The organism is Pseudomonas trutticola BRTCR10, from assembly GCF_056155105.1.
On the sequence record NZ_CM149552.1, the window covers coordinates 420,495 to 477,343 of the forward strand.

Annotated in this window: 51 protein-coding genes and 2 pseudogenes (2 of these 53 cut by a window edge); 30 read left to right on the plus strand and 23 right to left on the minus strand. The window is 60.1% G+C overall.

Features of this window, described 5'->3' with window-relative positions; all coding sequences use genetic code 11:
* On the plus strand, positions 1–913 hold the 3' portion of the coding sequence (typA, locus tag ACVVH8_RS01825) for a translational GTPase TypA (protein ID WP_277760222.1). The gene continues 908 nt to the left of window position 1, outside the view; 913 of the gene's 1,821 nt are visible here — the last part of the coding sequence; its start codon lies beyond the left edge, outside the window; it ends in the stop codon at positions 911–913.
* 213 nt (positions 914–1,126) lie between these two features.
* Here the strand turns inward: typA and ACVVH8_RS01830 are convergent, their stop codons facing one another.
* Complete coding sequence (locus ACVVH8_RS01830; protein WP_008080573.1) at positions 1,127–1,564, minus strand: YkgJ family cysteine cluster protein; 438 nt, start codon at positions 1,562–1,564, stop codon at positions 1,127–1,129.
* A 260-nt stretch (positions 1,565–1,824) separates the two neighbouring features.
* On the opposite strand from ACVVH8_RS01830, the gene ACVVH8_RS01835 reads away from it, so the two are divergent.
* The 5 genes from ACVVH8_RS01835 to ACVVH8_RS01855 all read left to right on the plus strand — a co-directional run bounded on the left by ACVVH8_RS01835 (position 1,825) and on the right by ACVVH8_RS01855 (position 11,479).
* Positions 1,825–4,275, plus strand: a complete 2,451-nt coding sequence (locus ACVVH8_RS01835) for a glycogen/starch/alpha-glucan phosphorylase (RefSeq protein ID WP_103304212.1) — start codon at positions 1,825–1,827, stop codon at positions 4,273–4,275.
* 291 nt (positions 4,276–4,566) lie between these two features.
* Positions 4,567–8,163 (plus strand): DUF2339 domain-containing protein, encoded by a 3,597-nt coding sequence (locus ACVVH8_RS01840; RefSeq protein ID WP_475228229.1) that lies wholly within the window; start codon positions 4,567–4,569, stop codon positions 8,161–8,163.
* Positions 8,160–9,524, plus strand: coding sequence for a DUF3999 domain-containing protein (locus ACVVH8_RS01845; RefSeq protein WP_475228231.1), 1,365 nt, complete (start codon positions 8,160–8,162; stop codon positions 9,522–9,524). Before ACVVH8_RS01840 ends, ACVVH8_RS01845 begins: the two co-directional genes overlap by 4 nt.
* A gap of 338 nt (positions 9,525–9,862) precedes the next feature.
* Positions 9,863–10,873 carry a class 1 fructose-bisphosphatase gene (locus ACVVH8_RS01850; RefSeq protein ID WP_007909265.1) on the plus strand — a complete coding sequence of 337 codons (1,011 nt, stop codon included), beginning with the start codon at positions 9,863–9,865 and terminating at the stop codon, positions 10,871–10,873.
* A gap of 3 nt (positions 10,874–10,876) precedes the next feature.
* Positions 10,877–11,479: a DUF924 family protein gene (locus ACVVH8_RS01855; protein WP_213027272.1), complete on the plus strand. Its 603-nt coding sequence runs from the start codon at positions 10,877–10,879 to the stop codon at positions 11,477–11,479.
* A 1-nt stretch (position 11,480) separates the two neighbouring features.
* Here ACVVH8_RS01855 and ACVVH8_RS01860 read toward each other — a convergent pair whose 3' ends face one another.
* The 4 genes and pseudogenes from ACVVH8_RS01860 to ACVVH8_RS01875 all read right to left on the minus strand — a co-directional run.
* Positions 11,481–11,813: a type II toxin-antitoxin system RelE/ParE family toxin gene (locus tag ACVVH8_RS01860; protein ID WP_475228234.1), complete on the minus strand. Its 333-nt coding sequence runs from the start codon at positions 11,811–11,813 to the stop codon at positions 11,481–11,483.
* Complete coding sequence (locus ACVVH8_RS01865) at positions 11,810–12,082, minus strand: type II toxin-antitoxin system Phd/YefM family antitoxin (protein ID WP_095190102.1); 273 nt, start codon at positions 12,080–12,082, stop codon at positions 11,810–11,812. The genes ACVVH8_RS01860 and ACVVH8_RS01865 overlap by 4 nt, the downstream gene beginning before the upstream one ends.
* Before the next feature lie 222 nt (positions 12,083–12,304).
* A complete protein-coding gene (locus ACVVH8_RS01870; RefSeq protein ID WP_371850962.1) occupies positions 12,305–13,069 on the minus strand; it encodes a methyl-accepting chemotaxis protein in 765 nt (254 codons plus the stop codon).
* Between the two features lie 93 nt (positions 13,070–13,162).
* Positions 13,163–14,197, minus strand: a pseudogene (locus tag ACVVH8_RS01875) (HAMP domain-containing protein); the annotation flags it as partial.
* Between the two features lie 281 nt (positions 14,198–14,478).
* Here ACVVH8_RS01875 and ACVVH8_RS01880 point away from each other — a divergent pair.
* The gene (locus ACVVH8_RS01880; protein ID WP_034152995.1) at positions 14,479–14,733 is read left to right on the plus strand and encodes a lipoprotein; all 255 of its coding nucleotides are present in this window, start codon (positions 14,479–14,481) and stop codon (positions 14,731–14,733) included.
* Between the two features lie 30 nt (positions 14,734–14,763).
* Positions 14,764–15,333, plus strand: a complete 570-nt coding sequence (locus tag ACVVH8_RS01885) for a lipocalin family protein (RefSeq protein ID WP_103304218.1) — start codon at positions 14,764–14,766, stop codon at positions 15,331–15,333.
* Between the two features lie 145 nt (positions 15,334–15,478).
* Here the strand turns inward: ACVVH8_RS01885 and ACVVH8_RS01890 are convergent, their stop codons facing one another.
* A complete protein-coding gene (locus tag ACVVH8_RS01890; RefSeq protein WP_475228236.1) occupies positions 15,479–16,843 on the minus strand; it encodes a formimidoylglutamate deiminase in 1,365 nt (454 codons plus the stop codon).
* Positions 16,844–16,988: 145 nt separating this feature from the next.
* Between ACVVH8_RS01890 and hutC the strand changes: the two genes are divergently transcribed.
* The 19 genes from hutC to ACVVH8_RS01985 all read left to right on the plus strand — a co-directional run bounded on the left by hutC (position 16,989) and on the right by ACVVH8_RS01985 (position 39,655).
* Positions 16,989–17,699, plus strand: a complete 711-nt coding sequence (gene hutC, locus ACVVH8_RS01895; protein WP_163013658.1) for a histidine utilization repressor — start codon at positions 16,989–16,991, stop codon at positions 17,697–17,699.
* Entirely contained in the window at positions 17,696–18,268 is a 573-nt protein-coding gene (locus ACVVH8_RS01900) for a HutD/Ves family protein (RefSeq protein ID WP_475228238.1), read from the plus strand. The genes hutC and ACVVH8_RS01900 overlap by 4 nt, the downstream gene beginning before the upstream one ends.
* 46 nt (positions 18,269–18,314) lie before the next feature.
* Positions 18,315–18,575 carry a hypothetical protein gene (locus tag ACVVH8_RS01905; RefSeq protein WP_315445278.1) on the plus strand — a complete coding sequence of 87 codons (261 nt, stop codon included), beginning with the start codon at positions 18,315–18,317 and terminating at the stop codon, positions 18,573–18,575.
* Positions 18,576–18,760: 185 nt separating this feature from the next.
* Positions 18,761–20,446, plus strand: coding sequence for a urocanate hydratase (gene hutU, locus ACVVH8_RS01910; RefSeq protein WP_103304239.1), 1,686 nt, complete (start codon positions 18,761–18,763; stop codon positions 20,444–20,446).
* A gap of 146 nt (positions 20,447–20,592) precedes the next feature.
* Complete coding sequence (locus ACVVH8_RS01915; protein ID WP_103304221.1) at positions 20,593–22,065, plus strand: purine-cytosine permease family protein; 1,473 nt, start codon at positions 20,593–20,595, stop codon at positions 22,063–22,065.
* A gap of 70 nt (positions 22,066–22,135) precedes the next feature.
* Complete coding sequence (locus tag ACVVH8_RS01920) at positions 22,136–23,104, plus strand: ABC transporter substrate-binding protein (RefSeq protein ID WP_213027277.1); 969 nt, start codon at positions 22,136–22,138, stop codon at positions 23,102–23,104.
* 70 nt (positions 23,105–23,174) lie between these two features.
* Positions 23,175–24,026 (plus strand): ABC transporter permease, encoded by an 852-nt coding sequence (locus ACVVH8_RS01925; protein ID WP_007949591.1) that lies wholly within the window; start codon positions 23,175–23,177, stop codon positions 24,024–24,026.
* Positions 24,023–24,853 carry a quaternary amine ABC transporter ATP-binding protein gene (locus ACVVH8_RS01930; RefSeq protein ID WP_213027278.1) on the plus strand — a complete coding sequence of 277 codons (831 nt, stop codon included), beginning with the start codon at positions 24,023–24,025 and terminating at the stop codon, positions 24,851–24,853. Before ACVVH8_RS01925 ends, ACVVH8_RS01930 begins: the two co-directional genes overlap by 4 nt.
* A 188-nt stretch (positions 24,854–25,041) precedes the next feature.
* Entirely contained in the window at positions 25,042–26,565 is a 1,524-nt protein-coding gene (gene hutH, locus ACVVH8_RS01935; protein ID WP_475228240.1) for a histidine ammonia-lyase, read from the plus strand.
* A gap of 116 nt (positions 26,566–26,681) precedes the next feature.
* Entirely contained in the window at positions 26,682–28,214 is a 1,533-nt protein-coding gene (hutH, locus tag ACVVH8_RS01940) for a histidine ammonia-lyase (protein WP_401303159.1), read from the plus strand.
* 136 nt (positions 28,215–28,350) lie between these two features.
* Positions 28,351–29,556 (plus strand): imidazolonepropionase, encoded by a 1,206-nt coding sequence (hutI, locus tag ACVVH8_RS01945; protein ID WP_475228242.1) that lies wholly within the window; start codon positions 28,351–28,353, stop codon positions 29,554–29,556.
* Positions 29,557–29,566: 10 nt separating this feature from the next.
* Complete coding sequence (gene hutG / locus ACVVH8_RS01950) at positions 29,567–30,370, plus strand: N-formylglutamate deformylase (protein ID WP_475228244.1); 804 nt, start codon at positions 29,567–29,569, stop codon at positions 30,368–30,370.
* Between the two features lie 218 nt (positions 30,371–30,588).
* Positions 30,589–31,560 carry a prolyl aminopeptidase gene (pip, locus tag ACVVH8_RS01955; RefSeq protein ID WP_103304228.1) on the plus strand — a complete coding sequence of 324 codons (972 nt, stop codon included), beginning with the start codon at positions 30,589–30,591 and terminating at the stop codon, positions 31,558–31,560.
* Complete coding sequence (dtd, locus tag ACVVH8_RS01960) at positions 31,557–31,994, plus strand: D-aminoacyl-tRNA deacylase (protein WP_103304229.1); 438 nt, start codon at positions 31,557–31,559, stop codon at positions 31,992–31,994. The genes pip and dtd overlap by 4 nt, the downstream gene beginning before the upstream one ends.
* 305 nt (positions 31,995–32,299) lie before the next feature.
* Positions 32,300–34,084 carry a glucan biosynthesis protein G gene (locus ACVVH8_RS01965; protein ID WP_177431399.1) on the plus strand — a complete coding sequence of 595 codons (1,785 nt, stop codon included), beginning with the start codon at positions 32,300–32,302 and terminating at the stop codon, positions 34,082–34,084.
* Entirely contained in the window at positions 34,077–36,647 is a 2,571-nt protein-coding gene (gene mdoH / locus ACVVH8_RS01970) for a glucans biosynthesis glucosyltransferase MdoH (protein ID WP_475228247.1), read from the plus strand. The genes ACVVH8_RS01965 and mdoH overlap by 8 nt, the downstream gene beginning before the upstream one ends.
* Positions 36,648–37,009: 362 nt before the next feature.
* Entirely contained in the window at positions 37,010–37,807 is a 798-nt protein-coding gene (locus tag ACVVH8_RS01975) for a transporter substrate-binding domain-containing protein (protein ID WP_103304231.1), read from the plus strand.
* 161 nt (positions 37,808–37,968) lie between these two features.
* Positions 37,969–38,928 carry an amino acid ABC transporter permease gene (locus tag ACVVH8_RS01980; RefSeq protein WP_103304232.1) on the plus strand — a complete coding sequence of 320 codons (960 nt, stop codon included), beginning with the start codon at positions 37,969–37,971 and terminating at the stop codon, positions 38,926–38,928.
* Complete coding sequence (locus tag ACVVH8_RS01985) at positions 38,921–39,655, plus strand: amino acid ABC transporter ATP-binding protein (protein WP_103304233.1); 735 nt, start codon at positions 38,921–38,923, stop codon at positions 39,653–39,655. The genes ACVVH8_RS01980 and ACVVH8_RS01985 overlap by 8 nt, the downstream gene beginning before the upstream one ends.
* 124 nt (positions 39,656–39,779) lie before the next feature.
* Here ACVVH8_RS01985 and ACVVH8_RS01990 read toward each other — a convergent pair whose 3' ends face one another.
* The 11 genes and pseudogenes from ACVVH8_RS01990 to ubiE form a co-directional block, all read right to left on the minus strand.
* Complete coding sequence (locus ACVVH8_RS01990; protein ID WP_475231112.1) at positions 39,780–40,652, minus strand: methyl-accepting chemotaxis protein; 873 nt, start codon at positions 40,650–40,652, stop codon at positions 39,780–39,782.
* A pseudogene (locus ACVVH8_RS01995) lies at positions 40,635–41,696 on the minus strand (methyl-accepting chemotaxis protein); the annotation flags it as partial. The pseudogene ACVVH8_RS01995 and the gene ACVVH8_RS01990, both read right to left, overlap by 18 nt.
* Before the next feature lie 238 nt (positions 41,697–41,934).
* A complete protein-coding gene (locus ACVVH8_RS02000; protein WP_213027287.1) occupies positions 41,935–42,642 on the minus strand; it encodes a 16S rRNA (uracil(1498)-N(3))-methyltransferase in 708 nt (235 codons plus the stop codon).
* Positions 42,639–43,427 (minus strand): twin-arginine translocase subunit TatC, encoded by a 789-nt coding sequence (gene tatC, locus ACVVH8_RS02005; protein WP_213027288.1) that lies wholly within the window; start codon positions 43,425–43,427, stop codon positions 42,639–42,641. Before tatC ends, ACVVH8_RS02000 begins: the two co-directional genes overlap by 4 nt.
* On the minus strand, positions 43,424–43,879 hold the full coding sequence (tatB, locus tag ACVVH8_RS02010) for a Sec-independent protein translocase protein TatB (protein WP_103307355.1): 456 nt from the start codon (positions 43,877–43,879) through the stop codon (positions 43,424–43,426). Before tatB ends, tatC begins: the two co-directional genes overlap by 4 nt.
* A 10-nt stretch (positions 43,880–43,889) precedes the next feature.
* Positions 43,890–44,171, minus strand: coding sequence for a twin-arginine translocase TatA/TatE family subunit (locus ACVVH8_RS02015; RefSeq protein ID WP_003220847.1), 282 nt, complete (start codon positions 44,169–44,171; stop codon positions 43,890–43,892).
* Positions 44,172–44,196: 25 nt separating this feature from the next.
* On the minus strand, positions 44,197–44,529 hold the full coding sequence (locus ACVVH8_RS02020; RefSeq protein ID WP_007909355.1) for a phosphoribosyl-ATP diphosphatase: 333 nt from the start codon (positions 44,527–44,529) through the stop codon (positions 44,197–44,199).
* Positions 44,522–44,923 carry a phosphoribosyl-AMP cyclohydrolase gene (hisI, locus tag ACVVH8_RS02025; RefSeq protein WP_007909357.1) on the minus strand — a complete coding sequence of 134 codons (402 nt, stop codon included), beginning with the start codon at positions 44,921–44,923 and terminating at the stop codon, positions 44,522–44,524. The genes ACVVH8_RS02020 and hisI overlap by 8 nt, the downstream gene beginning before the upstream one ends.
* 120 nt (positions 44,924–45,043) lie before the next feature.
* Positions 45,044–46,648, minus strand: coding sequence for a ubiquinone biosynthesis regulatory protein kinase UbiB (ubiB, locus tag ACVVH8_RS02030; protein WP_315445289.1), 1,605 nt, complete (start codon positions 46,646–46,648; stop codon positions 45,044–45,046).
* Complete coding sequence (locus ACVVH8_RS02035) at positions 46,645–47,268, minus strand: ubiquinone biosynthesis accessory factor UbiJ (RefSeq protein ID WP_475228249.1); 624 nt, start codon at positions 47,266–47,268, stop codon at positions 46,645–46,647. The genes ubiB and ACVVH8_RS02035 overlap by 4 nt, the downstream gene beginning before the upstream one ends.
* Positions 47,268–48,038, minus strand: a complete 771-nt coding sequence (ubiE, locus tag ACVVH8_RS02040; RefSeq protein ID WP_003220857.1) for a bifunctional demethylmenaquinone methyltransferase/2-methoxy-6-polyprenyl-1,4-benzoquinol methylase UbiE — start codon at positions 48,036–48,038, stop codon at positions 47,268–47,270. Before ubiE ends, ACVVH8_RS02035 begins: the two co-directional genes overlap by 1 nt.
* A 166-nt stretch (positions 48,039–48,204) precedes the next feature.
* Here ubiE and ACVVH8_RS02045 point away from each other — a divergent pair, with 166 nt between their 5' ends.
* From ACVVH8_RS02045 to ACVVH8_RS02055, 3 genes are all read left to right on the plus strand, one after another.
* Positions 48,205–48,480, plus strand: coding sequence for a polyhydroxyalkanoic acid system family protein (locus ACVVH8_RS02045; protein ID WP_003220859.1), 276 nt, complete (start codon positions 48,205–48,207; stop codon positions 48,478–48,480).
* Positions 48,481–48,712: 232 nt separating this feature from the next.
* Positions 48,713–49,135 (plus strand): phasin family protein, encoded by a 423-nt coding sequence (locus tag ACVVH8_RS02050; RefSeq protein ID WP_103307350.1) that lies wholly within the window; start codon positions 48,713–48,715, stop codon positions 49,133–49,135.
* A 10-nt stretch (positions 49,136–49,145) separates the two neighbouring features.
* Positions 49,146–50,069, plus strand: a complete 924-nt coding sequence (locus ACVVH8_RS02055) for a phasin family protein (protein ID WP_213027290.1) — start codon at positions 49,146–49,148, stop codon at positions 50,067–50,069.
* A 256-nt stretch (positions 50,070–50,325) separates the two neighbouring features.
* On the opposite strand, the gene ACVVH8_RS02060 is transcribed toward ACVVH8_RS02055, so the two are convergent.
* From ACVVH8_RS02060 to hslU, 6 genes are all read right to left on the minus strand, one after another.
* Positions 50,326–50,946 (minus strand): TetR/AcrR family transcriptional regulator, encoded by a 621-nt coding sequence (locus tag ACVVH8_RS02060; protein WP_103307347.1) that lies wholly within the window; start codon positions 50,944–50,946, stop codon positions 50,326–50,328.
* A 30-nt stretch (positions 50,947–50,976) separates the two neighbouring features.
* Positions 50,977–52,659, minus strand: a complete 1,683-nt coding sequence (gene phaC / locus ACVVH8_RS02065; protein ID WP_475228252.1) for a class II poly(R)-hydroxyalkanoic acid synthase — start codon at positions 52,657–52,659, stop codon at positions 50,977–50,979.
* Positions 52,660–52,799: 140 nt separating this feature from the next.
* The gene (gene phaZ / locus ACVVH8_RS02070; RefSeq protein ID WP_007909378.1) at positions 52,800–53,654 is read right to left on the minus strand and encodes a poly(3-hydroxyalkanoate) depolymerase; all 855 of its coding nucleotides are present in this window, start codon (positions 53,652–53,654) and stop codon (positions 52,800–52,802) included.
* 224 nt (positions 53,655–53,878) lie between these two features.
* Positions 53,879–55,558, minus strand: coding sequence for a class II poly(R)-hydroxyalkanoic acid synthase (gene phaC, locus ACVVH8_RS02075; protein ID WP_103307345.1), 1,680 nt, complete (start codon positions 55,556–55,558; stop codon positions 53,879–53,881).
* Between the two features lie 258 nt (positions 55,559–55,816).
* Positions 55,817–56,188: a gamma-butyrobetaine hydroxylase family protein gene (locus ACVVH8_RS02080; protein ID WP_103307344.1), complete on the minus strand. Its 372-nt coding sequence runs from the start codon at positions 56,186–56,188 to the stop codon at positions 55,817–55,819.
* 76 nt (positions 56,189–56,264) lie between these two features.
* Positions 56,265–56,849, minus strand: the end of a protein-coding gene (hslU, locus tag ACVVH8_RS02085) for an ATP-dependent protease ATPase subunit HslU (protein ID WP_315445292.1). It continues 753 nt past the right edge of the window; the window shows 585 of its 1,338 coding nt (coding positions 754–1,338); its start codon lies beyond the right edge, outside the window — the gene reads right to left on this strand; its stop codon occupies positions 56,265–56,267.

Genomic DNA, 56,849 nt, shown 5'->3' on the forward strand with positions numbered 1-56,849 from the left:
CGAGCCAACCGTTTCCATGACCTTCCAGGTAAACGACTCGCCATTCTGCGGTAAAGAAGGCAAGTTCGTGACCTCCCGTAACATCAAGGATCGTCTGGACAAAGAGCTGCTGTACAACGTTGCACTGCGCGTTGAAGAAGGCGACTCGGCTGACAAGTTCAAGGTTTCCGGCCGTGGTGAGCTGCACCTCTCGGTACTGATCGAAACCATGCGTCGCGAAGGCTTCGAGCTGGCCCTGGGCCGTCCTGAAGTGATCATCCGTGAAGTTGACGGCGTGAAGCAGGAACCGTTCGAAAACGTGACCATCGACATCCCTGAAGAATCGCAGGGCAAGGTCATGGAAGAGATGGGTCTGCGTAAGGGCGACCTGAGCAACATGGTGCCGGATGGCAAGGGCCGTGTTCGTCTGGAATACAACATCCCTGCTCGCGGTCTGATCGGTTTCCGTAACCAGTTCCTGACCCTGACCAACGGTGCTGGCATCCTGACCTCGATCTTCGACCGTTACGCTCCAGTGAAGTCGGGCCACATGTCCGGCCGTCAGAACGGCGTTCTGGTTTCGGTTGAAACCGGCAAGGCACTGACCTACTCGCTGGAAACCCTGCAGGCTCGTGGCAAGCTGTTCGTAGAACACGGCCAGGAGATCTACAACGGTCAAATCGTTGGTCAGAACAGCCGCGACAACGACCTGGGTGTGAACCCAACCAAAGGCAAGAAGCTCGACAACATGCGTGCTTCGGGTAAAGACGAAACCATCGCTCTGGTACCACCTGTTCGCTTCACTCTGGAACAGGCTCTGGAATACATCCAGGAAGACGAGCTGTGCGAAGTTACTCCTAAGTCCATCCGTCTTCGCAAGAAGATCCTGGACGAAAGCGAGCGTACCCGCGCTGCCAAGAAAGCCAAGGCGTAATTTAGCCCTGGAATAGAAAACGCCCCCGGTCGCGAGACCGGGGGCGTTTTTGTTTGTCTGGGGTTTGTGTGGTGTGTGCACTGGCCCATCGCTGGCAAGCCAGCTCCCACAGGGTTATGGGTCGTATATAAAATATGTGTACGACCACAATCATTGTGGGAGCTGGCTTGCCATCGATAGCGGCCGATCAGCCGCTGAACGTTTCAGGGCAGATCAAAACTTCTCGATCGCGCGGAAATTCTGTTCGCGCACCACTTCCTTCGGCTTGTACGCACAATACCCCGGACGCGGGCCGATCTTCGGGTGATTGCGGCAGGTATCAGGGCGCTTGTCATAAATGGTGCACAGGCGGCTCTTACGATCCAGGTAGTAGCAATCGTTGTTGCTCATGCGCTGAAGGGTAAAGATCCCCGACTTCTGATTGAAGCGCTCGACCAGCCCTTCCTTTTGCAGGCGCTTGGCGATGTTCTTCGGCGGATCGCCCAGTTCGAACTCGTCGACCACACCGATGCGCACCAGATCCTTGATCTTCACCTCGACTGGCAGCGTGCAGCAGCTGGAGATGCAGGAACCGCACATCGGGGCCGAATATTTGGCCCACGTATCGAGACGGTCGATCTCGGCGGCGGCAATCAGGTTGGGCTTCATCATCGGGAGTTACCAGGCGTGTGTGCATCAGGGCGCGCGATCATACCGGGACTGGTGGATTTTTGAACAACCTTTCGCCAGATTTTTTCTGCATGCAGGCTTTTTGCCGAACAGTTCGGCACGGCCCCTGCATTCATTAGCTCATCCGCCAGGGTAATGCCGGGCCATCTCACCGTCTCAGGAAAAACTGCCGAACCTGCGCCGCTACCGTCGGTCAGACCGTCTAGGCTCAGACAATTCCCCGCTCGCTCGAGGTCCTATCGATGACTCAAGAACCACTAGTTCGCGAAGCAGAGGTGGCCGCATTCCGCGACGCCGTCCTGACCAAACTCACCTATGCGGTGGGTAAAGACCCCGATCACGCCTTCGACCATGACTGGTTTGAAGCGATTGCTTTGGCCGCGCGCGACCACATGGTCGAGCACTGGATGGACCACACGCGCCAGATCTACCGCAAAGGTCAGAAGCGGGTGTACTACCTCTCGCTGGAATTTCTCATCGGCCGTTTGCTCTATGACAGCCTGAGCAACCTCGGCCTGCTCGACGTCGCCCGTGAAGCGTTGACCGAACTCGGTGTCGATCTGGAACGCATCCGGCTGCTGGAGCCGGATGCGGCGCTCGGCAACGGTGGTCTCGGCCGCCTGGCGGCGTGCTTCATGGAAAGCATGTCGACCCTCGGCATCGCCGGACACGGCTACGGCATTCGTTATGAACATGGCTTGTTCCGCCAAGCGATCGTCGATGGCTGGCAGCAAGAACAGACGGAGCACTGGCTGGATTTCGGCAACCCGTGGGAGTTCGAACGGCCAGAAGTCGTTTACAGCATCGGCTTTGGTGGCAGCGTCGAAACCGTCACTGATGCCAGCGGCAAAACCAAGCAAGTCTGGTCGCCAGCGGAAACCGTCCGCGCGATTGCCTATGACACACCCGTAGTCGGCTGGCGCGGAGCGAGCGTCAACACCTTGCGCCTGTGGCGTGCCCGGGCCATGGAAGATTTGCACCTGGAGCGTTTCAACGCCGGTGACCACCTCGGTGCTGTCGCCGAAGTGGCCCGTGCTGAAAGCATCTCCCGCGTGCTCTACCCGGCGGATAGCACTGAAGCGGGGCAGGAACTGCGTCTGCGCCAGGAATACTTCTTCGTCGCCGCCTCCTTGCAGGATTTGCTGCGTCGTCACCGCAACATGCACACCTCGGTGCTGACCTTGGGCGATCACGCGGCGATCCAGCTCAACGACACGCACCCTTCGATTGCCGTCGCCGAACTGATGCGCCAACTGGTCGACGTCTACGACGTGGCCTGGGATGCGGCGTGGCAAGTCACCGTCGACACGCTGTCGTACACCAACCACACGTTGCTGCCGGAAGCGCTGGAAACCTGGCCAGTCGGTTTGATGGAACGCATGCTGCCGCGACACATGCAGATCATCTATCTGATCAATGCCCAGCACATCGACTCGCTGCGTGCCAAAGGTATTCACGATTTCGACGTGCTGCGCGCGGTGTCGCTGATCGAGGAAGACAACGGTCGCCGGGTGCGTATGGGCAACCTCGCGTTTCTTGGTTCGCACAGCGTCAATGGCGTGTCCGGGCTGCACACGCAACTGATGCGCAAAACCGTGTTTGCCGAACTGCACAAGCTCTACCCGGAGCGGATCAACAACAAAACCAACGGCATCACCTTCCGCCGCTGGTTGTTCCAGGCCAACTCTGAACTGACCTCGATGCTGGTCGATTCTCTCGGCCCGGATGTGCTGGATAACCCCGAAGAGCGCTTGCTTGATCTGGAACCGTTCGCCGAGAAAACCGCGTTCCGCAAAGCCTTCGCCGAGCAGCGCCTGCACAGCAAAAAAGCCCTGGCCTATCTGATTCACGAGCGTCTGGGCATCGCGGTCAATCCGGCGGCGATGTTCGACGTCCAGGTCAAACGGATCCACGAATACAAACGCCAGTTGCTCAACCTGCTGCACACCGTGGCGCTGTATCAGGCCATTCGCGCCGAGCCTGAAGTCGACTGGGTGCCGCGAGTGAAAATCTTCGCCGGTAAAGCGGCCGCGAGTTATCACCAGGCCAAGCTGATCATCAAACTGACCAACGACATCGCGCGGGTGGTGAACAACGACCCGACCGTACGTGGTTTGCTGAAAGTGGTGTTCCTGCCCAATTACAACGTCAGCCTGGCGGAGAGCATTATTCCGGCGGCGGATTTGTCCGAGCAGATATCCACCGCCGGTTTCGAAGCGTCGGGCACCAGCAACATGAAGTTCGGCCTCAACGGCGCACTGACCATCGGCACGCTGGACGGTGCCAACGTGGAAATGTGCGAGCGCATTGGTGCCGAGCACATGTTCATCTTCGGTCTCAGCGCCCAGCAGGTTGAAGCGCGCAAACAGAACCACGAGTTCAGCGCCGCACCGGACATTGCCGCCTCCCATCGATTGAACGATGTGCTGCAAGCGATCCGCAGCGGGGTGTTCTCGCCGGACGACACGTCGCGCTATACCGGGCTGATCGATTCGCTGGTGGACTACGACCGCTTCCTCGTCTGCGCCGACTTCGATTCCTACTGGGAAGCGCAGAAGCGCGTCGAAGAGCACTGGCACGACAGCAACAACTGGTGGCGTTCGGCGGTGCTCAACACCGCGCGAATGGGCTGGTTCTCGTCCGACCGGACGATTCGCGAGTACGCCACGGATATCTGGAAAGCGCTGGAGTAACTTTCCGCAACAATTGTGCGCAAGGCCCAACGTTTGTTGGGCCGGATCGATATACTGAGCGCCGGTTACCGGGCCGCATCAGGCGCCGCATATCACTGAAAGGATTGAACCCTGTGGCGAGGGGATTTATCCCCGATGGACAGCGCAGCTGTCCCAAGATTCTTTGGGCCGCTTCGCACCCCATCGGGGATGAATCCCCTCGCCACAAAGGCTCACTCCTACAGGGTTTGTGCCTAGACTGATGCAATCGCCGGACTCGCCCCGCCTTGGGGCCGCTTAGGGATATCGACCATGCAATGGATGTTCATGTTGATCGGGCTGGTGCTTGGCTGGCTGCTCGACGAGTCGTTCAGTTCGGCGCTGTTGGGCGCGCTGCTGGGTTTGGCGATCGGGCAGACGATCCGCATCGCGCGGCTTGGCTCGCAGGCGGCGGAACAGCAGAGTCAATTTGAACAGGCGAAAGTCGCCTTGCAGGCCGTCGAACAGCGTCTGTTTTTGCTGGAAGGCGCGCCGCTCCGTGCAGCGCCACCTCCGAGTGCGGCACCTGCCGCCGAGCCAGTCGCCGAACCCGCCAAAGTTGTCGAAGAGGCGCCGATTCCAGCCCCTGAACTGGTCTGGGAACTGCCGGCCGATCTGGAACCGCTATCCGCCGTCGCTCGCGAAACCAGCCAACCGCTGCCGGACGATGTCTGGCGTCTGGACGCCGTTACGCCTGAACCTCAACCCCGACAACCTGCCGAGCCCCGTGGCCCGAATCTCATCGAGCGCGGCCTCGACGCGGCGCGTAACTGGCTGTTCGGCGGCAACACCGTGCTGCGCGTCGGTGTGGTGCTGTTGTTCTTCGGTCTGGCATTCCTGCTGCGCTACGCCACCGAAGGCATGGTCGTGCCGATCGAGTTGCGTTACGCCGGGGTCGCTGCGGCGGCGCTCGGCCTGCTGGCGCTGGGCTGGTGGCTACGTCATCGCAACAGCCATTACGCGTTGATGCTGCAAGGCACCGGGATCGCGGTGCTGTACCTGACGGTGTTTGCGGCGATGCGTTTGCATCCGTTGCTTGATCCTTCGGCGGCACTTGGCTTGCTGGTGGCGGTGACGGTGTTCTCGGCGATTCTGGCGATCACCCAAGACTCGCTGGCGCTGGCAGCGGTGGCCGCGCTGGGTGGTTTCGCCGCGCCGATCCTGACCTCGACCGGCGCCGGCAACCATGTCGCGTTGTTCAGTTATTTCGCCTTGCTCAACGCTGGCATTCTCACCATCGCCTGGTTCAAGGCCTGGCGGCTGCTCAACCTGATCGGCTTCGTCGGCACCTTCGGCATCGGTTTCGCCTGGGGCCTGCGTTCGTACACGCCGGAGCTTTTGTGGAGCACCGAGCCGTTCCTGATTCTGTTCTTCCTGATGTACCTCGCCATCGGCCTGCTGTTCGCTCGGCGCAAGTTGCTCGACATGCCCGACGCGCCGGCGGACGGCGACCGTGACGCGCTCCTGCAATGGTCGGCGCGCAAGGGCGATTACGTTGATGGGACGATGCTGTTTGGCCCGCCGATCATTGGTTTCGGTTTGCAGTTTGCGTTAGTGCAGCATCTAGAGTTCGCCGCCGCGTTCAGCGCCCTCGCGCTGGGCATGATCTACATGGCGCTGGCCAAGGTATTGATGGGCGGACGCGCGATTTTGCTGGGTGAGACCTGTCTGGCGCTCGGGGTGATTTTTGCCAGTCTGGCGATCCCGTTGGGGCTCGATGCGCGCTGGACGTCGGCGGCGTGGGCGGTGGAAGGCGCGGGGATTTTCTGGCTCGGTTTGCGACAGCATCGACCGTTCGCCCGGGCCTTTGCCTTGCTGCTGCAACTCGGTTCGGCGTTGGCGTTCCTCAGTCAGTTGCGCGTCGGCGAGAGCAGTTTGCTCGACGGTGCGCCGCTAGGTGCGTTGATGCTCGGCGCTGCGCTGCTGTTCAGCTTCTATCAACTGCGCCAAGCCGCGTCGGAGCAGACGTCGCCGTGGGAGCGCCAAGGCTTGCCGGTGCTGGCGTGTCTGGGGCTGACCTTCCTCTATCTGCTGGCGCCATTGTTCTTCTTCGTTCAAGGCACGGCGATCAGTTGGGCACTGGCCGGGCTGGCAACGTTATTAGTTGGGCTGCGCCTGCAATCGCGCACGTTCTTGTTCACCGCATTTGCCGTGCAACTGCTCGGCGGCGCGTTGTTCCTGTTGCGTCTGCAAGGCGCGGGCGAGGACTCTGCGGCGGTGTTCAGTGCCGGTTGGAGCGGCTTGCTCAGTGCGTCGCTGATCGGTCTGGCGCTGATCGCCGGCATGTTGCTGGCGGCGCGCGATGAGATGGTGCGCGGTGACGTGCGTCTGCTGCGCGGCTTGTCGGTGGTACTGTTGGCCGGTTTGGTGTTGATCAATCTGGCGGTGCTGTTCGTGCTGCCGTGGCAGACCGCGAGCGCGGTGTGGGCGGCGAGTGGTCTATTGATCATCTGGCTGAGCCTGTACCTCAAACAGCGTGTGAGTTTTGTTTTCGGTCTGCTGTTGCAGTTGATCGGTGGCGCGGCGTTTTTGCTGGCCGGCCCCGAGTTGCTCGGGCCGCTGTCCAGCGAAGGGCTGCGACCGCTGGCCCATGGTGGATTCTGGACGCCGCTGGTGCTGGGTCTGGCGGCGATGATCGGCGCGTGGCGTCTGCAATTGGGTAATCACGCCTCGGCATTTGATGCGCTGAGTTTGCAACGCGTGTCCGAGGTCTTGCTGGTGTGGGGCGCCGGTTGGTGGGCGCTGGCGTGGGTCAGCGAGGTGCTGCGATTTGCGCCGTTGAATCTACAGGGCACACTTTTGTTGTTGGTCGCGGCACTGAGTGTCGCACTCTGGACGTTGTTGTCTCTGCGTCTGAAATGGCCGGCGTTGGGCCTGCTCTGCACGTTGCTGATTCCGGCGGCGGGACTGGTGTTATTGGCGGCGTGGCATTCGCGTTATCACCCGGCGGCAGACTTCGGCTGGCTGGCGTGGGCATTGGTGTTCACCGTGCACTTCTTCAGTCTGCGGCGGTTGCAACCGATGCTGCCGGCCCGCGCTTTGAGCACTGCGCATGTGCTCGGTTGCTGGCTGCTGATCGGCGTGCTGGCGCTGGAATTGCGCTACGGCTTGCTGCTGTTGTCCGAGCAATACAACGCCTGGCGTTGGCTAGGTTGGGCGATTCTGCCAAGTCTGTATCTGCTGATGGCGGCTGCACCGCGTAACTGGCCATGGCCGGTGGCGGCGTTTGCCCGCGAATACCGTTTGTACGCCGTTGCACCGCTGGCGGTGCTGATGCTTGGCTGGTTCTGGCTGGCCAACGGCGTCAGCGATGGCAATGCCGAACCGCTGCCGTACGTGCCACTGCTCAATCCGCTGGAACTGGGTCTGCTGTTCGCCTTGTTCGGCGTTTACGTCTGGTCGCGCAGTGCGGTGTCGCAGTTGTCGATCCGCCAGGACTACGCTGATAACGCTACGCAACTGATCGCCGGGGTTTCGCTGTTCGCCTTCTGCACGGCATTGGTGACCCGTGCCGCGCATCATTGGGCGGGCATTCCGTTCGAGCTGGATCAACTGCTGGAATCGATGCTGGTGCAGGCCGGGTTGTCCATCGTCTGGACGCTGATGGCGCTGGGGCTGATGATCGGCGGGCATTTGCGTCATCGTCGTGAGGTGTGGCTGATCGGCGCGGCGCTGATTGCGCTGGTAGTGGCCAAACTGATTTTTGTCGAACTGAGCAACCGTGGCGGTCTCGCCCGGATCGTTTCGTTTATCGGCGTCGGCGTGTTGTTGCTGGTGGTGGGCTATTTCGCGCCGCTACCACCCAAACGCGTCGAAGCCGAGCCGGCGGCGGGCAAGCCTGTCCCGGAAACCGAAGGAGTTTCATCTTGAGTCGCATGCGAAATCTGGGGTGGTTGGCGTTGGGCATGGTGATGGCGGCCGGCGCCCAGGAAAAACCGGCGGACTTCGCCACGCAGGTGCCGCTGACGGTGAGCGGCAATGGCCCGTGGTATCGCCTCGAACTGCCGCTGAGCGTGCAATTGCAGGCGCGTCAGACTGATCTGAGTGACTTGCGGGTGTTTAACGCCGCTGGCGAAGTGCAAGCCTATGCCTTGGCTCGCGAATCGGCGCAGACCCGCGACGACGGCCAGTTGCATGAGGTCAAGTGGTTCCCGCTGTACACCGCCGCCGACGCCACGGAGCGCGCGCCGAACGTGCGCGTGCAATCCACCACCACGGGCACGCTGGTTGAAGTGCAACCGTCCAGCCAGTTGGAGGCCGGTGAAGAAGTGCTGCGTGGCTGGCTGCTCGATGCCAGTGCGATCAAGGCGCCGTTGCAACAGCTGATCCTCGACTGGACCAGCGAGCGCGATGGCTTCCAGCGTTTCAGCATCGAGGCCAGTGACGACTTGCAGCACTGGCAACCGTGGGGCGAAGGCCAGGTGGCGCGGCTGACCTTTTCCGATGAGCGCATCGAACAGCACGAAGTGACGTTACCCGGGCAATCCGCCCGCTATGTGCGCCTGCTGTGGGAATCGCCGAATTCGGCACCGACCCTGACCTCGGCGCAACTGAAAAGCAGCGACCCGCGCAACGTGCCGCTGCCGTTGGTCTGGTCGCCAGAGCTGGCCGGCAGCAGCACCAAGGCTGGCGAATACACCTGGCAATTGCCGATGGGGCTCAACGTCGAGCGGGTGCAGGTTGAACTGAAGCAACCAAACAGCTTGGCGCCAGTGACGTTGGCGGGTCGGCGCGAGAGCAGCCTGCCGTGGCAGACGCTGAGCAGTGGTTTGTTGTATCGCCTGGCGCAGAATGGCCAGGACGTGGTGCAGAACGAATTGCAGCTGTACGGGCAGACTGTTCAGCAGTTGAAGCTGACGGTGGATGAACGTGGCGGCGGTTTGGGTGAGCAGGCGCCGAGTATGAAATACGCGGTGCGGGCGACTCAGGTGATCTTCCTGGCGCGTGGGGACGGGCCGTACAGCCTGGCGTTGGGCAATCCGAGCGTGCGAACGGCGAATTTGCCGTTGTCGACGCTGATCCCCGATTTCAAACCGGAGAAACTGGCGACGTTGGGTAAGGCGACGGTGCAGGGTGACGTGGTGGTCACGCAGACTTCGACGGCAACGACGGCGGCGGTGGCTGAGACCAATTGGAAGAAGATCGGATTGTGGGCGGTGTTGCTGCTCAGTGTGGTTTTCCTTGGGGCGATGGCGTTCAGTCTGCTGCGTAAACCTCCGGCCAATTCCTGAGAATGGCTGGCGCTGCGCGCCAATCGCTGGCAAGCCAGCTCCCACAGTAATCTCTGTCGTTCACATATCTTGTGTACACCAAAGAACCTGTGGGAGCTGGCTTGCCAGCGATGAGGGCCGATCAGCCAACAAAAATCCTCAAACTGTTGCTTCACTCAACCACCACCCGTCCCGAACCGGACTACGCTAAATCCGCTACCTGAACTCTCCACCGACAATCACGTCTCATACAGGCAAATACACCCCAACGCACGTTACCGGGCGTCTTCGCTCGCTACGTTTTCAGACTCCCTGTAAACTGCGCGGGTTTTTAGCCCCCCATTCCACCGGAGCCGTCCATGTCCCGCGTTACCTTGAGTCGCTATTTGATTGAGCAGACCCGCAGCAACAACACTCCTGCCGATCTGCGCTTCCTGATCGAAGTGGTGGCGCGTGCCTGTAAGGAAATCAGCCACGCCGTGTCCAAAGGCGCCCTGGGTGGTGTTCTGGGCAGCATGGGCACTGAAAACGTGCAAGGCGAAGTGCAGAAGAAGCTCGACGTGATCTCCAACGAGATTCTGCTCGAAGCCAACGAATGGGGCGGTCACCTGGCCGGCATGGCGTCCGAAGAAATGGACAATGCCTACCAGATCCCGGGCAAATACCCAAAAGGCGCCTACTTGCTGGTATTCGACCCACTGGACGGTTCGTCGAACATCGACATCAACGCTCCGGTCGGCACCATCTTCTCGGTACTGCGTTGCCCGAACGAATACCTCAGCCAGAACGAGCCGCTGAACGAAAAAGCCTTCCTGCAACCAGGCACTCAGCAAGTTGCTGCCGGTTACGCGATCTATGGCCCACAGACCATGCTGGTGCTGACCCTGGGCGACGGCGTCAAAGGCTTCACTCTGGACCGCGAAATGGGTAGCTTCGTGCTGACCCACGAAGACATCACCATTCCTGAGTCCACCCAGGAATTCGCCATCAACATGTCCAACCAGCGTCACTGGGAAGCCCCGGTACAACGCTACGTAGGCGAGCTGCTGGCCGGTGAAGAAGGCCCGCTGAAGAAGAACTACAACATGCGTTGGGTCGCGGCGATGGTTGCCGACGTTCACCGCATCCTGACCCGTGGCGGTCTGTTCATGTACCCGCGCGACAGCCGCGAGCCATCCAAGCCCGGCAAACTGCGTCTGATGTACGAAGCCAACCCGATGTCGTTCCTGGTGGAACAAGCGGGCGGCGCGTCCACCGACGGTCACCAGCGTATTCTCGACATTCAGCCTGAAGGCCTGCACCAGCGCGTAGCGGTGTTCCTCGGCTCGAAAGAAGAAGTGGCCCGCGCTACGGCCTACCACAAGGAATAAACCATGACCGCGCCCTGGCAGCCGTTGCTCGATTGGTGGTTCGGACACGCCGAATCACCGGACGACATTTCGGCTGACAAGGGCGGGTTGTGGTTTGGCAAGAAAGACAGTCAAGACCTCGAAGCGCGTGAGCGTTTCGGGGTCTTTGTCGATCAGGCCCTGGCCGGCGGATTGACCGAGTGGACGCAACGTCCCGAAGGTTGGCTGGCGCTGGTGCTGCTGCTCGATCAACTGCCGCGAATGATTTTTCGCGACACCCCCAAAGCCTTCTCCGGCGATCTGCGCGCGCAGAAGCTTGTCGCGCAAGGCATTGCGGCGGACTTTGATCGGCAGTTGAAGCCGATACAACGCGTATTCATTTATCTGGTGTTTGAGCACTGCGAGAACCTCGCGGTGCAGAACGAAGCGGTTTCGCGGTTTATCGATCTGGTGGCTGAACAGCCGGAAGGGGAGCGGGCGGTGTTTGCCGATAACCTGGATTATGCCGAGCGGCATCAGAAAGTGATCGCCAGTTTTGGCAGGTTTCCGCATCGCAATGCGGTGTTGGGAAGGGAGTCTACGGCTGAGGAGTTGGTGTTTCTTTCTGAGCCTGGGTCAAGGTTCTAAATCAAGGATTGCCTCGTAGAAGCCGTTTCATCAACAGCGCCGGCAGGCTTTTTCGTGTGTCGACAATGATATGGATGAAAACCGTTTTTTCTCGCACCTCATAAATAACCCGGTTCATCCCCAACACAATCTGGCGGTATTGGCCGAGATTGAGCTTCTCGATTTCTTCGGGGATTGAGCCTGAATAAGGCAGATCTGCGAGGCCAGGAATCGCAGCCCTGAGATCGGCATAAGTGCTTTGCCAAATTTGGCTTGAGAACTGTCTGACGAGGTAGCTGCGAAGTTCTTTGAGATCTGTTTGTGCGGACTGAAGAATAACGACCTTTAAACTCATTGATGATCGGCCTTATCCAGTTCGGTAAAGACATCTTCAGCATCACTGAACTTGCCTTCTTCGATCTCCCGATTACCCATCGCTAAAAGTTTAAGCAGGGCCATTGTGCCTTCTTGCTCTTCAAAGCTTTTCACATCCATGACCACTAGCTTGGCTTCACCATTTTGGGTGATTACCAGCGGCTCGCGGCTTTCTGTGATTGATTTGACTATTTCGGCCGTGTGGCTTTTCAGGTAACTGATCGGTTTGATTTGCGATGAAAGCTTCATGATTGAATCCCGCCAAATTGAACAGGACTGAGTTTAGTCTTAATTCAGTCCACCGTCAGTGTGAGCTGACCAGCGTGTTTCAATTCAAAATTCTTTCGTCACTAATGCCGCTTTCGCGAGCAAGTCCGCTCCCACAGGGATCTTCGGTGTTGACACAATTTGTGTTTCCCCAAAAAACAATGTGGGAGCTGGCTTGCCAGCGATAGGGCCAGTGGCCGCGCCTTAAATGCGGAAGCTACCCACCAACTGCTTCAGCCGCGCCGCCTGCTGCTCCAGATCCGAACAAGCCCGCAACGTCGCCTGCAAGTTCTCCACACCTTCCTGATTCAGCGTGTTGATCTCGTTGATGTCCACGTTAATCGACTCGACCACCGCCGTCTGCTCTTCAGTCGCGGTGGCCACCGACTGGTTCATCCCGTCGATTTCGCCGATGCGCTGGGTCACGCTGCCCAGACGTTCGCCGGCCTGATTGGCGATGCCGACGCTGCTTTCGCTCTCGCGCTGGCTCTCGGTCATTATGCTCACGGCCTGACGGGCGCCGACTTGCAGCTCTTCGATCATCTTCTGCACTTGCTGCGCCGAATCCTGAGTGCGGTGCGCGAGGTTGCGGACTTCGTCGGCGACCACGGCGAAACCACGACCCGCCTCACCGGCACGGGCGGCTTCGATGGCGGCGTTCAGTGCCAGCAGGTTGGTCTGCTGCGAGATGCTGGTGATCACTTCCAGAATCTGACCGATGTTCACCGTGTTGCTGTTCAAGGTTTCGATGTTGCCGCACGAATCGCTGATCTTCGCCGACAGCTGCTGCATGGCCTGAATGGTTTTATCCACAACCTGCTGGCCGTCGACCGCGAGGCTGCGCGCATCGCTGGAGTGTTGCGAGGCGAGCGCGGCGTTCTGGGCGATTTCCTGGGCGGCGGCGCCGAGCTGGTTGATCGCCGCCGCGACGCTGTTGGTGCGTGTCGCTTGCTGATCGGAGTTGTACATCGACGAGTTCGAGGCGGCGACCACGCGCAGGGCGACTTCGTTGACTTGCCCGGTGGCCGAGGCCACTTCGCGGATCGAGGTGTGAATACGTTCGACGAAACGGTTGAAGGACGTGCCCAGCGCGCCGAACTCATCGTTGCCATGGATCACCAGACGCTTGGTCAGGTCGCCTTCACCTTCGGCGATGTCGTGCATCGCACGGCCCATGGTCAGCAGCGGCTGCATCAGCACGCGGATCAGCATGCCGAGCAGGGCGATGATGATCACCACGGCAATGACCATGGCGATCAGCGCCGAGGTACGGAATTCGCTGAGCATCGAGAACGCGGTGTCCTTGTCCAGCACCAGCGCCACGTACCAGTCGGCCGACGGTACGCCGTTGACGCGGGTGAACGAGATCAGTTGGGTCTTGCCGTCGAACTCGACTTCTTTCAGGCCCGGGCTGACTTTCGGCGCGCCGTTGGGGTAGGCCTCGGCGAGGGTCTTGAGCACCAGTTTGCTGTCCGGGTGAATCAGGATCTTGCCGTCGGCACTGACGATGAACGCGTGGCCATGGCCGCCGAAGTTCAGCGAGTTGATGATCGCGCTGACACTGGTCAGGTCGATGTCGGCACCGGCGACACCAATCATCTGACCCTGGCGTTGTACCGGGGTGGCGACGGTGATCACCAGTTTGCCCGACGAGGCGGCAATGTACGGTTCGGTGACGATGGTCTGTTGCGCGCTGTTGGCCGCTTTGTACCAGCCACGGGCGCGGGGGTCATAGTCAGGTGCGCGGTTGCCGGCAGGGACCGAGAACATTACGCCGTCAGCACCGCCGAAGTAGCTGAGCTGGAAATTGCCGGTGTAGGCGGGCAGGTCGATGATGCGTTTCAGGCTGGCGGGAGCGTTGCCGTCGACGGCCACTTGTTGCGACAGCGACTGCAGTAACTGAATGCGGCTTTCCAGCCAGGTCTGGATGTTGCTGGTGGTCAGGCTGCCCAGTTCCTGCATCGACGCTTCGGTGCTGCTGCTCAAAGCTTCGCGCTGTCGATAGTCGTTGAAGAAAATGAAACAGGCGAACGCAACGGCCACCACAAGGGCGGCAGCCAACAAGATCTTGTGGCTGAATTTCATGTTTCTGGTCATCGAATGAACTACCGCGAAGGGGCTGGTCAAGAAAGGGCGGCAATTTGCCACACTCGGGGGCTTTGCGCTGCTCTTATTTCGACCGCGGCGCGCCAAAGATTAGGCGTCTTTTGCGAAATGCGACGAAATGCTCAATAGCCCTACAAAGTGTCTGATTTAGCGACAAATGCCGGACGAGTGGCGAGATAAATAGCCCTCGGTCGAGGGAACCAGAAGAGGGTTTTCTCTTCTAAGCTTCTGGTTGGCACCATGCCATCCCCCCTCGTTCCAGGAGTTACACCATGTCGCTGCGATCCCTCGCCCTGCTGTCGTTTTGCGTGCTGTTGGCCGCATGCAGCAAGGTCAACCAGGAAAACTACTCGAAACTGTCTGCCGGCATGGCCAAGGCCGAAGTGGAAACGTTGCTCGGTAAACCAACCGATTGTTCGGGCGCGCTCGGCATGTCCAGTTGCACCTGGGGCGACAAGAACAGCTTTATCAGCGTGCAGTACGCCGGTGACAAAGTGCTGATGTTTTCCGGCCAAGGCCTGAAGTAAACCGGGGCTTCGCGCCCACGGAGAAGAAAAATGAAGCGGTTATTGCTTATCCTTTTTGCTGGCCTGGTACTGGCCGGCTGCGCCACTTCCGGCGTGGATCCGTTGGCGCCGAAGACCGTCAACAGCGTCAATCTCAAGCGTTATCAGGGCACCTGGTATGAGCTGGCGCGTCTGCCGATGTATTTCCAGCGCAATTGCGCGCAATCCGAAGCCCGTTACACCCTCAAGCCCGATGGCAACGTCGCGGTGTTCAACCGCTGCATGACCGCGGACTGGCAGTGGGAAGAGGTCAAGGGCACGGCTTATCCACAGGTGCCGGGCAAGACCGACAAGTTGTGGGTCGAGTTCGATACCTGGTTCTCGCGGTTGATTCCGGGTGTGGCGAAGGGCGAATACTGGGTGTTGTACGTCAGCGACGACTACAAGACCGCCATCGTCGGCGATCCGAGTCGCAAGTACTTGTGGTTGCTGTCACGTACGCCGACCGTCAACGGTGTGGTGCGTGAAGAGCTGCTGAGCAAGGCGCGGCAACAGGGTTACGACACCACGCGACTGATCTGGCGAGCGTCGGATCGGCAGATGGCCAAGACCTCGAATTAAAGAACACTGCAAAACCAATGCTTGATCGCTCCCACGCTCCGCGTGGGAGTGTCTCAATGGACGCTCTGCGTCCGCTTTTGAGACGCAGAGCGTCCCGGGCTGCATTCCCACGCAGAGCATGGGAACGATCAGCCAGGTTCTTGTGTCAGCCTAAAAGGTCGCGCAGAACCTGGGTGAACGCGCGTGCACTTTCCTCTTCGCCAGCATGCCGCCCGTCACGCACCACCCATTGGCCGTTGACCAGCACATCGCGCACCTGACGGTCCCCGCCAGCAAACAACCAGCGATTCAAAATCCCGTCACCACTGGCGGTCGCCAGATATGGATCGTTGCCATCGAGCACAATCCAGTCCGCACGCTTGCCGACTTCCAGCGCACCAATTGGCTGCCCCAATGCCTGAGCGCCACCGTCCAGCGCTGCGTCATACAGCGTACGGCCAACCATCGGCTGATCCGCGCCATACAAACGGTTACGCCGCTGATCACGCAGACGCTGACCGTATTCCAGCCAGCGCAACTCCTCGACGACACTGAGCGACACATGGCTGTCGGAACCGATACCCATGCGTCCGCCTTGAGCGAGGAAATCCACCGCCGGGAAAATCCCGTCGCCCAGGTTCGCTTCGGTAGTCAGGCACAGACCGGCGATGGCGCGACTCTTGGCCATCAGCGTGACTTCTTCCGGGTTGGCATGAGTGGCGTGGACCAGGCACCAGCGCTGATCGACTTCGGCGTTTTCATAGAGCCATTGCAGCGGGCGGCGGCCACTCCAGCTCAGGCAGTCGTCGACTTCCTTTTGCTGTTCGGCGATGTGGATGTGCACCGGGCATTGCTTGTCGCTGGCGGCCAATACTTCGCTGATCTGTTGCGGAGTCACCGCTCGTAATGAGTGGAAACACAGGCCCAGCGATTGCGCCTTTTGCCGGGCAAGTAGCGGCTGCAAGCGTGATTGCAGATTCAGGTAGTTTTCGCTGCTGTTGATAAAGCGGCGCTGGCCATCGTTGGGTGTCTGGCCGCCGAAGCCTGCGTGGCTGTAGAGCACCGGCAGCAGGGTCAGACCGATGCCGCTTTCACTGGCCGCCTGACTGATGCGCAACGCCAGTTCAGCCGGGTCCGCATACGGCTGACCGTTGCTGTCGTGGTGCACGTAATGGAATTCGGCGACCGAGGTGTAACCGGCTTTGAGCATTTCGATGTACAGCTGACGGGCGATGACGCCGAGTTGATCCGGACTGATTTTTCCGACGAGCCGATACATCAGATCGCGCCACGTCCAGAAACTGTCGTTGGGGTTGCCGGCCACTTCAGCCAACCCGGCCATTGCGCGCTGGAAGGCATGGGAGTGCAGATTGGGCATCCCCGGCAGCAACGGACCGCTCAGCCGTTCGGCGCCATCTGCGGTGGAATCGGCCTGGATTTGGGTCAGCAGGCCATCGGCGCTGACCTCAAGACGTACATTGTTGGCCCATCCGTTAGGCAGCAGCGCGCGTTCGGCAAAGAAAGCGGACATGGTTCAGCACCCCATCGTGTGTTATTTGTATATACATATACAGACGTTTGCCTGCCCGGTAAACTCCGGCAAGCTAGCAACCTCTACCGACGAACAAGGATCAACCGTGCCGACTCCGCCTCCAGTTTCCCCGTTGGCCGCGAACATGGGCGACAGTCCGGCGCCCTTGTACGCGCGCGTCAAACAGATGATCACCCAGCAGATCGACAGCGGTAACTGGCCGCCGCACTACCGCGTGCCGTCGGAAAGCGAGCTGGTCAATCAGCTCGGCTTCAGCCGTATGACCATCAACCGCGCCCTGCGCGAAATGACCGCCGACGGTCTGCTGGTGCGCATGCAAGGCGTCGGCACTTTCGTCGCTGAACCGAAGAGCCAGTCCGCGCTGTTCGAAGTGCACAACATCGCCGACGAAATCGCCTCCCGTGGTCATCGCCACACCTGCCAGGTCATCACCCTCGAAGAAGAGGCTGCCGGTTCCGAGCGCGCCCTGGCGCTGGACATGCGTGAAGGGCAGAAGGTGTTCCACTCGCTGATCGTGCATTACGAAAACGACATTCCGGTGCAAATCGAAGACCGCTTCGTCAACGCGCTGGTCGCCCCGGAATACCTCAAGCAGGACTTCACCCTGCAAACCCCTTATGCCTATTTGAATCAGGTCGCGCCACTGACCGAAGGCGAGCACGTGGTCGAGGCGATTCTTGCCGAGCCGTCCGAGTGCAAGTTGCTGCAGATCGAGAAGGGCGAGCCGTGCCTGCTGATCCGTCGTCGCACGTGGTCGGGGCGTCAGCCGGTGACCGCTGCTCGTCTGATCCATCCCGGTTCTCGTCATCGTCTGGAAGGACGCTTTCATAAATGAGCAGTGAAGTGAAGGTTTTACGCGCTGAAGGTTACCCGCGCATGCCGTGGAAAAACGGCGGCGGCAGCACTGAAGAAATCACCCGTGACGCGGGTGCCGGTCTGGATGGTTTTGGCTGGCGGCTGTCGATTGCCGACATCGCCGAGTCGGGCGGTTTTTCAACCTTCGCCGGATACCAGCGGGTGATCACCGTGTTGCAGGGCGACGGCATGACCCTGTGTGTGGACGGTGACGATACTCGGCCATTGTTACCGCTCGACCCGTTTGCTTTCAGCGGCGAAAGTCAGGTGTCCTGCACACTGCTCGGTGGCGCGATCCGCGACTTCAACCTGATCTACGCGCCGCAGCGTTACCGCGCGCGGTTGCAGTGGCTGGATGGCGAGCAACGGTTTTTCAGTTCGGCGGGGACGGTGCTGCTGTTCAGTGTCAGTGAGTTGCTGGAAGTGGCGGTCGGTGAAAAGACCGCACAGCTTGGACGGCATGATTGCCTGCAACTGGACGGTAACACCGGGCTGGTTGAGGTTGCGGTCAATGGCGGTTGCTGCGTGATCGAACTGACTACGCGCTGATCTCCCTGCTCATATAAAACACTTGTGGTGAGGGGATTTATCCCCGATGGGGCGCGAAGCGGCCCTGCTTTTGTTTAGAAAGCAGGGGCTGCTGCGCAGCCCATCGGGGATAAATCCCCTCGCCACAAGTGCATTCACACTTCTTGTTTCTTTGGTGCACCAACTTGTTACCGAACGCCCCAGCGTGGAGCAAAACCGCGCCCACGTAACAACCATCAGCCTTCCACAAAATCCCTCGCGAAAAATTTCATCCACGCCCGAACCCTTGTTTCAGGCGCTCTCCAGCCTCATCCACGATTTTTATTGAACACTCCTCCAGCAAGTTGGCCGCTTGATTGCATATGCTTGTATGTACAAGTAAAGACGTATGCGTATAAGTCCGCAGCGTCCACTGATTCGCTTGTCGCGCATTGAAGCGCACAGGCTGCTTGCCCACTGCCAGGGTTGGTTTGAATTGATCGCTGAGGAGTCTTTTTCGTGACTGACAACAAGATGACCACTGCTACTACATTTACAAAGCATCGTGACGTAGAAATCCGCGCCGCACGCGGCAACAAGCTGACCGCCAAGAGCTGGCTGACCGAAGCGCCGCTGCGCATGCTGATGAACAACCTCGATCCGGAAGTCGCCGAGAACCCGAAAGAGCTAGTGGTCTACGGTGGTATCGGTCGCGCTGCGCGTAACTGGGAGTGCTACGACAAGATCGTCGAGAGCCTGACCAATCTGAATGACGACGAGACCCTGCTGGTGCAATCCGGCAAGCCGGTCGGCGTGTTCAAAACTCACAGCAATGCCCCGCGCGTACTGATCGCCAACTCCAACCTGGTGCCACACTGGGCGAGCTGGGAGCACTTCAACGAACTCGACGCCAAAGGCCTGGCCATGTACGGCCAGATGACCGCCGGCAGCTGGATCTATATCGGCAGCCAAGGCATCGTGCAGGGCACCTACGAAACCTTCGTCGAAGCCGGCCGCCAGCACTACAACGACAACCTCACCGGCAAGTGGGTCCTGACCGCAGGTCTCGGTGGCATGGGTGGCGCTCAACCTCTGGCTGCAACCCTGGCCGGCGCCTGCTCGCTGAACATTGAATGCCAGCAGGTCAGCATCGATTTCCGTCTGAAAAGCCGTTATGTCGACGAGCAAGCCAAAGACCTCGACGACGCCCTGGCGCGCATCGACAAGTACACCAAAGAAGGCAAAGCCATCTCCATCGCGCTGCTGGGTAACGCCGCTGAAATTCTCCCGGAACTGGTCAAGCGCGGCGTACGCCCGGACATGGTCACCGACCAGACCAGCGCCCACGATCCACTCAACGGCTACCTGCCGGCCGGCTGGACCTGGGACGAATACCGCGCTCGCGCCAAGACCGAGCCGGCCGCTGTGATCAAAGCCGCCAAGCAGTCGATGGCGGTGCACGTCAAAGCCATGCTGGAATTCCAGAAGCAAGGCATTCCGACCTTCGACTACGGCAACAACATCCGTCAGATGGCGCAGGAAGAGGGCGTCGAAAACGCGTTCGACTTCCCGGGCTTCGTACCGGCCTATATCCGTCCGCTGTTCTGCCGTGGCATCGGCCCGTTCCGCTGGGCGGCGCTGTCGGGTGATCCGCAAGACATCTACAAAACCGACGCCAAGGTCAAAGAGCTGATCCCGGACGACGCGCACCTGCACAACTGGCTGGACATGGCCCGCGAGCGCATCAGCTTCCAGGGTCTGCCGGCACGTATCTGCTGGGTGGGTCTGGGTCTGCGCGCCAAGCTCGGTCTGGCCTTCAACGAGATGGTCCGCAGCGGCGAGCTGTCGGCACCGATCGTGATCGGTCGCGACCACCTCGACTCCGGTTCGGTATCCAGCCCGAACCGCGAAACCGAATCGATGCAGGACGGTTCCGACGCCGTGTCCGACTGGCCATTGCTCAATGCTCTGCTCAACACCGCGAGCGGCGCGACCTGGGTTTCCCTGCACCACGGCGGCGGCGTCGGTATGGGCTTCTCCCAGCACTCGGGCATGGTGATTGTCTGCGACGGTACTGACGAAGCGGCCGAACGTATTGCGCGCGTGCTGCACAACGACCCGGCGACCGGTGTCATGCGTCACGCCGATGCCGGTTACCAGATCGCCATCGACTGCGCCAAGGAGCAGGGTCTGAACCTGCCGATGATTACCGGTAAATAAAGATCCTGTGGGAGCTGGCTTGCCAGCGAAAGCGGTGGCACTACTGGCATTGATGTTGAAAGTGCCGACGTCATCGCTGGCAAGCCAGCTCCCACAAGGTTTCAGTAGCCCGAGAGAACAATTAAACAATCCACAGAGGTTGAATCATGGCTGTTAACACCGATCGTGCAGGCAACAAACCGTTGATCGAAAGGCGTTCGATCGACTACATCCCGGAAGCGGAAAGACACGGTCGTCTGTTTAGCCAGTTCACCCTGTGGATGGGTGCCAACCTGCAAATCACCGCGATTGTCACCGGGGCCCTGGCCGTGGTGCTGGGCGGTGATGTGTTCTGGTCGTTGATCGGTCTGTTGATCGGTCAACTGCTCGGCGGCGGGGTGATGGCGCTGCATGCGGCGCAAGGGCCGAAGCTCGGTCTGCCGCAGATGATTTCCAGCCGCGTACAGTTCGGCGTGTATGGCGCCGCCATCCCGATCGTGTTGGTGTGCCTGATGTATCTCGGTTTCACTGCCACCGGCACGGTACTGTCCGGTCAGGCGCTGGGCCAGTTGTTTGGCGTCAGCGACACCGTCGGCATCTTGCTTTTCGCCAGTGTCATTGTGGTGGTCACGGTGCTCGGTTATCGGGTGATCCACTGGATCGGCCGTGTCGCCAGTGTCATTGGCGTGATCGCCTTCGTTTATCTGTTCAGCCGGCTGATCAGTCAGGTTGACGTGGGCGCACTCCTGCAAATCCGTCACTTCAGCTGGAGCAGCTTCCTGCTGGCGGTGTCGCTCGCCGCTTCCTGGCAGATCGCGTTCGGCCCTTACGTGGCTGACTACTCGCGATACCTGCCGAGTAATACCTCGGCGGTAAAAACCTTCTTCGCCGCCGGTGCCGGTTCTGTGGTCGGTGCGCAAGTGGCGATGATCCTCGGTGTGTTCGCCGCAGCTTCCGCCAACGGTCAATTCGCCGGTCACGAAGTGGCCTACATCGTCGGTCTGGGCGGCACCGGTGCCACCGCTGCGTTGCTGTACTTCAGCATCGCGTTCGGCAAAGTGACCATCTCGACGCTGAACTCCTACGGCAGTTTCATGTGCATCGCGACCATCATCAGCGGCTTCCGTGGCCACCTGCAGGTCTCGCGTTTGCAGCGTCTGGTGTTCGTGCTGTTCATCGTCGGCGCTGCAACACTGATCGCCTTGCTCGGCCAGCACTCGTTCCTCGGTGCGTTCAAGTCTTTCATCCTGTTCCTGCTCGCCTTCTTCACGCCGTGGAGCGCGATCAACCTGGTCGACTACTACTGCATCACTCGCGAGCGCTATGACGTACCGGCGCTGGCCAATCCTGACGGTCGCTACGGACGCTGGAACATGCTCGGTATCAGCGTCTATGTGTTCGGCGTGCTGGTGCAGCTGCCGTTCATCTCCACCAAGTTCTACACAGGTCCGCTGGTGGCAGCGCTGGGTGATGTGGATATCTCCTGGATCATCGGTCTGGTGTTGCCTGCCGCCGTTTATTACGTGTGCGCCAAAAAATGGCACAGCGCTGTACCTGATCAGCTGATTCTGCCGGTCGAGCAGAGCAGCCATGCACAACCTGAAAAAAGCGGGGCCAGTCGCGTAGCGGCGCAGGCCTGATTGGACGTGGACAGGGCTGGATGCCTCTTGACTGCCGTAAGCCCAATTCATGATTAGGAGCGTCACGACAATGAAATCGAACAAGACCCTGCTGACCACTTTGCTTTCCATGGGCCTGCTCGCCAGTGCCGGTGCCACTCAGGCCGCCGGTTGGTGCGAATCGGGCAAACCGGTGAAATTCGCCGGGCTGAACTGGGAAAGCGGCATGCTGCTGACCGACGTTCTGCAAGTGGTCCTGGAAAAAGGTTACGACTGCAAGACCGACAGCCTGCCGGGCAACTCCATCACCATGGAGAACGCCCTGAGCAGCAACGATATTCAAGTGTTCGCCGAAGAATGGGTCGGCCGCAGCGAGGTCTGGAACAAGGCCGAGAAGGCCGGCAAAGTCGTCGGTGTCGGCGCGCCAGTGGTGGGCGCGGTGGAAGGCTGGTACGTGCCGCGCTACGTGATCGAGGGCGACGCCAAGCGCAAGCTTGAGCCGAAAGCGCCAGATCTGAAAAACATCGCTGATCTGGGCAAATACGCCGCCGTGTTCAAGGACGCCGAAGAGCCATCGAAAGGCCGTTTCTACAACTGCCCGGCCGGCTGGACCTGTGAGCTGGACAACAGCGAAATGCTCAAGAGCTACGGCCTCGAAAACAGCTACACCAACTTCCGTCCGGGCACAGGCCCGGCACTCGATGCGGCAGTGCTGTCGAGCTACAAGCGTGGCGAGCCGATCCTGTTCTACTACTGGTCGCCAACCCCGCTGATGGGCCAGGTTGATCTGGTCAAACTCGAAGAGAAACCCGGCGTCGACAAGACCGTGAGCATCAAGGTCGGCCTGTCCAAGACCTTCCACGACGAAGCCCCGGAACTGGTGGCCGTGCTGGAAAAGGTCAACCTGCCGATCGACCTGCTGAACCAGAACCTGGGACGCATGGCGAAGGAACGTATCGAGTCGCCAAAACTGGCGAAAATCTTCCTCAAGGAACATCCTGAGGTCTGGCACGCATGGGTGAGCGACGACGCAGCCAGGAAAATCGACGCGGCCTTGTAGGTTGAGTTTTGCCGACTGCTGGCAACAGCAGTCGGACGCTTGATCGCAACCCCTTGATTGAGAGTCTCTTATGTTTCCCGAAAGCTTTACCTTTTCCATCGCCGACTGGGTCAACGGTTGGGTCGATTCGCTGGTGACCAACTACGGTGATGTGTTCCGCCACATCTCCGACACCCTGCTCTGGGCCATCGTCAATCTCGAGGGCCTGCTGCGCGCCGCGCCGTGGTGGCTGATGCTGGCGATTGTCGGTGTCGTCGCCTGGCATGCCACGCGCAAAGTGGTGACCACCGCTGTCATCGTCGGTCTGCTGTTCCTCGTTGGCGCTGTCGGCCTGTGGGACAAACTCATGCAAACCCTGGCGCTGATGATGGTCGCGACGATCATTTCGGTGCTGATCGGCATCCCGCTGGGGATTCTCTCGGCGCGCAGCAATCGCTTGCGTTCGGTGCTGATGCCGCTGCTCGACATCATGCAGACCATGCCAAGTTTCGTGTACCTGATTCCCGTGCTGATGCTGTTCGGCCTGGGCAAGGTGCCGGCGATTTTCGCCACGGTGATCTACGCCGCACCGCCGCTGATCCGCCTGACCGATCTGGGCATTCGCCAGGTCGACGGCGAAGTCATGGAAGCGATCAATGCATTCGGCGCCAATCGCTGGCAGCAACTGTTTGGCGTGCAACTGCCGCTGGCCCTGCCGAGCATCATGGCCGGGATCAACCAGACCACCATGATGGCCCTGTCGATGGTGGTGATTGCCTCGATGATCGGTGCCCGTGGCCTGGGTGAAGATGTGTTGGTGGGCATTCAGACCCTCAACGTCGGACGCGGTCTTGAGGCCGGTCTGGCGATCGTGATTCTCGCAGTGGTCATCGACCGCATTACTCAGGCGTACGGTCGGCCACGGCATGAGGTGAGCAAATGAGCAACACAACCGTGAGCAAGATCGAAGTCAAAAACGTCTTCAAGATTTTCGGCAACCGCGCCAAGGACGCTCTGGCCATGGTTGGCCAAGGCAAGACCAAGGATCAGGTGCTGAGCGAAACCGGTTGTGTGGTCGGCGTCAACGACCTGTCGCTGAGCATCGGCACCGGTGAAATCTTCGTGATCATGGGCCTGTCCGGCTCCGGCAAATCGACGCTGGTGCGCCACTTCAATCGTCTGATCGACCCGACCAGCGGCGCGATTCTGGTCGACGGTGTGGACATCCTGCAATACGACATGGAAGCCCTGCGCGAATTTCGCCGGCACAAGATCAGCATGGTGTTCCAGAGCTTCGGCCTGCTGCCGCACAAGACCGTACTCGACAACGTTGCCTACGGCCTGAAGGTGCGCGGCGAGAGCAAGCAAATGTGCTCGGAGCGTGCGCTGCACTGGATCAACACCGTGGGCCTTAAAGGCTACGAAAACAAATACCCGCACCAGCTCTCCGGCGGCATGCGTCAGCGTGTCGGCCTGGCCCGCGCCTTGGCGGCGGACACCGACATCATCCTGATGGACGAAGCGTTCAGTGCGCTCGATCCGCTGATCCGCGCCGAGATGCAGGATCAGTTGCTGGAGCTGCAAAAGACTCTGCACAAGACCATCGTGTTCATCACCCACGACCTTGATGAGGCGGTGCGTATCGGCAATCGCATTGCGATTCTCAAGGATGGGCGGCTGATTCAGGTCGGTACTCCCCGGGAGATCCTGCATTCGCCGGCGGATGAGTACGTTGACCGGTTTGTGCAGCGGCGTGCTGCGGTGGTTTGATCTGAATAATGCATTGCACTGACTGGCCCCATCGCTGGCAAGCCAGCTCCCACAGGGATTGTGTGAGCCCTGAGGGCTGGCAGGCCCGATTTCTACAGAGATTGTGTGAACACTGGAGATCCTGTGGGAGCTGGCTTGCCAGCGATGGGGCCAGTGAAGCTGCATCAATATTACGGTTGAGGTTTTAGATGTCCCAGGCTGAAAAAATCATCATCACCGGCGCCCCCCTGCGTTGGCAGGACGTGGTCGCCGTCGCCCGTCACGGTGCACAACTTGAGCTGTCGAGCGACACCTGGGCGCGCATCGAAAACGCCCAAGGCATCGTCCAGCGCATCGTCGAAAGCGGCGAGCGCGCCTATGGCGTCAACACCGGCCTGGGCGGCTTGTCCAACGTCTCGCTGCAAGACGAACAACTCAGCCAGCTCTCGCGCAACACACTGCTCAGCCACGCCTGCGGCGTTGGCCCGGTACTGCCTGACGAGCAGACCCGCGCCATCATCTGCTCGGCGATCCACAACTACAGCCATGGCAAGTCCGGTATTCATCGGCGTGTCGTCGAAGCGTTGCTGGCTCTGCTCAATCGCGGCATCACCCCGCAAGTGCCGTCGCAAGGTTCGGTGGGTTACCTGACCCACATGGCGCACATCGGCATTACGCTGCTCGGAGTCGGCAACGTCAGCTATCGCGGGCAGATCACCTCTGCACAACAGGCGCTGGCCGAAGAAGGCCTGCAACCGGTGCAACTCGGTGCGAAGGACGGTTTGTGCCTGGTCAACGGCACACCATGCATGACCGGCCTCAGTTGTCTGGCAATTGCCGACGCCACGCGACTGGTGCAATGGGCCGACGTGATTGGTGCCATGAGCTTTGAGGCCCAGCGCGGTCAGATCGACGCGTTCGATGCCGAGATCATCGCCCTGAAACCACACCCGGGCATGCAGCACGTCGGCGTCAACCTGCGTGCGCTGCTCGATGGCAGTGAAGTGATTGCTTCGAGCAAAGGCATTCGCACTCAGGATGCGCTGAGCATTCGCTCGATCCCGCAGGTGCACGGCGCTGCACGCGATCAATTGGAACATGCGATCAAACAAGTCGAAGCCGAACTCAACGGCTGCACCGACAACCCGCTGTTGCTCGGTACGCCGGACAACTTCCGCGTCATGTCCCAAGCCAACCCGCACGGGCAATCGGTGGCGATGGCGGCGGACTTGCTGGCGATTGCCATGGCCGAAATCGGCTCGATTGCCGAGCGTCGTCTCGATCGCTTGGTGAACCCGCACGTCAGCGGTCTGCCGGCGTTTCTGGTGGCCAATCCGGGGGTGAACTCGGGGATGATGATCGTGCAATACGTCGCCGCGTCGCTGTGTGCGGAAAACCGCCAATTGGCGCAACCGGCGGTGCTCGACAACTACATCACCTCAGGCCTTCAGGAAGACCATCTGAGCATGGGCACCAACGCCGCGCTGAAGCTGCATCGCGCATTGGAAAACTGCACGCAGATCCTCGCCATCGAATATCTGCTGGCGGCGCAGGCGTTTGAATTCCTCAAGGAGCAACGCTTCGGCGCGGGCACTGACCGGGCGTGGCGACTGCTGCGCGAAACGGTCCCGGCCTACGATCAGGATCGCTGGCTGGCGCCGGATATCGCCGCCGCCGCAAGCGTTCTGAAAAACCCGAATTCGCTGCACAACGTATTACCGAATCTGCACTGACAATACCCATACCAGCGTGCCAAGGCGCGGATCGCTCAGAAGGCGAGAGGCGACGGATAACGGAATGCTCCGGAGCGACTGGTTGTTAATAACAAACTCTCAAAAGGAGCATTTAAATGACTGCGCTGAACCTGATCCCCGGCCAACTGAGCCTGGCCCAACTGCGTGACGTCTACCAGCACCCGGTCAAGCTGAGCCTCGACAACAGCGCCTCCGCGCAGATCGAGGCCAGCGTCGCTTGCGTTGAACAGATCCTCGCCGAGAACCGCACCGCCTACGGCATCAACACCGGTTTCGGCCTGCTGGCCTCGACCCGCATCGCCAGTGAAGACCTGGAAAACCTCCAGCGCTCGCTGGTGCTGTCCCACGCCGCCGGCGTTGGTCAACCGATCAGTGATGACCTGGTGCGGCTGATCATGGTGCTCAAGGTCAACAGCCTCAGCCGTGGTTTCTCCGGCATCCGCCGTGTGGTGATCGATGCGCTGATTGCACTGATCAACGCCGAGGTTTATCCGCACATTCCGCTGAAAGGTTCGGTCGGTGCCTCGGGTGATCTGGCGCCATTGGCGCACATGTCGCTGGTGCTGCTGGGCGAGGGCAAGGCGCGTTACAAGGGCGAGTGGATGGAAGCCACCGAAGCGCTGAAAGTCGCCGGTCTGACACCGCTGACACTGGCGGCGAAGGAAGGTTTGGCGCTGCTCAACGGCACGCAGGTTTCCACGGCATTTGCGCTGCGTGGTTTGTTTGAGGGTGAAGATCTGTTTGCCGGCGCGATTGCGCTGGGCGGTCTGACGGTCGAAGCGGTGCTGGGTTCGCGTTCGCCGTTCGATGCGCGGATCCACGCGGCTCGCGGCCAGAAAGGCCAGATCGATGCTGCCGCTGCCTACCGCGATCTGCTCGGCGAGCGCAGCGAAGTCTCCGACTCGCACCAGAACTGCGAAAAGGTTCAGGATCCGTACTCGCTGCGCTGTCAGCCACAAGTCATGGGCGCGTGCCTGACCCAGTTCCGCCAGGCTGCCGAAGTACTGGCCGTTGAAGCCAACGCCGTGTCGGATAACCCGTTGGTGTTTGCCGCCGAAGGCGATGTGATTTCCGGCGGCAACTTCCACGCCGAACCGGTGGCCATGGCGGCTGACAACATGGCCCTGGCCATCGCCGAAATCGGCTCGCTGAGTGAGCGCCGCATCTCGCTGATGATGGACAAACACATGTCGCAACTGCCGCCGTTCCTGGTGGCCAATGGCGGCGTGAACTCTGGTTTCATGATTGCGCAGGTGACTGCAGCAGCACTGGCCAGCGAGAACAAGGCGCTGTCCCATCCACATTCGGTGGACAGTTTGCCGACTTCGGCCAACCAGGAAGACCACGTGTCGATGGCCCCGGCGGCAGGCAAGCGTCTGTGGGAAATGGCCGAGAACACCCGCGGGATTCTCGCGGTGGAATGGTTGGCGGCGGTGCAGGGGCTGGATCTGCGTAATGGTCTGAAAACCTCGGCCAAGCTGGAAAAGGCCCGGGCGATTCTGCGTAAGGAAGTGCCGTTCTATGAGAAGGACCGCTTCTTTGCGCCGGACATTAATGCGGCGACTGAGCTGTTGGCGTCGCGGTGCCTGACCGAGCTGGTTCCGGCGAAATTGCTGCCTAGCCTTTAACCCTACCCACTGATCGTTCCCACGCTCTGCGTGGGCATGCCTCAAGGGACGCTCCGCGTCCAGTGACGCGGAGCGTCACGGGCTGCATTCCCACGCAGAGCGTGGGAACGATCATCAATCCAAACGGAGGCCAACAGTGAAAACCCTCTGGCAACACTGCCACGTCGCAACCATGGCGCGAGGCGTCTACTCGATCATCGAAGACGCGGCCATCGTGACGTCCGGTGCGCTCATCGAGTGGATCGGCCCGCGCAATCAATTGCCCTCCGGCGAATACCCGGCGGTCAATGACCTGCAAGGTGCGTGGGTCACCCCCGGTCTGATCGACTGCCACACCCATACGGTGTTCGGCGGCAACCGCAGCGGCGAATTCGAAAAGCGCCTGCAAGGCGTCAGCTATGCCGAGATCGCCGCGCAGGGTGGCGGCATCGCCAGCACCGTGCGCGCGACTCGCGAAGCGACTGAAGACGAGCTGTTCGCCAGCGCCGCCAAGCGTCTGAAAAGCCTGATGCGCGACGGCGTGACCACAGTCGAAATGAAGTCCGGCTACGGCCTCGATCTGGCCAACGAACGCAAGATCCTCCGAGTGATTCGTCGCTTGGAAAAAGAGCTGCCGATCAGCGTGCGCAGCACCTGTCTGGCCGCTCACGCGTTGCCACCGGAATACAAGGATCGCGCTGACGATTACATCGATCTGATCTGCACCGAGATGCTGCCGGCATTGGCCGCCGAAGGGCTGGTCGATGCGGTGGATGCGTTCTGCGAATATCTGGCGTTCTCGCCGGATCAGGTCGAACGTGTGTTTATCGCTGCACAGAAACTCGGTCTGCCGGTGAAGCTGCACGCCGAACAACTGTCATCGCTGCATGGCTCCAGCCTCGCCGCACGCTACAAGGCGCTGTCCGCCGATCACCTGGAGTTCATGGATGAGGCCGACGCCATCGCCATGGCCGAATCCGACACCATCGCGGTGTTACTGCCGGGGGCGTTCTACTTTCTGCGTGAAACCCAACTCCCGCCGATGGACGCCTTGCGCAAACACAAAGTCAAAATCGCCATCGCCAGCGACCTCAACCCCGGCACCTCGCCGGCGCTGTCGTTGCGCCTGATGCTCAACATGGCTTGCACCTGTTTCCGCATGACCCCGGAAGAAGCCTTGGCCGGTGCGACGATTCACGCCGCGCAAGCGCTGGGCATGGCTGATACCCACGGTTCGCTGGAAGTCGGCAAGGTCGCGGATTTTGTTGCCTGGCACATCGATCGTCCGGCGGATCTGGCTTATTGGCTCGGTGGTGATCTGGACAAACGCGTCGTGCGTCACGGCGTTGAATCAAGTCTGTAGGAGAGCGGTTGTGGATAAGGTTCTGAACTTCAAACAAGGTCGCGTGCCGCTGCTGATCAGCATGCCTCACGCGGGTCTGCGTCTGACGCCTGCGGTCGAGGCCGGGCTGATCGCGGACGCGAAAAGCCTGCCGGACACTGACTGGCATATTCCGCAGCTTTACGATTTCGCCCAAGAGCTGGGCGCCAGCACCCTGGCTGCCGAATATTCGCGTTTCGTCATCGACCTGAATCGTCCGTCCGACGACAAGCCGCTGTACGTCGGCGCCACCACCGGGTTGTACCCGGCGACCTTGTTCGATGGCATCCCGCTGTTCAAGGAAGGGTTGGAGCCTTCGAAAGAAGAGCGCGCGACGTATCTGGAACAGATCTGGACGCCGTATCACCGCACCTTGCAGGAAGAGTTGGCGCGGCTGAAGGCTGAGTTTGGCTACGCGCTGCTGTTCGATGCGCATTCGATCCGCTCGATCATCCCGCACCTGTTCGAAGGCAAGCTGCCGGACTTCAACCTCGGTACCTTCAACGGTGCCAGTTGCGATCCACAGTTGGCCACGCAACTGGAAGCGATCTGCGCCCGTCACGACGATTACAGCTATGTGCTCAACGGGCGCTTCAAGGGCGGCCATATCACCCGTCATTACGGCAACCCGGCCGAGAACATTCACGCTGTGCAACTGGAACTGGGCCAGTGCACGTATATGGAAGAGTTCGAACCGTTCCGCTATCGCCCTGACCTGGCCGAGCCGACGCGGGTGGTACTCAAGGAACTGCTGCAGCACTTCATCACCTGGGGCGAAAAACACCACAACGCCTGATCCACCCACTGTAGGAGCTGCCGCAGGCAGCAATCTTTTAATTGATCGTTCCCACGCTCTGCGTGGGAACGATCAGTCAAAACATCGCAGCCTGGCAGGCGCAGGTTTTGATTCATGCCCAGGAGCATGCTCATTGACGTAAATCGGGTTTATGATGCCCAACGGCAGAATAATAGAAGTCCCCCCAGGGATGACCTCGACCCCTTACGGAGCGCGCAATGCAGACTTTGTTTCCGCAGATCAAACCTCACGCCCGGCACGATCTGGCTGTCGACGACACCCATACGCTGTACGTCGACGAAAGCGGTTCGCCGGAGGGTTTGCCGGTGGTGTTCATCCACGGCGGTCCCGGCGCCGGTTGCGACGCGCAAAGCCGTCGCTATTTCGATCCGAACCTGTATCGCATTGTCACCTTCGACCAGCGCGGTTGCGGCCGCTCAACCCCGCACGCCAGCCTGGAAAACAACACCACCTGGGATCTGGTCGCCGACCTTGAGCGCATCCGCAAACATCTGGGCATCGATAAATGGGTGCTGTTTGGCGGCTCGTGGGGTTCGACCCTGGCGCTGGCCTATGCGCAAACTCACCCGGAGCGTGTGCATGGCCTGATCCTGCGTGGGATCTTTCTCTGCCGTCCGCAGGAAATCGAATGGTTCTACCAGGCTGGTGCCAGCCGTCTGTTCCCCGATTACTGGCAGGACTACATCGCACCGATTCCGTTGGACGAGCGCGATGATCTGCTCAGCGCGTTCCACAAACGGCTGACCGGCAACGACCAGATCGCCCAAATGCACGCCGCCAAGGCCTGGTCGACCTGGGAAGGGCGCACTGCGACCCTGCGGCCGAACCCGCTGGTGGTCGATCGTTTCTCCGAACCGCAACGCGCATTGTCGATTGCGCGGATCGAATGCCACTACTTCACCAACAATGCGTTCCTTGAGCCGAATCAACTGATTCGCGACATGGGCAAGATTGCTCACCTGCCGGGCGTGATCATTCACGGCCGTTACGATGTGATCTGCCCGCTCGACAATGCCTGGGAATTGCACCAGGCCTGGCCGAACAGTGAGCTGCAGGTCATTCGCGATGCCGGCCATGCCGCGTCCGAACCGGGTATCACCGATGCGTTGGTGCGTGCGGCCGGCCAAATGGCCCGGCGCCTGCTCGACTTGCCGCCCGAAGAAGCATGAAGGGGCTTTTACAGCGCGTACGCGGTGCGCGGGTTGAAGTGGCGGGAGAGGTGGTTGGCGCGGTAGACCAGGGTTTGCTGGTGCTGGTGGCGGTCGAACCCGACGACACGCGTGCCAGCGCCGACAAACTTCTGCATAAGCTGCTTAACTATCGTGTATTCAGCGACGCCGAGGGCAAGATGAATTTGTCCCTGGCGGATGTTGGTGGCGGGTTGCTGCTGGTCTCTCAGTTCACCCTGGCTGCCGACACCAAAAGCGGGTTACGCCCAAGCTTTTCCACCGCGGCGCCACCGGCCCTTGGCGAGGAATTGTTCGACTATCTATTAGGCAAAGCGAAACAGGTGCATGGCACTGTGGCATCAGGTAGATTCGGCGCCGATATGCAGGTGCATTTGGTCAACGATGGCCCGGTTACCTTTTTGTTACAGACCTGAAAGCGCCTGAAACACCTTTTTAGGAAATTTCGACTGTTTTTAGGGTGTTTTCGCGATAAATACTTTGTTACCCCTGATGCGTTGTCATGCGGGCTACTAGATAATCGCGCGCTACGGGGATCAGCGTTCGTTGGTCCATTTTGACTTAGGTAGAGACTTGTCCGGATCCGATTGGGGAATCATTTTGCCCCAGCGGAGTCGGAACAATGCTCGCCAACCTGGCATATAGATAGCTGGCCGTTGGTTTATTGATCTGTTTTCGGCGAGGGTTGCTCGTGATTGTTAGTCCCTGTAATGCAGCAAAAATGTCTGCCAAACGCATGCGAAGTGCCCTGGTAGCGGGTTCGGCGCTCCTGTGCCTGCTCAGCGCCGGTCAGCTTTGGGCGTTCAATCTTGACGATGTATCGACCAAGGCCAAAGAGCTGGCCGGGCAGAAATTCGAAGCCCCGCGCAGCAACCTGCCGAACGAATTCCGCGACATGAAGTTCGCGGACTATCAGAAAATCCGCTTCCTCACCGAAAAGGCTGAGTGGGCTGATCAGAAGACCCCGTTCAAACTGTCCTTCTATCACCAGGGTATGCACTTCGATACACCGGTGAAAATCAACGAAATCACCGCGAACACCGTCGAAGAGATCAAATATGATCCGACGCGCTTCGATTTCGGCGACCTGAAATTCGATCCGAAAGCTACCGAACAACTGGGTTATGCCGGTTTCCGTGTGCTGTATCCGATCAACAAGGCCGACAAGCAAGACGAAATCATGACCATGCTCGGCGCGAGTTACTTCCGCGTTGTCGGCAAGGGCCATACCTACGGCCTCTCGGCGCGTGGTCTGGCGATTGATACCGCGCTGCCATCGGGCGAAGAATTCCCGCGTTTCCGCGAGTTCTGGATTCAACAGCCGAAGCCGGGCGACAAGCATCTGGTAATTTTCGCGCTGCTCGACTCGCCGCGCGCTACCGGTGCCTATCGTCTTATCCTGCGTCCGGGCAGCGACACCATTGTTGACGTCAAGGCGCAGGTGTTCCTGCGTGACAAGGTCGGCAAACTGGGCATCGCGCCGCTGACCAGCATGTTCCTGTTCGGCGCCAACCAGCCGTCGAAAGTCCTCAACTATCGTCGTGAACTGCACGACTCCAGTGGTCTGTCGATCCATGCCGGTAACGGCGAGTGGATCTGGCGTCCGCTGAACAACCCGAAACACTTGGCCGTGAGCAACTTCAGCGTCGAGAACCCGCGTGGTTTCGGTCTGCTGCAACGTGGCCGCGACTTCAGCCACTATGAAGACCTCGACGACCGCTACGACAAGCGCCCAAGCGCCTGGATCGAGCCGAAGGGCGAGTGGGGCAAGGGCACTGTTGATCTGGTAGAAATTCCGACCGCCGACGAAACCAACGACAACATCGTTGCGTTCTGGAGCCCGGAAACCATGCCGGAACCAGGCAAGCCGCTGGATTTCGCCTACCGCCTGCACTGGACCATGGACGAAGCGGCGATTCACGCGCCGGATAGCGCGTGGGTTTCGCAGACCCTGCGTTCGACCGGTGACGTCAAGCAGTCGAACCTGATCCGTCAGCCGGATGGCAGCGTTGCCTACCTGGTCGACTTCGAAGGTCCATCGCTGGCGGCGCTGACCCCGGACGCCGACGTTCGCAGCCAGGTCAGTGTTGGCGACAACGCCGAGCTGGTTGAAAACAGCGTGCGCTACAACCCGGAAACCAAGGGCTGGCGTTTGACCCTGCGGATGAAAATCAAGGACGCGAGCAAGTCGACCGAGATGCGTGCCGCACTGGTACAGCCTGTCGTGACCGCCGATCTCGCCAAGTCTTCGGTGCCGGCGTCCAATTCGTCCGTCGCCAAGGCCGACAAGGTCGCCGCCAAGCAACAAGAGAAACTCGACAAGGAAGCCAAGGCCGCCGAGGCCAAACAGGCTGACGCCAAGCCAGTAGCAGATGCCAAGGACAAGGCCAACAAAGACGCCAAGCAGCCAGCGGCTGCGGACGCGGCCCCAGCCACACCGGAATCGGCACCGACTGAAGAAGTCCTGACCGAGACCTGGAGCTATCAGTTGCCTGCCGATGAGTAACTCTCAAGTACAGCCAGAGACTCTGTCCGAGTACCTGGCGCATCTGCCGATGACCGACGAGCAGCGCGCGGAACTCGCGGGCTGCCAGTCGTTCAGCGAGCTGCACCAACGCTTGTCGTCCTCGACGTTCGACGCCCCTGCCGAAGCCGCCCAGGCTTCGGTGGGCAAGCGCCTGACCCTGAGCACCGCCGAAGAGCTTGAAGACGCGGAGATGCTGGTGCTCGACGCCAGCGGTCGCGTCAGCATGAAGGCGACGCCGCCGATCCGTCGGACCAAAGTCGTGCCGGAGCCATGGCGCACCAATATTCTGGTGCGTGGCTGGCGCCGACTGACCGGTCGCACCAACCCGCCGCAGCCGCCGAAGGACGAGAACGTCCTGCCGGCCGCGCGCTGGCGCACCGTCGGTTCGATCCGCCGCTACATTCTGTTGCTGCTGATGCTCGGCCAGACCATCGTCGCCGGTTGGTACATGAAAGGCATCATGCCGTACCAGGGCTGGTCGTTCGTCGATCTCGACGAAGTCTTGCATCAACCGCTGCTGCAAACTGCCACGCAAGTGCTGCCGTATGCGCTGCAAACCAGCATCCTGATTCTGTTCGGGATTCTGTTCTGCTGGGTCTCGGCCGGTTTCTGGACCGCGCTGATGGGCTTCCTCGAGTTGCTCACCGGTCACGATAAATACCGCATCTCCGGCAAAAGCGCCGGCAACGAGCCGATTGCCAAAGACGCGCGTACCGCTCTGGTGATGCCGATCTGCAACGAAGACGTGCCGCGTGTGTTCGCCGGTCTGCGGGCAACGTTCGAATCGGTTGCCGCCACCGGTGATCTGGATCGCTTCGACTTCTTCGTGTTGAGTGACAGTAACGACACTGACATCTGCGTGGCCGAGCAACAGGCCTGGCTTGACGTCTGCCGTGAAGCCAAAGGCTTCGGCAAGATCTTCTATCGTCGTCGTCGCCGTCGGGTTAAACGCAAGAGCGGCAACCTCGACGACTTCTGCCGTCGTTGGGGCGGTGACTACAAGTACATGGTTGTGCTCGACGCCGACTCGGTGATGAGCGGCGAGTGCCTGACCAGTCTGGTGCGCCTGATGGAAGCCACGCCGGACGCCGGGATCATCCAGACCGCGCCGCGTGCGTCGGGCATGGACACCCTGTATGCACGCATGCAGCAGTTCGCCACCCGCGTATACGGCCCGCTGTTTACCGCCGGTCTGCACTTCTGGCAGTTGGGTGAATCCCACTACTGGGGTCACAACGCGATCATCCGCATGAAGCCGTTCATCGACCACTGCGCCTTGGCGCCGTTGCCGGGTAAAGGTGCGTTCTCCGGTGCGATCCTGTCTCACGACTTCGTTGAAGCCGCGCTGATGCGTCGTGCCGGTTGGGGCGTGTGGATTGCCTACGACCTGCCGGGCAGCTACGAAGAACTGCCGCCGAACCTGCTCGACGAACTCAAGCGTGACCGTCGCTGGTGCCACGGCAACCTGATGAACTTCCGTCTGTTCCTGGTCAAAGGCATGCACCCGGTGCACCGTGCGGTATTCCTCACCGGTGTGATGTCTTACCTGTCGGCGCCGTTGTGGTTCTTCTTCCTGGTGCTGTCGACCGCGCTGTTGGCGGTGAACACGCTGATGGAGCCGCAGTACTTCCTTGAGCCGCGTCAGCTCTATCCGTTGTGGCCACAATGGCACCCGGACAAGGCGATCGCGCTGTTCTCGACGACCATCGTGCTGCTGTTCCTGCCGAAACTGTTGAGCATCATCCTGATCTGGGCCAAGGGCGCGAAAGAGTTCGGCGGCAAGTTCAAGGTGACTCTGTCGATGCTGCTGGAGATGCTGTTCTCCATGCTGCTGGCGCCGGTGCGGATGATTTTCCACACCCGTTTCGTCCTCGCCGCGTTCCTCGGCTGGGCCGCAACCTGGAATTCGCCGCAACGTGACGACGACTCGACGCCATGGAGCGAAGCGGTCAAGCGCCACGGCCCGCAAACCTTGCTGGGTTTCTGCTGGGCGCTGCTGGTGATCTGGCTGAACCCGAGCTTCCTGTGGTGGCTGGTGCCGATCGTCGGTTCGCTGATGCTGTCGATTCCGGTGTCGGTGATTTCCAGCCGAGTCGGTCTGGGCCTCAAATCCCGTGACGAGAGCCTGTTTCTCATCCCCGAGGAATACAATCCGCCACAGGCGCTGCTGGCGACCGATCAGTACACCCATGAAAATCGTTACCACGCGCTGAACGACGGTTTTGTCCGCGCGGTGGTCGATCCGCAGCAGAACGCCTTGGCGTGCTCGCTGGCGACTTCCCGTCACGGTCAGGCCGAGCCGATCGAGTGGCTGCGTCAGGAACGTGTTCGTCACGCCCTGAAGGTCGGTCCGGCAGCGCTGAGCAACCATGATCGCCTGCAATTGCTGAGCGATCCGGTGGCGTTGGCGCGCCTGCACGAGCAGGTTTGGGCGGAAGGTCACGCTGAGTGGCTGGATGCATGGCGGGCTTCGGTGAAAGCTGATCCGCATGCGCCGCTGCTGCCGTTGCGACCGCTGAGCATGCAGGCTCAACCGGCCTGATGAAGAAACCCCGCTAATTAGCGGGGTTTTTTTATGGCGCTGAAAAAGAGCCCCTCACCCTAGCCCTCTCCCGGGGGGAGAGGGGACTGACCAAATTGGATGTGCGAGTTACGCCGACTTGAGATATCGAGCCGAACTCAGGTATTGAATATTCTCCGATCTGCTCCCTTTCCCCCTCGCCCCCTTGGGGGAGAGGGCTGGGGTGAGGGGGAGCGATCTTGATTGTTAAACAAATCGTCCATTAACCCTTGTGCAAAAGAACGAGTGCGTTAGCATCCGTCCCCGAATTGGCGCACCCGGGCAATCTTGCCCGCCTCTGTTGGTTTTCGCGCCGCAAACGCAATGGTTTTGGGGACTTGAAGATGAAGAAGTATCTGTCGATGCTGCTGGTCGGCGTCACGGCACTGGTTGCAGTCAATGCGGCGCACGCTGGCGCAATCGATGACGCGGTCAAGCGCGGCACCTTGAAAGTCGGCATGGATCCGACCTACATGCCGTTCGAAATGACCAACAAGCGCGGCGAAATCATCGGTTTCGAAGTCGACATCCTCAAAGCCATGACCAAGGCCATGGGCGTCAAGCTGGAGCTGGTCTCCACCGGTTACGACGGGATCATCCCGGCGCTGATGACCGACAAGTTCGACATGATCGGCAGCGGCATGACCCTGACCCAGGAACGCAACCTGCGCCTGAACTTCAGCGAACCGTTCATCGTTGTCGGCCAGACCCTGCTGATCCGCAAGGAGCTGGAAGGCACCATCAAGTCCTATAAAGACCTGAACACCGCCGACTACCGCATCACCTCCAAACTCGGCACCACCGGTGAGATGGTCGCCAAGAAGCTGATCGCCAAAGCCAAGTACCACGGCTACGACAACGAGCAGGAAGCCGTGCTCGACGTGGTCAACGGCAAGGCTGATGCCTTCATCTACGACGCGCCGTACAACGTTGTGGCGGTGAACAAGGTCGGTGCCGGCAAGCTGGTGTTCCTCGACAAACCGTTCACCTACGAACCTTTGGCCTTCGGCTTGAAGAAGGGTGACTACGACAGCATCAACTTCATCAACAACTTCCTGCACCAGATCCACGAAGACGGCACCTACGATCGCATCCATGACAAGTGGTTCAAGAGCACCGAGTGGCTCAAGGACATGGAATAACACTCGGTCAGTTAGACCGAGTCGCCTCAATCGCGGGCAAGCCCGCTCCCACAGGTTTAGCGGCGAACACAAAATTTATGTTCACCGCTAAACCTGTGGGAGCGGGCTTGCCCGCGATGAGGCCCTTCCAGGCGACACAGAATTCGGAAACTGTAAAACAGATGAAACATAAAAAAGCCCAATGGCCTTGGCACGTCCTCACCGTGCTGGTGCTGATCGGCCTGGCTGGCGCGTTGTACTACGCGACGTCGCTGATGTCCTACGAATGGCGCTGGAACCGTGTGCCGCAGTATTTCGCCTATCAGGCCGAGGAAACCCAGCGCGCCGCCGACATTTCCACCGTCAGCGAACTGGTGCGCAAGGGCGGCAGCGCGCAGGTCACCCTGCGCAACGACGCCGGTGACGAACAGCATCTGACCGTCGACGAAAACAGCCTGCAATTCGCTCAGGGCGACGATGTCGCGGAAGGCGACGTCGTGGGTGTGACCCGGCATTGGGCCGCAGGACCGCTGCTGTGGGGGCTGTGGACGACGCTTTGGCTGTCGGTGGTCTCCGGGATTCTGGGGCTGCTGATCGGTCTGGTCACCGGGCTTTGCCGCTTGTCGAGCAACCCGACCCTGCGCGACCTGTCGAGCATCTACGTTGAGCTGGTACGCGGCACGCCGCTGCTGGTGCAGATTTTCATTTTCTACTTCTTCATCGGCACGGTGATGAACCTGTCCCGCGAGTTCGCCGGGATCGCCGCGCTGTCGCTGTTCACCGGTGCTTATGTGGCGGAGATCATCCGTTCCGGTGTGCAGTCGATTGCACGAGGCCAGAACGAAGCCGCCCGTTCGCTCGGTCTGAGTGCCGGTCAATCGATGCGCCACGTGGTGCTGCCGCAAGCATTCAAACGCGTGCTGCCGCCGCTGGCCGGGCAGTTCATCAGTCTGGTCAAGGACACCTCGCTGGTGTCGGTGATCGCGATTACCGAGCTGCTGAAAAGCGGTCGTGAAGTCATCACTACTTCGTTCTCGCCGTTCGAGATTCTGTTCTGCGTCGCCGGTCTGTACCTGTTGATCAACCTGCCGCTGTCGAAAATCGCCAGCCGGCTTGAGCGGAGGCTCGCGCAAAGTGATTGAAGTCCGCGATCTGGTAAAAGTCTTCGACACCCGTGGCCAGGTGGTTCGGGCTGTGGATAACGTCACCACCTCAGTCGCCAAGGGCGAAGTGCTGGTGGTGATCGGCCCGTCCGGTTCCGGCAAATCGACCTTCCTGCGCTGCCTCAATGGCCTGGAAGAGTTTGACTCCGGCTCGGTGAGCATCGACGGCCTGCAACTGGCCGACCCGAAAACCGACGTCAACGCCTACCGCCGCGAAGTCGGCATGGTGTTCCAGCATTTCAACCTGTTCCCGCACATGACCGTGCTGGAAAACCTCTGTCTGGCGCAGAAAGTCGTGCGCAAGCGCGGCAAGAAAGAGCGTGAAGCCAAGGCCATGGAGTTGCTGAAAAAGGTCGGTATTGCGCAGAAGGCCAACGAGTTTCCGTCACGCCTGTCCGGCGGTCAGCAGCAGCGCGTGGCGATTGCCCGGGCGCTGGCGATGGAGCCGAAGGTCATGCTGTTCGATGAGCCGACTTCGGCGCTCGACCCGGAAATGGTCGGCGAGGTGCTGGATGTGATGAAAAACCTGGCCGTGGAAGGCATGACCATGGTCTGCGTCACCCACGAGATGGGCTTCGCCCGGGAAGTGGCGGATCGGGTGTTGTTCTTCGATCACGGCAAACTGCTCGAAGATGCCTCGCCCGCTGAGTTCTTTGATGCGCCGAAGGATCCGCGGGCTCAGGCGTTCTTGCGTCAGGTTCTGTAACTGATCGTTCCCACGCTCTGCGTGGGAACGCCGCCCGGGACGCTCCGCGTCCCTTCTCAAGCTTGACGCAGAGCGTCACAGGATGCATTCCCACGCAGAGCGTGGGAACGATCAGTCCGACTACTTAGACCTTGAACTTACCAACCAGCATCTGCAGATGCGTCCCCAGTCGCGCCAGCTCAACACTGGACGCCGCGGTCTCCTCACTCGCTGCCGAGGTCTGATCCGACACATCCCGCACGTTCAGCACGCTACGGTTGATCTCTTCCGCCACTGCGCTCTGCTGTTCGGCTGCTGCGGCAATCTGCTGGTTCATCGCCTGAATCGCCGACACCGTGCGGGTGATGCTTTCCAGCGAGCCACCGGCGCGACGGGTCAGCTCTACGCTGCTGTCGGTCAGGGTGCGGCTGTTGTCCATGATCGTCGCCACCTGCTGGGTACCGTTTTGCAGGCCGACGATCAGCTCTTCGATCTCTTCGGTGGACTTCTGCGTGCGCTGGGCGAGGCTACGCACCTCGTCGGCAACCACGGCGAAACCCCGTCCGGCCTCACCGGCACGCGCCGCTTCGATGGCCGCGTTGAGCGCCAGCAGGTTGGTTTGCTGGGCCACGGATTTGATCACGTCGAGGACGCTGCCGATCTTGTCGCTTTCGCGTTTCAGTTCGCCCATGGCTTCGGTGGAGTGACCCACTTCAGCGGCCAGGCGCTCGATCTGGGCAATGGCTTCGCCGACGACTTTGTCGCCTTCGCGGGCCTGTTGGTCGGCGGCGACGGCGGCTTCGGAGGCTTCTTCGGCGTTGCGCGCAACTTCCTGTACGGTGGCGGCCATTTCGTTCATGGCGGTGGCGACCTGGTCTGTCTCGATCTTCTGATTGTTGACCCCGGCGCTGGTCTGCTCGGTGACCGCCGACAGCTCTTCGGCAGCGCTGGCGATCTGCGTGACGCCGTCGCTGATCCCGCCGATCAGCTCGCGCAGGCCTTGGGTCATGCTCTGCATCGAACGTTGCAACTGACCGAGTTCGTCGCGGCGCAGGGAGACCAGGTTGTGGGTCAGGTCGCCAGCGGCAACGCGCTCGGCGACTTTCAGGGTCTGGTTCAGCGGAATGATGATCTGTCGGGTGATTGCCCACGCGGCCAGCAGGCCGAAGGCCACGGCCAGAAGGGTCGCGATGATCAGCATGTTCTTGGCGTGGGCGGCGTCGGTGTCGCGCACCACGGTTTGGGATTCGGTGAGCTTTTTGCTGACGTCGAGCAGGATGTCGCCCTGAGTCGACATGCGCGCCTGGGCCTTGGCGCTATTGACCTGGGAGTCGCGGAACTGGGCGACTGCCGCACGGTAGGCCTTGATCGAGTCGGTGGCCTGTTGCAGGTTGGCGATGTGCTGTTCCGGCAGTTTCGCCGGCAGGCTTTCGAGGTTTTTCAGGGCATTGTCGATGGCGTCCAGCGCCGGTTGTTCGGCCTCGGCCTTGCCGCTGTAGGTGTAGCCGCGCACCTGATAGCGGGCCTGTTGCAGCAGTTTGCTCAGCTCGATCACGCTGTTGAATTGCGCGACGCTGTCGCCCTGCAGCACGGATTTTTCGACTTCGGAAACCTTGGCCACGGCGTTGTCGGCGCTGGCGCCGAGTTTGCTGCGGGCGTCTTCGCGTTGCACCGTGGCTTGGGTCATGTCGGCGAAAGCGCGTTTGTACTCGGCGACGGCGGCCAGTTGTTGATCGACCATCGCCGCATCGGACGGTTGTTCGATCAGGCTGCGAGCGGTTTGCAGGCCGCTGTCGAGTTTGTTCAGCAGCTCGTTGACCGCGCCCGGGCCTTGTTCGCCACGGCGTGCTTCATAGTCCAGGCGTGCCAGGCGCAAGTCCTTGGTCAGCTCGTTGAGGCTGGAGATGAAACCGAGCTTGTCGCCACGGCTGATGATGCCGCTCATGCCGGTCCAGCCGGTAAAGGTGATCAACAGCGTCAGCAACAGCACCAGGCCGAAACCGATTCCCAGCTTGCGTTTGACGCTGACGTTCCCAAGATTCTCGGCTAACCAACGGTACATGCGACGACTCCCCTCGGACCACTAATTGGACTTATGGGGACTGTATCGGCCGCGTGATGGCAATCTGTAACACCATTTATCCGGGGGGGACGTGATCCTGTGGCGAGGGAGCTTGCTCCCGCTCGGCGGCGCAGCCGTCGTAAACGCCTGAATGCGGTGTGCCAGCAGAATGAAAAGCGCTGGCCGCTGCGCACCCAAACGGGGGCAAGCCCCCTTGCCATAGGGATCGGTGTGGAATTTAGAACAGCCGCGCGAGCAGGGCGGTGACGGCGGTTTCGACGCGCAGGATGCGTTCGCCCAGTTGCACCGGTTGCAGGCCGGATTTGGCCAGCAGATCGATTTCGTAGGGAATCCAGCCACCCTCGGGGCCGATGGCCAGGGTCACCGGCTCGTTCAGCGCGCGCGGGCAGGGTGGGTAGTTGCCGGGGTGGCCGACCAGGCCGAGGGTGCCGTCGGTAATCGCCGGCAGCCGGTCTTCAACGAAAGGCTTGAAGCGCTTTTCGATGATGATCTCCGGCAGCACGGTGTCGCGCGCCTGTTCCAGACCGAGGATCAAATTTTCGCGAATCGCGTCAGGCTCAAGAAACGGCGTCTGCCAGAAACTCTTCTCGACCCGGTAGCTGTTGACCAGAATGACCTTCGACACGCCCATGGTCGCCACGGTCTGAAACACCCGACGGAGCATCTTCGGACGTGGCAGAGCGAGTACCAGGGTCAGCGGCAGCTTGGCCGGTGGCGGCTGAACGAGACTGACGCGCAACTCGGCTTCACCCGCTTCGAGGCGAAGCAGTTCGGCCGAACCCATCAACCCATTGATCCGTCCGACGCGCAGGCTGTCACCGACTTCCGAGCGGTGAACCTCCTGCATGTGGGTCAGACGACGATCACGCAGCACCACACGGTCGGCCGCAATGAAATCGGCCTCTTCGAGCAGCAGCAGGTTCATGCCTGGGTCGCTGGCGGCTGGTCGTTGTGATCGTCAGCGGTTTCGTCCGGACGTTCGCGCTTGCTGATCAGGCCACCAAACAGAATGCCGATTTCAAACAGCATCCACATCGGCACCGCCAGCAGGGTCTGCGAGAAAATGTCCGGCGGGGTGAGGATCATGCCGACCACGAAGCAGCCGATGATCACGTACGGACGGATCTTCTTCAGGTATTTGACGTCGACCACGCCGATCCACACCAGCAGCACCACGGCCACCGGGATTTCAAACGCCACGCCGAAGGCGAAGAACAGCGTCATGACGAAGTCGAGGTAGCTGGCGATGTCAGTCATCATTTCCACGCCGGCCGGGGTGGCAGCAGCGAAGAACTTGAAGATCAGCGGGAACACGAAGTAATAGGCGAAGGCCATGCCGGTGTAGAACAGCAGGATGCTGGACACCAGCAACGGCACCGCGATGCGCTTTTCATGCTTGTACAGGCCCGGCGCGATGAAACCCCAGATCTGATGCAGGATCACCGGAATCGCGAGGAACAGCGAAACCATCATCGTCAGCTTCAGCGGCGTCAGGAACGGCGATGACACGTCGGTGGCGATCATCGTCGCGCCGACCGGCAGGTACTGGCGCAGCGGCGTTGAGACGAAGGTGTAGATCTGCTGGGTGAACGCAAACAGCCCGGCGAAGATGATGAAGATCGCCGCCACGCAACGCAGCAGGCGGGTGCGCAACTCGGTGAGGTGCGAAACCAGCGGCATGTGCTGGTCGTTTTCGGGGAGATCGCTCATGGGGCTCGCGGCGGCAGAGTAGTGTCGTGAGGCGCTGTTGTGATCGGCGCGGCGTTTGGCGCAACGTGTTCAACAGAATGTTCTACGGCGGCTGGCGCCGTTTCTGTCGGAGCTACAACGGCAGCAGGTGCTGGTGGCGTCGTCGCGGCAGCAGGGCTGTGAATCGTCTGCTGCCCCACATGCTCAACCGGCGTCGGCTCCTGCTGAACCGGCTGGAAAATCTTCCGCGCCTCTTGCTCCAGCGACAGAATGTGCTCGTTGTGCAGTTGCCGACGAATCTCGTCGGCACCGATTTCACGTTCAACTTCCTGTTTGATCGCGTTGAAGCTGCGCTTCAGCCGGCCGACCCACAGGCCAGCGGTGCGTGCAGCGCCCGGCAGACGCTCGGGGCCCAGCACCAGCAGGGCAACGAGGCCGACGAGCAGCAGTTCAGAGAAGCTGATACCAAACATTAGTCAGTGCTCACACGTCTTTGCGGATCGGCTCTTCGACTTTTTGCGCCTGCACGTCGATGGTGTGCGGCGGGTTGGCCTGAGCGGTAGCTTGTGGCTGAACCGGTGGCACCGGCTGCGCAGGCGTCACGGTTGGATCAGCAGCCGGTTTTTCATCGTCGTTCATGGCTTTACGGAAGCCCTTGATCGACTCGCCGACGTCGGTACCGAGGTTTTTCAGTTTCTTGGTGCCGAACACCAGCACCACGACTACCAGAATGACGATCCAGTGTTTCCAGTCAAAAATGCCCATGTTGCTGTTCCTCTCTAGAAATTGTTCAGGCGGACGGACGCGAGGCTTTCTCGACGTGTCCGGACAGGCCGAAGCGGCGATCCAGTTCATCCAGCACGGCCTGCGGATGCTGCCCCAGTTGGGCGAGCATGACCATGCTGTGGAACCACAGGTCGGCGGTCTCGTAGATCACGTCGCTGCAGTCGCCGCTGATGGCGGCGTCCTTGGCGGCAATAATGGTTTCGACCGACTCTTCGCCGACTTTCTCCAGAATCTTGTTCAGGCCCTTGTGATACAGACTAGCTACATACGAGCTGTCGGCCGCTGCGCCTTTGCGCTCTTCGAGCACTTCGGCCAGACGAGTCAGGGTGTCACTCATGTTTGTGTCCTGCGGAGTAGATTGCGTGCGGGTCTTTCAGCACCGGATCGACGGTTTTCCAGTCGCCGTTTTCGAAGACACGGTAAAAGCAGCTTTGACGGCCGGTATGGCAAGCGATGTCGCCGATCTGTTCAACCATCAGGATGATCACGTCGGCGTCACAGTCCAGACGCATTTCATGCAAGGTCTGCACATGGCCGGACTCTTCGCCCTTGCGCCACAGCTTGCCACGGGAACGTGACCAGTAGATTGCACGGTTTTCCGCAGCGGTCAGCTCGAGCGCTTCGCGGTTCATCCAAGCCATCATCAGTACGCGTCCGGTCTTGTGATCCTGGGCAATCGCCGGCACCAGGCCATCAGCGTCCCACTTGATCTCGTCCAGCCAGTTCTTCATCTTCAATTCCCGAAACGCAGCTACAAGCTTTGAGCTTCAAGCTGCAAGTAAAAGCGGATTGCGGTGTTCCTGTAACGGCAGGCTTGCAGCTCGCAGCTTATAACTTGCAGCTGATTCGTGCTATCGGCGAACGACCAGATACAAGCCCACGGCCACCATGATCCCGGCGGGCCAATGCCCTAATTCGTGCAGCGGGCCGCCGATGGCGAGGATCACCCCGCCCGCCAGATGGGCGCAACCGAGCAGGCGCAGGAACCAGTCGTCCTTGCGTTTGTGCCACGGTGGCGGCGGGTCGTAAGCGTGTGGCTGGGACATGCGTTCGAGCAGATCGCGGGCCATATTCGCCAAGTGCGGAATTTGTTCGAACTGGCTTTGCACGTTGCCGAGCAAGGCTTTCGGGCTGACGCGCTCGCGCATCCAGCGTTCGAGGAACGGCTGCGCGGTGTTCCACAGATCCAGGTCCGGATAGAGCTGACGTCCAAGGCCTTCGATGTTCAGCAGGGTCTTTTGCAGCAACACGAGTTGCGGCTGGACTTCCATGTTGAAGCGTCGTGCGGTCTGGAACAGGCGCATCAGCACCTGGCCAAATGAAATATCTTTTAACGGTTTTTCGAAGATCGGCTCGCAGACGGTGCGGATCGCCGCTTCGAATTCGTTGAGCTTGGTTTCCGCCGGCACCCAGCCCGAATCGATGTGCAGTTGCGCCACGCGGCGGTAGTCACGCTTGAAGAAAGCGAACAGGTTGCGCGCCAGGTAATCCTGGTCTTCCGGGGTCAGGCTGCCGACGATGCCGCAGTCGATTGCAATGTACTGCGGGCTCCACGGGTTGACGGTGCTGACGAAAATATTGCCCGGGTGCATGTCGGCGTGGAAGAAACTGTCGCGGAACACCTGGGTGAAGAAGATCTCCACGCCGCGCTCGGCGAGCATCTTCATGTCGGTGCGCTGGTCGGCGAGGGTCGCCAGATCCGTCACCTGTATGCCGTAGATGCGCTCCATCACCAGCACTTTCGGCCGGCACCAGTCCCAGTAGACTTGTGGCACGTAGAGCAGCGGCGAGCCTTCGAAGTTGCGCTTCAACTGGCTGGCGTTGGCCGCCTCGCGCAGCAGGTCGAGTTCGTCGTAGATGGTTTTTTCGTAATCCTGCACCACGTCGACCGGGTGCAGCAGGCGCGCGTCGGCCGAGAGTTTTTCGGCGGCGCGAGCGAGGATGAACAGCCACGCCAGATCCTGGGCGATGATCGGTTTCAGGCCCGGGCGGATTACCTTCACTACGACTTCTTCACCGCTTTTCAGCTGCGCGGCGTGCACTTGTGCCACCGAAGCCGAAGCCAGTGGTTCAACGTCGAAACGGCTGAACACTTCGCTGATTTTCTTGCCGAGCTGTTCTTCGATCAGCTTGATCGACAGCTGCGAATCGAACGGTGGTACGCGGTCCTGCAACAGCATCAGCTCATCGGCGATGTCTTCCGGCAGCAGGTCGCGGCGGGTCGAGAGGATCTGCCCGAATTTGATGAAAATCGGCCCGAGATCCTGCAACGCCAGGCGCAAACGCGCGCCACGGCTGAGCTCCAGCGGCTTGCGCGGGAACCAGCGCCACGGCAGCACGTAACGCAATGCCAACAGGAACCAGGGCAGCGGCAGATCAAACAGCAGGTCATCGAGGCGGTAGCGGATCACGACGCGCTGGATGCGCAACAGACGGCGGACGGCAAGCAGCTTCATGCGTTATCGCTTGGGTCGAGGGATCGGGAAAGGCGCTCGAAACGCGCCTCGAGACGTTCCAGATCAAGTTTGATCCGGTCCAGTTCGCTGAATCGCGCTTCGGCTTCGCGCTGCCCGACGAGGGTGCGCGATTCTTCGGCGAGGTATTCGGCGAGATTCTGGTTGAGGCTGGCAAATCCTTGTTGATACCAGCGGACGCGGCTGCGCAGGTGACCGCCAACCAATTGCGTGGCAACCGGGCCGAGCCAGCGCGAGAGTTCGTACTCCCAGTCCAGCTCAAGGTCTTGCAGCACACCGGCCAGTTCCAGCAGCACGCCGCTGTCGCCATCGAGCTCGACTTCCGGGGCGTGCAACACCGCGGTCTTGTCTTTGCTCACGGCCAGTTTTATCAGGCTCGAAGCCGGAGCGCGCAAGGTGCAGTCGACGCCGGTTTCCCAGTGAGAGGCCAGCATCAAGCCCTCGTCGCTCGGCAAAATGAACAGTTGCAGCGCCGGGCTGCGGCAATCCACGGCAATCACCTTGCCGGTCAAATGCGCCAGCCGCGGCAGCGCCGTGCTGTCGAGACGCAGCACTCGGTTCAGGCCGAGTTCAACGCTGGCGAGCAGCCCGGTGAGCAACATCAGGGCTTGATGCCACGGTGCAGGGCGACGATGCCTGCGGTCATGTTGTGATAGGTCACGCGGTCGAAACCGGCGTCGACCATCATCGACTTCAGGGTTTCCTGATTCGGGTGCATGCGGATCGATTCGGCCAGGTAGCGATAGCTTTCCGAGTCGTTGGTGATCAGCTTGCCCATCAGTGGCATGAAGGCGAACGAGTAAGCGTCGTAGGCTTTCGACATCAGCGCGTTGGTCGGCTTGGAGAATTCCAGCACCAGCAGGCGACCGCCGGGCTTGAGCACGCGCAGCATCGAGCGCAGGGCGTCTTCTTTGTGCGTCACGTTGCGCAGGCCGAAGGCGATGGTCACGCAGTCGAAGTGATTGTCCGGGAATGGCAGCTTTTCCGCGTCCGCCTGAACAAATTCGACGTTGCCCGACACGCCCAGATCGAGCAGACGGTCGCGACCGACCTTGAGCATCGATTCGTTGATGTCGGCCAATACCACCTGGCCGGTCGGGCCAACGAGGTGCGAGAATTTTTTGGTCAGGTCGCCAGTGCCGCCGGCGATGTCCAGCACGCGGTTGCCGCTGCGCACGCCCGACAGTTCGATCGCAAAACGCTTCCACAAACGGTGCATGCCGCCCGACAGAAGGTCGTTCATCAGGTCGTACTTGGCGGCTACCGAGTGGAATACCTCAGCGACTTTTTCCGCTTTCTGGCTTTCCGGAACGTTTTTGAAGCCGAAGTGAGTGGTGGGTTCGGCATCGCTGCCTTTGCGCTGATCAGTCATATCGCTGTCACCAAAAGAGAATGCGCGACATTCTAATCCCCAAGCCATGCTTTGTCTTGGAATGGCTAAAGGTAAGATGGGCAACCTTCGGGACGATTTGCCGCAGATGCGGTCAAGATTTACCGACAAGCCTTCATAGTCATCTTCGAAAATCAGGAGTCATTCAATGGCCAAAATCAGTGTTGAGCGTGCTCACAGCCTGGGCAAGGAAGCCGCCCGCGAGAAGGCTGACAAACTGGCGCAGAAACTCTCCGATCAATATGGCCTGGAGCCGCAATGGTCGGGCGACACTCTGAACCTCAAGCGCTCGGGCGTGAAAGGCGCGGTGCATGTGGCCGACGACTCGATCCGCGTCGACGTGGAACTAGGCATCATGATGTCGGCCATGAGCGGCATGATCAAAGCCGAGATCGAGAAGGCTCTCGACAAAGCGCTGGTCTGAAACACGATCCCTTGTAGGAGTGAGCCTGCTCGCGATAGCGGTCTGTCAGTCGACTTCTTTTTTGACTGATACAACGCTATCGCGAGCAGGCTCACTCCTACATTTGTTTGTAGCGCTCCCAAGCTTTTATGTCAGTTGTTAGGGTGCCGTTTCTAATTTTTCTGCCTACTTTGTGCCTGAGCCCGACAAACCTGCGGGCAGTTCCTCAAACCTTCTGCGCGTGAGGTGCACCATGGCCAAAGTTATTTTGAAGAAAAAAATCGACGCTTCGACTTCTACTCTGAGCGACGTGAAATCCTATGCCCGCAAGATCTGGCTGGCAGGCCTGGGTGCCTACGCCAAGGTCGGTCAAGAGGGCAGCGAGTACTTTCAGGAGTTGATCAAGGCTGGTCAAACTGTTGAAAAGAAAGGCAAAAAAGTCGTCACCGAAAAACTCGAAGCGGCCAATGCCGAGATCGACGATGCCAAGAGCGAAGTCAGTTCTTTCAAAGGTCGTGTCGAAGTTCAGCTCGACAAGGTCGAGAAGGCGTTCGACTCCCGTGTAGCAAGCGCCTTGAATCGTATCGGCATTCCGTCTAAACATGACGTTGAGACACTCTCTGCTAAGCTCGATGAGCTGACGGCATTGCTCGAACGCGTCGCGCGTAAATCTTAAGGAGAACGGGATGGCTGGTAAAAAGAACACCGATAAAGAAGGCAGCTCGTGGATTGGGAAGGTCGAAGACTACTCCCGTAAAATCTGGCTGGCTGGTTTAGGCGTGTACTCGAAGATCGACACTGACGGCAGCAAGCTCTTCGATACATTGGTCAAAGACGGCGAGAAAGCCGAGAAGCTCACCAAGTCTGCAGTCGGCAAAAAAGTCGATGCCGCCAAGGACTCCGCTTCTTCGGCCAAATCGCGCATCAGTGGCGTGAAAGATCGCGCACTGGGCAAGTGGGACGAGCTGGAAGGAGCTTTCGACAAGCGCCTGAACAGCGCGATTTCGCGCCTGGGTGTGCCAAGCCGCAATGAAGTCAAAGCGCTGCACAGCAAGGTTGAAACCCTGACCAAGCAGATCGAAAAACTCACCGGTCTGAAAGCTCAGCCTGTGGCGGCGAAAACCGCAGCAGCCAAACCGGCAGCCAAAACCGCCGCAGCTAAACCAGCGGCAAAAACTGCGGCCAAGCCTTTGGCCAAAGCGGCTGCCAAACCGGTGGCGAAGGCTAAAGCAGCAGTTAAATCCGTAGCGAAAACTGCTGCCGCCAAACCTGCTGCGAAAGCAGCGGCCAAGCCGGTTGCAGCTGCCAAGGCAGCCGCGAAACCTGCCGCTAAAACCGCAGCGAAGCCAGCCGCCAAGCCAGCAGCGAAAACCGCTGCCGCCAAACCGGCTGCCAAACCAGCGGCCAAACCCGCTGCGGCGAAGAAACCGGCAGTGAAAAAGCCGGCCGCACCGAAAGCCGCTGCGCCGAAACCGGCAGCGCCTGCCGCTGCAGCCAAGCCTGCCACCCCGGCAACCCCGGCCAGCGCGTCGAACTCCGCCGCTGCACCGACTCCGGTAGCCACCCCGACTGCTGCATCGACCCCGTCGACACCAACCAGTCAGTCCTGATTCTTCAGGGCAAAACAAAACGCCCGGCCTGTGAAGGCCGGGCGTTTTTGTTTATACACTTCAAGGCTGCCCCTCACCCCAGCCCTCTCCCGGAGGGAGAGGGGGCCGACGGAGTGGTCTCAAGCGATACGCCGACCTGAAAGACCTTATCGATTATGGATTCGGTAACGCACTGTCAGGTCGGCGTACTTCTACAGCATCCCGCATTCAGTCCCCTCTCCCTCTGGGAGAGGGCTAGGGTGAGGGGCTCTTGATTTCAGTCGTGATCTTCAAGGTATTGCAGGGCCATCCGTTCGGTCGCCACTTTCACCGGCGGCAGCAAGTGCGGCGCCACCAGCATCATGATCTGATAAACCACCAACCTGACCTCACCCTCACGATCAAGAATCCGCTGATAGTCCAGCGAGAACAGCAGGGTCATGGTGATCTGCTCCACCAGTTGCCCCAACGCCTGGGTATCACTGACCAACTGCCCGCCCGCTTTCAACCGCGCCAGCAATGACGCCAGCGTGCGCTTCAGAGCATTGAGCAGATGACGAATGCCTTTGGCCAGTTTCGGCAACCGTCCGGCCAGGTTCGACAGGTCCTGAAACAGAAACCGATACTGCGCCAGTCGCTCGACGATCAAATGCAGGAACAGCCAGTAATCCTCCGGCGCCAACTCGACATCCGAGGGCGGATCGAGCAGCGGCGCCAGTTCATTCTGGAAACGTTCGAACAACCCGAGTATCAGCGGTTCCTTGCCGTGGAAGTGGTAGTAGAGGTTGCCGGGGCTGATCCCCATTTCGTTGGCAACCTCCATGGTGGAGACGTTTGGCTCGCCCTTTTCGTTGAACAGTTGCAGAGCACATTCGAGAATCCGGTCGCGGGTTTTCATCCAGTCTTCTTAGAAAAGTTCGGTTAAGCGTCAGCGCACACGCACGTAAGTACCGGGCGCGGCCTCCATCGGTGGATAGTTCGGGTTGCCGAGGGTAAACGTGGTTTCGTGCTGGGCACCGGAGCGCTGTTGAATCCATTCCAGCCACTGCGGCCACCAGCTGCCATCAACGTGTTTGGCGTCGTAGTACCAGGCGCGTGGGTCGCTGCTCATCTTCCCGTTCTCGACGTACGCGGCTTTCGGGTTGCTTGGCGGGTTGAGGATGCTTTGCACGTGGCCGCTGTTGGACAGCACGAAGCGGCGCTCGCCACCCAGCAGCAGGGTCGAGCGATACACCGCGTCCCACGGCGTGATGTGATCGTTCATGCCGGCGACGCTGAAACTGTCGACGGTGACTTTTTGCAGATCGATCGGCGTGCCGCACACTTCCAGACCGCCGGGATGGGTCAACGGGTTGTGTTTGAAGAAGTCCAGCAGATCGCCGTGAAACGCGGCGGGCAGGCGGGTGTTGTCGTTGTTCCAGTAAAGGATGTCGAAGGCAGGCGGCTCTTTGCCCAGCAGGTAATTGTTGACGAAGTAGCTCCAGATCAAATCGTTCGGGCGCATCCAGGCGAAGATCTTCGCCATGTCGCGGCCGTCCAGCACGCCTTTCTGGTAGGAACGACGCTTGGCCGCTTCCAGCGTCTGCTCATCGGCAAACAGCGTGGCCGGGGTTTCGATCTGGCTGTCGAGCAGGCTGACCAGATAGGTCGCGCTGGAGATGCGGCGCAACTGCCGCTTGGCCTGCAAATGACCTTGCAAGGCTGCGATGGTCAGTCCGCCGGCGCAGGCACCCATCAGGTTCACTTCGCGGGCGCCGGTGATTGCCCGGCACACGTTCATCGCTTCTTCCACCGCTTCAACGTAGGTCGACAGACCCCACTCGCGATGGCGCACATCGGGGTTGCGCCAGCTGATCATGAACGTCTGCAAGCCGTTCTTCAGTGCGTACTGGACGAAGCTGTTGTGTGGGCTCAGGTCGAAGATGTAGTACTTGTTGATTTGCGGCGGCACCACCAGCAGAGGCTTGGCGTACTGCTTTTCGCTCATCGGCTTGTACTGGATCAGCTCCAGTAATTCATTGCGAAACACCACCGAGCCGGTGGTGGTGGCGACGGTCTTGCCGACCTCGAAAGCCTGACGAGTGACCTGCCGTGGCAAGCCGTCGTTGTGCAGCAGGTCATCGAACAGATGACTGAGGCCGCGCACTAGGCTGTTACCGCCGGAGTTGAACAGCTCCTTGATCGCCAGCGGGTTGAGCAGGGTGTTGGACGGCGCCACGGCGTCGTTGAGCAGGGTGAAGGCAAAGTGTGCACGGGCGCGGTCGTCATCGCTCATGTTGCTTTCATCGATCCAGCTTTTGACCTGCTTCTGCCAAGCCAGATAGGCCTGCAGGCTGCGCCGGTAAAACGGGTTGAGGCTCCACGCCGGATCGGCGAAGCGAGTGTCCTGCGGGTTGGTCGGGTGCAGGGTTTCGCCGAGCAGCACGCGGCCGAGCTGGCCGCCGAGTTTCAAGGCGTGTTTCGCGCTGTGAATCGGATTACGCAGACCATGGGCGGCGACACTGCGCAAGGTCGAGAGCAGATCCCTGCCACGCAGACCGGTGATCGCACTTTGTGCGTTGATGAACACGGCGGGGCTGGGCACTACGCCCGTCGCTGGTTTGTCGCGCATGACTCAACACTCCTTCGTCTTCAGGTCAAAAAACAAACTCACCGAACCAGAACACCATAGACGCTGTTGCGGGTTGCTGCCTGCGCGGCGTCCTGCCGCGCACTTTCTACAAAAGCCCTGCATAAAGCCTGCCGCAGGGCTTAACCGCCGAGCGGAGTTGGATGCGGGTGCATCACGGCGCGTTGACGCTCCTCCTGGAGGAATTTCATGATGATCGGCGCCACCGCTTCGGCGCGGGTGATCAGGAACAGATGACCGTCGTCGATGATGTGCAACTGCGCATTGGGAATGCGCCAGGCGAGCATGCGCATGTTGATCAGCGGAATCAGCGGATCGTCATCGCCGGCCAGTACCAGCGTCGGTTGATGGATCTTGTGCAGCCAGTGAATGCTGGTCCAGCCAAGGCCGGCGAACAGTTGCCAGTAGTAACCGAGCTTGCCTGCCGAACGCACTTTCGCCGCATGGCTGGCGGCCAGCGTCGGGTCACGGCGGAACGAGCCGCCGTAGATCAAAGGCGCGATGCGGATGACATGGGATGGCTGGATGTAGCGCCGGGGGCTGGCCATCATCCACAACACTTTCGGTTTGCCTGGCACCATCACTGCACCGGCAGCGGTCGCCGCCAGCACCAGTTTCTTGCAGCGCTCGGGGTAGTCGTAGGCGAATTGCTGCGCCAGTGCGCCCCCCCACGACACGCCGATCACATTGACCTGACCGTAGTCGAGGTAATCGAGCATCCGCGCAGTCAGCTTGGCCAGGCCAGGAAAGCGATACGGCCGGTTCGGCGTCGAAGAACCGCCGACACCGGGCACGTCGAAGGCGATCACTTCCAGATCCGGGTCCAGTGCTGCGACAAACGGAAACACCAGCTCCAGGTTGGCGCCGATGCCGTTGAAAATCAGCAAGGGCGTCAAGTGAGGCTTGCCGGGGCGTACCGCCGTGCGGAGGGTCTGGCCATCCAGGTCGACGGTACGAAAAATGAACGGTTGCGGCATGCTTCAGGCCCTGTGGGTCGATCTCAAAATCACCTCGAATCCCTTGTGGGAGCGGGCACTGTGGCGAGGGGATTTATCCCCGATCGACTGCGAAGCAGTCGCACACCCTCGAACGCGGAGAATCATAGTTGCCGCGATTGCAGGTTTTGGGGCCGCTGCGCGACCCATCGGGGATGAATCCCCTCACCACAAGCCCGCTCCCACGGGGGAATGAGGTGTGTAAGTTACCGCTCGTGAACATAAGTACCCGGCGATGCTTCACCTGGCGCATATGCCTTGTTGCCGAGTTTGGTTGGCGCTTTTTTCAGGTTGCCCGAGCGCTCGGCTTGCCACGTCTGCCAGTACAACCACCAGGAATCGGTGTGCTTGGTCGAGTTCTCTTGCCAGTCATCGGCATTCGCCGCCATTTCTTCGCCGGTCATGTAGCGCGATTTCGGATTGCCCGGCGGATTCAGAATGCTCTGGATATGGCCGCTGCTCGACAGCACGAACTCGACCTTGCCACCAAACAGCTGCGCCGACTTGTAGCAGGACTTCCACGGCGTGATGTGGTCGTTGGTGCCGGCCAGCGAGAAGATGTCGGCAGTGACCTGCTTGAGGTCGATCGGTGTGCCGCACACTTCCAGTGCATTCGGGCGAATCAGTGGGTTGTTTTTGAACATCTCGATCAGGTCGCCGTGGAACGCGGCCGGCAACCGTGTGGTGTCGTTGTTCCAGAACAGGATGTCGAACACCGGCGGCTCGTTGCCGAGCAGGTAGTTGTTGACCCAGTAGTTCCAGATCAGATCGTTCGGCCGCATCCACGCGAAGACCTTGGCCATGTCTTTGCCTTCGAGCACGCCGGCCTGATACGAATGGCGCTTGGCGGTCTCAAGGGTCTGTTCATCGACAAACAACGCGACGTCGCTGTCCAGGGTGGTGTCGAGCACGCTGACCAGTAGCGTGAGGGCATTGACCTTCTTCTCGCCGATCGCCGCGTAGTGGCCGAGCAGGGCGGTGCAGGTGATGCCGCCCGAGCAGGCGCCGAGCATGTTCACGTCTTTGCTGCCGGTGATGGCGGTGACCACGTCGACCGCTTCTTTCAGCGCATCGATGTACGTCGACAGGCCCCACTCGCGCTGCGCCTTGGTCGGGTTGCGCCAGCTGACGATGAACGTCTGCACGTTGTTGCGCAGGCAGAAGCGCGCCAGGCTCTTGTCCGGGCTGAGGTCGAAAACGTAGAACTTGTTGATCTGTGGTGGCACCACCAGCAATGGACGCTCGTGAACCTGTTCGGTGATCGGCTTGTACTGGATCAGCTCCAGCACGTCGTTGCGAAACACCACGGCGCCTTCGGTGACACCAAGGCTCTTGCCGACCTCGAATGCGCCCATGTTGACCTGGCTCGGCATGCCGCCGTTGTGGACCAGATCCTTGGCCAGATGCGAGAGGCCGTCGAGCAGGCTTTTGCCGCCGGTTTCGAAGAAGCGTTTGACCGCCGCCGGGTTGGCCGCCGTGTTGGTCGGGGCCATGGCTTCGGTCATCAGGTTAATGACGAAATGCCCACGGGCGATGTCTTTGGGTGACAGGCTGCTGTCATCGATCCAGGCGTGGAGTTCCTTGCGCCACGCCAGATAAGTTTGCAGATAACGTTTGTAGAGCGGGTTCTGGCTCCACGCAGGATCGGCGAAGCGACGGTCATCGCCGGCCGGTTGCAGTTCGGATTTGCCGAACAACACGTTCTTCAGTTCGAGGCCGAAATGGGTGACGTGCTTGACGCTATGGATCGGTTGTTTAATGGCCTGTTTCAGCACCATACGAGCAGAGGCCAGCAGATCCTTTCCGCGTAGCCCAACGACGGGATTAAGCCCCAGGGTGTTTTCCGAGGCTTGGTACTTCAGGTCATCGTTATTCTTGTTACTCATCTACGACGCTCCATTGTCCTGAGACGAGTACCCGGTTTTCTGCTGTGCAGTTCCACAGCCAATGCCAGGTACTACTGCTCGGGTGACCGTTAATTCTGCATAGCTGCTTTACAGTCGTAGAGCACTGCAGGGAACTTGCCAGCTCCATTGGTTACCCGAGTTTAATTTTTTTCGCAAGCGGGCCGATCCTCGACGACGCAGCGGAGCATTCAAACAGATGAATTTAGAAAATGCCCTCTAAAGAGCAAGAGTCTCGGACTAGAGCATCAGCTTGACGATCGACTCGTCCGGATCGCGGGTTTTTCCGGCGGCTTTGAGCTCGGCCAGATAATCGGCCCAGAGTGCGTCATGACGTCGCCCCAGCTCGTAGAGATATTCCCAAGTGAACAAGCCACTGTCGTGACCGTCGTCGAAGGTCAGTTTCAGTGCGTAGTGACCGGCCGGTTCCAGCTTGCTCAGACCGACGTTGAGCTTGCCGAATTGCAGGATCGGTTTGCCGTGGCCCTGGACCTCGGCGGAGGGGGAATGCACGCGCAGGAATTCGGCGGGCAAGGTGTATTCCTCGCCGGACGCGTAGGTGAGCGTCAGGGTTTTCGAGGCTTTGTGCAGTTTGATGTCGGTAGGAATCATAGAAACAGCCTTTAGCTGCAAGCAACAAGCTGCAAGCTTAACTCAGCCCGTAGCTTGCCGCTTGCCGCTTGCCGCTCTACAGAATGTAGCGGGACAGGTCTTCGTTCTGCGCCAATTCGCCGAGGTGGCTGTTGACGTACGCCGCGTCGATCAGAATCGGCTTCTCATCGTGCGTGCTGGCCATATCACCGGCGCTGAACGACACCTCTTCGAGCAGACGCTCAAGCAAGGTGTGCAGACGACGGGCACCAATGTTCTCGGTTTTCTCGTTGACCTGCCAGGCGATCTCGGCAATGCGCTGGATACCTTCAGGCTGGAACTGGATGTTCAGGCCTTCGGTTTTCAGCAGTGCGCAGTATTGTTCGGTGAGCGAGGCGTGCGGTTCGCTGAGAATGCGCTCGAAGTCTTCCGGGGTCAGGGCCTTGAGTTCGACGCGGATCGGCAGACGGCCTTGCAGCTCCGGCACCAGATCGCTCGGCTTGCTCAGGTGGAACGCACCGGAGGCAATGAACAGGATGTGATCAGTCTTGACCATGCCCAGTTTGGTGTTGACGGTGCAGCCTTCGATCAGCGGCAGCAGGTCGCGCTGCACGCCTTCACGGGACACGTCAGCGCCGCCGACGTTACCGCGCTTGGCGACTTTGTCGATCTCGTCGATGAA

Excerpts from the sequence above, each read along its gene's own strand:
- ACVVH8_RS02060 (WP_103307347.1), bottom strand. The coding sequence starts at position 50,946 with ATGAAAACCCGCGACCGGATTCTCGAATGTGCTCTGCAACTGTTCAAC.
- ACVVH8_RS01830 (WP_008080573.1), bottom strand. The coding sequence starts at position 1,564 with ATGATGAAGCCCAACCTGATTGCCGCCGCCGAGATCGACCGTCTCGAT.
- ACVVH8_RS01900 (WP_475228238.1), top strand. The coding sequence starts at position 17,696 with ATGAGCAGTGAAGTGAAGGTTTTACGCGCTGAAGGTTACCCGCGCATG.
- ACVVH8_RS01865 (WP_095190102.1), bottom strand. The coding sequence starts at position 12,082 with ATGAAGCTTTCATCGCAAATCAAACCGATCAGTTACCTGAAAAGCCAC.
- hisI (WP_007909357.1), bottom strand. The coding sequence starts at position 44,923 with ATGAAGAACTGGCTGGACGAGATCAAGTGGGACGCTGATGGCCTGGTG.
- tatB (WP_103307355.1), bottom strand. The coding sequence starts at position 43,879 with ATGTTTGGTATCAGCTTCTCTGAACTGCTGCTCGTCGGCCTCGTTGCC.
- phaC (WP_475228252.1), bottom strand. The coding sequence starts at position 52,659 with ATGCGCGACAAACCAGCGACGGGCGTAGTGCCCAGCCCCGCCGTGTTC.
- ACVVH8_RS01840 (WP_475228229.1), top strand. The coding sequence starts at position 4,567 with ATGCAATGGATGTTCATGTTGATCGGGCTGGTGCTTGGCTGGCTGCTC.
- ACVVH8_RS02055 (WP_213027290.1), top strand. The coding sequence starts at position 49,146 with ATGGCTGGTAAAAAGAACACCGATAAAGAAGGCAGCTCGTGGATTGGG.
- ACVVH8_RS02050 (WP_103307350.1), top strand. The coding sequence starts at position 48,713 with ATGGCCAAAGTTATTTTGAAGAAAAAAATCGACGCTTCGACTTCTACT.
- ACVVH8_RS02020 (WP_007909355.1), bottom strand. The coding sequence starts at position 44,529 with ATGAGTGACACCCTGACTCGTCTGGCCGAAGTGCTCGAAGAGCGCAAA.
- ACVVH8_RS01860 (WP_475228234.1), bottom strand. The coding sequence starts at position 11,813 with ATGAGTTTAAAGGTCGTTATTCTTCAGTCCGCACAAACAGATCTCAAA.
- dtd (WP_103304229.1), top strand. The coding sequence starts at position 31,557 with ATGAAGGGGCTTTTACAGCGCGTACGCGGTGCGCGGGTTGAAGTGGCG.
- ubiB (WP_315445289.1), bottom strand. The coding sequence starts at position 46,648 with ATGAAGCTGCTTGCCGTCCGCCGTCTGTTGCGCATCCAGCGCGTCGTG.
- ACVVH8_RS01905 (WP_315445278.1), top strand. The coding sequence starts at position 18,315 with ATGGGGCGCGAAGCGGCCCTGCTTTTGTTTAGAAAGCAGGGGCTGCTG.
- mdoH (WP_475228247.1), top strand. The coding sequence starts at position 34,077 with ATGAGTAACTCTCAAGTACAGCCAGAGACTCTGTCCGAGTACCTGGCG.
- ACVVH8_RS02015 (WP_003220847.1), bottom strand. The coding sequence starts at position 44,171 with ATGGGCATTTTTGACTGGAAACACTGGATCGTCATTCTGGTAGTCGTG.
- ACVVH8_RS01915 (WP_103304221.1), top strand. The coding sequence starts at position 20,593 with ATGGCTGTTAACACCGATCGTGCAGGCAACAAACCGTTGATCGAAAGG.
- phaC (WP_103307345.1), bottom strand. The coding sequence starts at position 55,558 with ATGAGTAACAAGAATAACGATGACCTGAAGTACCAAGCCTCGGAAAAC.
- ACVVH8_RS01880 (WP_034152995.1), top strand. The coding sequence starts at position 14,479 with ATGTCGCTGCGATCCCTCGCCCTGCTGTCGTTTTGCGTGCTGTTGGCC.
- ACVVH8_RS01975 (WP_103304231.1), top strand. The coding sequence starts at position 37,010 with ATGAAGAAGTATCTGTCGATGCTGCTGGTCGGCGTCACGGCACTGGTT.
- ACVVH8_RS02045 (WP_003220859.1), top strand. The coding sequence starts at position 48,205 with ATGGCCAAAATCAGTGTTGAGCGTGCTCACAGCCTGGGCAAGGAAGCC.
- ACVVH8_RS01835 (WP_103304212.1), top strand. The coding sequence starts at position 1,825 with ATGACTCAAGAACCACTAGTTCGCGAAGCAGAGGTGGCCGCATTCCGC.
- ACVVH8_RS01855 (WP_213027272.1), top strand. The coding sequence starts at position 10,877 with ATGACCGCGCCCTGGCAGCCGTTGCTCGATTGGTGGTTCGGACACGCC.
- phaZ (WP_007909378.1), bottom strand. The coding sequence starts at position 53,654 with ATGCCGCAACCGTTCATTTTTCGTACCGTCGACCTGGATGGCCAGACC.
- hutC (WP_163013658.1), top strand. The coding sequence starts at position 16,989 with ATGGGCGACAGTCCGGCGCCCTTGTACGCGCGCGTCAAACAGATGATC.
- ACVVH8_RS01965 (WP_177431399.1), top strand. The coding sequence starts at position 32,300 with ATGTCTGCCAAACGCATGCGAAGTGCCCTGGTAGCGGGTTCGGCGCTC.
- ACVVH8_RS02035 (WP_475228249.1), bottom strand. The coding sequence starts at position 47,268 with ATGTTGCTCACCGGGCTGCTCGCCAGCGTTGAACTCGGCCTGAACCGA.
- ACVVH8_RS01870 (WP_371850962.1), bottom strand. The coding sequence starts at position 13,069 with ATGTACAACTCCGATCAGCAAGCGACACGCACCAACAGCGTCGCGGCG.
- ACVVH8_RS02080 (WP_103307344.1), bottom strand. The coding sequence starts at position 56,188 with ATGATTCCTACCGACATCAAACTGCACAAAGCCTCGAAAACCCTGACG.
- hutH (WP_401303159.1), top strand. The coding sequence starts at position 26,682 with ATGACTGCGCTGAACCTGATCCCCGGCCAACTGAGCCTGGCCCAACTG.
- ACVVH8_RS01930 (WP_213027278.1), top strand. The coding sequence starts at position 24,023 with ATGAGCAACACAACCGTGAGCAAGATCGAAGTCAAAAACGTCTTCAAG.
- ACVVH8_RS01925 (WP_007949591.1), top strand. The coding sequence starts at position 23,175 with ATGTTTCCCGAAAGCTTTACCTTTTCCATCGCCGACTGGGTCAACGGT.
- ACVVH8_RS02000 (WP_213027287.1), bottom strand. The coding sequence starts at position 42,642 with ATGAACCTGCTGCTGCTCGAAGAGGCCGATTTCATTGCGGCCGACCGT.
- ACVVH8_RS01980 (WP_103304232.1), top strand. The coding sequence starts at position 37,969 with ATGAAACATAAAAAAGCCCAATGGCCTTGGCACGTCCTCACCGTGCTG.
- ACVVH8_RS01885 (WP_103304218.1), top strand. The coding sequence starts at position 14,764 with ATGAAGCGGTTATTGCTTATCCTTTTTGCTGGCCTGGTACTGGCCGGC.
- ACVVH8_RS01990 (WP_475231112.1), bottom strand. The coding sequence starts at position 40,652 with ATGCAGAGCATGACCCAAGGCCTGCGCGAGCTGATCGGCGGGATCAGC.
- tatC (WP_213027288.1), bottom strand. The coding sequence starts at position 43,427 with ATGAGCGATCTCCCCGAAAACGACCAGCACATGCCGCTGGTTTCGCAC.
- hutH (WP_475228240.1), top strand. The coding sequence starts at position 25,042 with ATGTCCCAGGCTGAAAAAATCATCATCACCGGCGCCCCCCTGCGTTGG.
- ACVVH8_RS01890 (WP_475228236.1), bottom strand. The coding sequence starts at position 16,843 with ATGTCCGCTTTCTTTGCCGAACGCGCGCTGCTGCCTAACGGATGGGCC.
- ACVVH8_RS01920 (WP_213027277.1), top strand. The coding sequence starts at position 22,136 with ATGAAATCGAACAAGACCCTGCTGACCACTTTGCTTTCCATGGGCCTG.
- ubiE (WP_003220857.1), bottom strand. The coding sequence starts at position 48,038 with ATGACTGATCAGCGCAAAGGCAGCGATGCCGAACCCACCACTCACTTC.
- ACVVH8_RS01850 (WP_007909265.1), top strand. The coding sequence starts at position 9,863 with ATGTCCCGCGTTACCTTGAGTCGCTATTTGATTGAGCAGACCCGCAGC.
- pip (WP_103304228.1), top strand. The coding sequence starts at position 30,589 with ATGCAGACTTTGTTTCCGCAGATCAAACCTCACGCCCGGCACGATCTG.
- hutU (WP_103304239.1), top strand. The coding sequence starts at position 18,761 with ATGACCACTGCTACTACATTTACAAAGCATCGTGACGTAGAAATCCGC.